68 protein-coding genes, 1 tRNA gene and 2 pseudogenes (1 of these 71 running past the window's edge) are annotated in these 56,846 nt (G+C 51.3%); 59 read left to right on the plus strand and 12 right to left on the minus strand.

Annotated features, from left to right (window positions below; translation table 11 throughout):
- Positions 1–457: 457 nt before the first annotated feature.
- The 22 genes from IPK79_13250 to IPK79_13355 all read left to right on the plus strand — a co-directional run bounded on the left by IPK79_13250 (position 458) and on the right by IPK79_13355 (position 20,818).
- Positions 458–2,308 (plus strand): phage terminase large subunit family protein, encoded by a 1,851-nt coding sequence (locus tag IPK79_13250; protein MBK8191400.1) that lies wholly within the window; start codon positions 458–460, stop codon positions 2,306–2,308.
- Positions 2,296–3,621, plus strand: a complete 1,326-nt coding sequence (locus IPK79_13255; protein MBK8191401.1) for a hypothetical protein — start codon at positions 2,296–2,298, stop codon at positions 3,619–3,621. Before IPK79_13250 ends, IPK79_13255 begins: the two co-directional genes overlap by 13 nt.
- A gap of 238 nt (positions 3,622–3,859) precedes the next feature.
- Positions 3,860–4,156: an H-NS histone family protein gene (locus tag IPK79_13260; protein ID MBK8191402.1), complete on the plus strand. Its 297-nt coding sequence runs from the start codon at positions 3,860–3,862 to the stop codon at positions 4,154–4,156.
- A 2-nt stretch (positions 4,157–4,158) separates the two neighbouring features.
- Complete coding sequence (locus tag IPK79_13265) at positions 4,159–4,620, plus strand: H-NS histone family protein (protein ID MBK8191403.1); 462 nt, start codon at positions 4,159–4,161, stop codon at positions 4,618–4,620.
- Between the two features lie 15 nt (positions 4,621–4,635).
- Positions 4,636–4,719, plus strand: a tRNA-Tyr gene (locus IPK79_13270).
- Positions 4,720–4,981: 262 nt separating this feature from the next.
- A complete protein-coding gene (locus IPK79_13275; GenBank protein ID MBK8191404.1) occupies positions 4,982–5,230 on the plus strand; it encodes a hypothetical protein in 249 nt (82 codons plus the stop codon).
- Complete coding sequence (locus IPK79_13280) at positions 5,218–6,720, plus strand: phage portal protein (protein MBK8191405.1); 1,503 nt, start codon at positions 5,218–5,220, stop codon at positions 6,718–6,720. Before IPK79_13275 ends, IPK79_13280 begins: the two co-directional genes overlap by 13 nt.
- Positions 6,717–8,774, plus strand: coding sequence for a hypothetical protein (locus tag IPK79_13285; GenBank protein MBK8191406.1), 2,058 nt, complete (start codon positions 6,717–6,719; stop codon positions 8,772–8,774). Before IPK79_13280 ends, IPK79_13285 begins: the two co-directional genes overlap by 4 nt.
- A gap of 60 nt (positions 8,775–8,834) precedes the next feature.
- Positions 8,835–9,200 (plus strand): DUF2190 family protein, encoded by a 366-nt coding sequence (locus IPK79_13290; protein MBK8191407.1) that lies wholly within the window; start codon positions 8,835–8,837, stop codon positions 9,198–9,200.
- A gap of 92 nt (positions 9,201–9,292) precedes the next feature.
- Positions 9,293–9,622, plus strand: coding sequence for a hypothetical protein (locus IPK79_13295; protein ID MBK8191408.1), 330 nt, complete (start codon positions 9,293–9,295; stop codon positions 9,620–9,622).
- On the plus strand, positions 9,615–10,262 hold the full coding sequence (locus IPK79_13300) for a hypothetical protein (protein MBK8191409.1): 648 nt from the start codon (positions 9,615–9,617) through the stop codon (positions 10,260–10,262). The genes IPK79_13295 and IPK79_13300 overlap by 8 nt, the downstream gene beginning before the upstream one ends.
- On the plus strand, positions 10,262–10,669 hold the full coding sequence (locus IPK79_13305; protein ID MBK8191410.1) for a hypothetical protein: 408 nt from the start codon (positions 10,262–10,264) through the stop codon (positions 10,667–10,669). Before IPK79_13300 ends, IPK79_13305 begins: the two co-directional genes overlap by 1 nt.
- Before the next feature lie 11 nt (positions 10,670–10,680).
- Positions 10,681–11,694 (plus strand): hypothetical protein, encoded by a 1,014-nt coding sequence (locus IPK79_13310; protein MBK8191411.1) that lies wholly within the window; start codon positions 10,681–10,683, stop codon positions 11,692–11,694.
- 3 nt (positions 11,695–11,697) lie between these two features.
- Positions 11,698–12,168: a hypothetical protein gene (locus IPK79_13315; protein MBK8191412.1), complete on the plus strand. Its 471-nt coding sequence runs from the start codon at positions 11,698–11,700 to the stop codon at positions 12,166–12,168.
- Between the two features lie 144 nt (positions 12,169–12,312).
- Entirely contained in the window at positions 12,313–12,453 is a 141-nt protein-coding gene (locus tag IPK79_13320) for a hypothetical protein (protein MBK8191413.1), read from the plus strand.
- On the plus strand, positions 12,446–13,303 hold the full coding sequence (locus IPK79_13325) for a phage tail tape measure protein (GenBank protein ID MBK8191414.1): 858 nt from the start codon (positions 12,446–12,448) through the stop codon (positions 13,301–13,303). The genes IPK79_13320 and IPK79_13325 overlap by 8 nt, the downstream gene beginning before the upstream one ends.
- Before the next feature lie 38 nt (positions 13,304–13,341).
- Positions 13,342–15,183 carry a hypothetical protein gene (locus IPK79_13330; GenBank protein ID MBK8191415.1) on the plus strand — a complete coding sequence of 614 codons (1,842 nt, stop codon included), beginning with the start codon at positions 13,342–13,344 and terminating at the stop codon, positions 15,181–15,183.
- The gene (locus IPK79_13335) at positions 15,180–15,524 is read left to right on the plus strand and encodes a hypothetical protein (protein MBK8191416.1); all 345 of its coding nucleotides are present in this window, start codon (positions 15,180–15,182) and stop codon (positions 15,522–15,524) included. The genes IPK79_13330 and IPK79_13335 overlap by 4 nt, the downstream gene beginning before the upstream one ends.
- A 1-nt stretch (position 15,525) precedes the next feature.
- Entirely contained in the window at positions 15,526–15,954 is a 429-nt protein-coding gene (locus IPK79_13340) for a hypothetical protein (protein MBK8191417.1), read from the plus strand.
- A 3-nt stretch (positions 15,955–15,957) separates the two neighbouring features.
- Positions 15,958–17,637: a hypothetical protein gene (locus IPK79_13345; protein MBK8191418.1), complete on the plus strand. Its 1,680-nt coding sequence runs from the start codon at positions 15,958–15,960 to the stop codon at positions 17,635–17,637.
- Positions 17,637–19,265, plus strand: a complete 1,629-nt coding sequence (locus tag IPK79_13350; protein MBK8191419.1) for an SBBP repeat-containing protein — start codon at positions 17,637–17,639, stop codon at positions 19,263–19,265. Before IPK79_13345 ends, IPK79_13350 begins: the two co-directional genes overlap by 1 nt.
- Positions 19,265–20,818 (plus strand): CAP domain-containing protein, encoded by a 1,554-nt coding sequence (locus IPK79_13355; GenBank protein MBK8191420.1) that lies wholly within the window; start codon positions 19,265–19,267, stop codon positions 20,816–20,818. Before IPK79_13350 ends, IPK79_13355 begins: the two co-directional genes overlap by 1 nt.
- Before the next feature lie 282 nt (positions 20,819–21,100).
- Here the strand turns inward: IPK79_13355 and IPK79_13360 are convergent, their stop codons facing one another.
- The 12 genes from IPK79_13360 to IPK79_13415 all read right to left on the minus strand — a co-directional run bounded on the left by IPK79_13360 (position 21,101) and on the right by IPK79_13415 (position 27,834).
- On the minus strand, positions 21,101–21,562 hold the full coding sequence (locus IPK79_13360) for a DUF1643 domain-containing protein (GenBank protein ID MBK8191421.1): 462 nt from the start codon (positions 21,560–21,562) through the stop codon (positions 21,101–21,103).
- A 5-nt stretch (positions 21,563–21,567) separates the two neighbouring features.
- Positions 21,568–22,002 carry a hypothetical protein gene (locus tag IPK79_13365; GenBank protein ID MBK8191422.1) on the minus strand — a complete coding sequence of 145 codons (435 nt, stop codon included), beginning with the start codon at positions 22,000–22,002 and terminating at the stop codon, positions 21,568–21,570.
- Between the two features lie 13 nt (positions 22,003–22,015).
- Positions 22,016–22,246 (minus strand): hypothetical protein, encoded by a 231-nt coding sequence (locus IPK79_13370; GenBank protein ID MBK8191423.1) that lies wholly within the window; start codon positions 22,244–22,246, stop codon positions 22,016–22,018.
- Positions 22,243–22,491, minus strand: coding sequence for a hypothetical protein (locus IPK79_13375; GenBank protein MBK8191424.1), 249 nt, complete (start codon positions 22,489–22,491; stop codon positions 22,243–22,245). The genes IPK79_13370 and IPK79_13375 overlap by 4 nt, the downstream gene beginning before the upstream one ends.
- 179 nt (positions 22,492–22,670) lie before the next feature.
- A complete protein-coding gene (locus tag IPK79_13380; GenBank protein ID MBK8191425.1) occupies positions 22,671–23,069 on the minus strand; it encodes a hypothetical protein in 399 nt (132 codons plus the stop codon).
- 256 nt (positions 23,070–23,325) lie between these two features.
- A complete protein-coding gene (locus IPK79_13385) occupies positions 23,326–24,765 on the minus strand; it encodes an AAA family ATPase (GenBank protein ID MBK8191426.1) in 1,440 nt (479 codons plus the stop codon).
- 5 nt (positions 24,766–24,770) lie between these two features.
- Positions 24,771–25,391 (minus strand): hypothetical protein, encoded by a 621-nt coding sequence (locus tag IPK79_13390; GenBank protein ID MBK8191427.1) that lies wholly within the window; start codon positions 25,389–25,391, stop codon positions 24,771–24,773.
- Entirely contained in the window at positions 25,388–26,077 is a 690-nt protein-coding gene (locus IPK79_13395; protein MBK8191428.1) for a YqaJ viral recombinase family protein, read from the minus strand. The genes IPK79_13390 and IPK79_13395 overlap by 4 nt, the downstream gene beginning before the upstream one ends.
- Positions 26,064–26,231, minus strand: a complete 168-nt coding sequence (locus IPK79_13400; protein ID MBK8191429.1) for a hypothetical protein — start codon at positions 26,229–26,231, stop codon at positions 26,064–26,066. Before IPK79_13400 ends, IPK79_13395 begins: the two co-directional genes overlap by 14 nt.
- Positions 26,232–26,287: 56 nt before the next feature.
- Positions 26,288–26,662: a hypothetical protein gene (locus tag IPK79_13405; protein ID MBK8191430.1), complete on the minus strand. Its 375-nt coding sequence runs from the start codon at positions 26,660–26,662 to the stop codon at positions 26,288–26,290.
- Entirely contained in the window at positions 26,659–26,856 is a 198-nt protein-coding gene (locus tag IPK79_13410) for a hypothetical protein (protein MBK8191431.1), read from the minus strand. The genes IPK79_13405 and IPK79_13410 overlap by 4 nt, the downstream gene beginning before the upstream one ends.
- A gap of 111 nt (positions 26,857–26,967) precedes the next feature.
- Positions 26,968–27,834 (minus strand): pentapeptide repeat-containing protein, encoded by an 867-nt coding sequence (locus IPK79_13415; GenBank protein ID MBK8191432.1) that lies wholly within the window; start codon positions 27,832–27,834, stop codon positions 26,968–26,970.
- Between the two features lie 1,399 nt (positions 27,835–29,233).
- Here IPK79_13415 and IPK79_13420 point away from each other — a divergent pair.
- The 37 genes and pseudogenes from IPK79_13420 to IPK79_13600 form a co-directional block, all read left to right on the plus strand.
- The gene (locus tag IPK79_13420) at positions 29,234–29,791 is read left to right on the plus strand and encodes an endonuclease VII domain-containing protein (protein MBK8191433.1); all 558 of its coding nucleotides are present in this window, start codon (positions 29,234–29,236) and stop codon (positions 29,789–29,791) included.
- Positions 29,701–30,162 (plus strand): annotated as a pseudogene (locus IPK79_13425) (hypothetical protein). Before IPK79_13420 ends, IPK79_13425 begins: the two are co-directional and overlap by 91 nt.
- A 24-nt stretch (positions 30,163–30,186) precedes the next feature.
- A complete protein-coding gene (locus tag IPK79_13430; GenBank protein ID MBK8191434.1) occupies positions 30,187–31,101 on the plus strand; it encodes a site-specific DNA-methyltransferase in 915 nt (304 codons plus the stop codon).
- 228 nt (positions 31,102–31,329) lie between these two features.
- Positions 31,330–32,031, plus strand: coding sequence for a hypothetical protein (locus IPK79_13435; protein MBK8191435.1), 702 nt, complete (start codon positions 31,330–31,332; stop codon positions 32,029–32,031).
- Between the two features lie 2 nt (positions 32,032–32,033).
- On the plus strand, positions 32,034–32,318 hold the full coding sequence (locus IPK79_13440) for a hypothetical protein (protein MBK8191436.1): 285 nt from the start codon (positions 32,034–32,036) through the stop codon (positions 32,316–32,318).
- Between the two features lie 5 nt (positions 32,319–32,323).
- Positions 32,324–32,656 (plus strand): hypothetical protein, encoded by a 333-nt coding sequence (locus IPK79_13445; protein MBK8191437.1) that lies wholly within the window; start codon positions 32,324–32,326, stop codon positions 32,654–32,656.
- Between the two features lie 205 nt (positions 32,657–32,861).
- Positions 32,862–34,010 (plus strand): transposase, encoded by a 1,149-nt coding sequence (locus tag IPK79_13450; protein ID MBK8191438.1) that lies wholly within the window; start codon positions 32,862–32,864, stop codon positions 34,008–34,010.
- A 306-nt stretch (positions 34,011–34,316) separates the two neighbouring features.
- On the plus strand, positions 34,317–34,670 hold the full coding sequence (locus IPK79_13455; GenBank protein MBK8191439.1) for a hypothetical protein: 354 nt from the start codon (positions 34,317–34,319) through the stop codon (positions 34,668–34,670).
- Positions 34,667–35,575, plus strand: coding sequence for a hypothetical protein (locus IPK79_13460; protein ID MBK8191440.1), 909 nt, complete (start codon positions 34,667–34,669; stop codon positions 35,573–35,575). Before IPK79_13455 ends, IPK79_13460 begins: the two co-directional genes overlap by 4 nt.
- Positions 35,575–36,933 carry a replicative DNA helicase gene (gene dnaB, locus IPK79_13465; protein MBK8191441.1) on the plus strand — a complete coding sequence of 453 codons (1,359 nt, stop codon included), beginning with the start codon at positions 35,575–35,577 and terminating at the stop codon, positions 36,931–36,933. The genes IPK79_13460 and dnaB overlap by 1 nt, the downstream gene beginning before the upstream one ends.
- A gap of 637 nt (positions 36,934–37,570) precedes the next feature.
- Positions 37,571–37,804, plus strand: a complete 234-nt coding sequence (locus IPK79_13470) for a hypothetical protein (GenBank protein MBK8191442.1) — start codon at positions 37,571–37,573, stop codon at positions 37,802–37,804.
- A 349-nt stretch (positions 37,805–38,153) separates the two neighbouring features.
- Positions 38,154–38,525 (plus strand): hypothetical protein, encoded by a 372-nt coding sequence (locus tag IPK79_13475; protein ID MBK8191443.1) that lies wholly within the window; start codon positions 38,154–38,156, stop codon positions 38,523–38,525.
- A gap of 76 nt (positions 38,526–38,601) precedes the next feature.
- Positions 38,602–39,652, plus strand: a pseudogene (locus tag IPK79_13480) (transposase).
- A gap of 120 nt (positions 39,653–39,772) precedes the next feature.
- The gene (locus IPK79_13485) at positions 39,773–40,027 is read left to right on the plus strand and encodes a hypothetical protein (GenBank protein MBK8191444.1); all 255 of its coding nucleotides are present in this window, start codon (positions 39,773–39,775) and stop codon (positions 40,025–40,027) included.
- Positions 40,028–41,138: 1,111 nt separating this feature from the next.
- Positions 41,139–41,372: a hypothetical protein gene (locus IPK79_13490; GenBank protein ID MBK8191445.1), complete on the plus strand. Its 234-nt coding sequence runs from the start codon at positions 41,139–41,141 to the stop codon at positions 41,370–41,372.
- A 203-nt stretch (positions 41,373–41,575) separates the two neighbouring features.
- Positions 41,576–41,755 (plus strand): hypothetical protein, encoded by a 180-nt coding sequence (locus IPK79_13495; GenBank protein MBK8191446.1) that lies wholly within the window; start codon positions 41,576–41,578, stop codon positions 41,753–41,755.
- Positions 41,756–41,772: 17 nt separating this feature from the next.
- Positions 41,773–42,108: a hypothetical protein gene (locus IPK79_13500; GenBank protein ID MBK8191447.1), complete on the plus strand. Its 336-nt coding sequence runs from the start codon at positions 41,773–41,775 to the stop codon at positions 42,106–42,108.
- A gap of 57 nt (positions 42,109–42,165) precedes the next feature.
- Positions 42,166–42,645, plus strand: a complete 480-nt coding sequence (locus IPK79_13505) for a lysozyme (GenBank protein MBK8191448.1) — start codon at positions 42,166–42,168, stop codon at positions 42,643–42,645.
- Positions 42,633–43,130 carry a lytic transglycosylase domain-containing protein gene (locus IPK79_13510; protein MBK8191449.1) on the plus strand — a complete coding sequence of 166 codons (498 nt, stop codon included), beginning with the start codon at positions 42,633–42,635 and terminating at the stop codon, positions 43,128–43,130. Before IPK79_13505 ends, IPK79_13510 begins: the two co-directional genes overlap by 13 nt.
- 123 nt (positions 43,131–43,253) lie before the next feature.
- Entirely contained in the window at positions 43,254–43,517 is a 264-nt protein-coding gene (locus IPK79_13515) for a hypothetical protein (protein ID MBK8191450.1), read from the plus strand.
- Between the two features lie 584 nt (positions 43,518–44,101).
- Entirely contained in the window at positions 44,102–44,521 is a 420-nt protein-coding gene (locus IPK79_13520) for a DUF1353 domain-containing protein (protein MBK8191451.1), read from the plus strand.
- Between the two features lie 391 nt (positions 44,522–44,912).
- On the plus strand, positions 44,913–45,146 hold the full coding sequence (locus tag IPK79_13525) for a hypothetical protein (GenBank protein ID MBK8191452.1): 234 nt from the start codon (positions 44,913–44,915) through the stop codon (positions 45,144–45,146).
- A 102-nt stretch (positions 45,147–45,248) separates the two neighbouring features.
- Positions 45,249–45,986 (plus strand): hypothetical protein, encoded by a 738-nt coding sequence (locus tag IPK79_13530; GenBank protein ID MBK8191453.1) that lies wholly within the window; start codon positions 45,249–45,251, stop codon positions 45,984–45,986.
- A gap of 2 nt (positions 45,987–45,988) precedes the next feature.
- Entirely contained in the window at positions 45,989–46,603 is a 615-nt protein-coding gene (locus tag IPK79_13535) for a hypothetical protein (GenBank protein MBK8191454.1), read from the plus strand.
- Positions 46,604–46,607: 4 nt separating this feature from the next.
- Positions 46,608–46,949 carry a hypothetical protein gene (locus tag IPK79_13540; protein MBK8191455.1) on the plus strand — a complete coding sequence of 114 codons (342 nt, stop codon included), beginning with the start codon at positions 46,608–46,610 and terminating at the stop codon, positions 46,947–46,949.
- Between the two features lie 612 nt (positions 46,950–47,561).
- On the plus strand, positions 47,562–48,470 hold the full coding sequence (locus tag IPK79_13545) for a hypothetical protein (protein ID MBK8191456.1): 909 nt from the start codon (positions 47,562–47,564) through the stop codon (positions 48,468–48,470).
- Positions 48,471–48,481: 11 nt separating this feature from the next.
- On the plus strand, positions 48,482–49,435 hold the full coding sequence (locus IPK79_13550; protein MBK8191457.1) for a hypothetical protein: 954 nt from the start codon (positions 48,482–48,484) through the stop codon (positions 49,433–49,435).
- The gene (locus IPK79_13555) at positions 49,435–49,680 is read left to right on the plus strand and encodes a hypothetical protein (GenBank protein ID MBK8191458.1); all 246 of its coding nucleotides are present in this window, start codon (positions 49,435–49,437) and stop codon (positions 49,678–49,680) included. The genes IPK79_13550 and IPK79_13555 overlap by 1 nt, the downstream gene beginning before the upstream one ends.
- Positions 49,673–50,044, plus strand: coding sequence for a hypothetical protein (locus IPK79_13560; GenBank protein ID MBK8191459.1), 372 nt, complete (start codon positions 49,673–49,675; stop codon positions 50,042–50,044). Before IPK79_13555 ends, IPK79_13560 begins: the two co-directional genes overlap by 8 nt.
- Positions 50,045–50,049: 5 nt before the next feature.
- Positions 50,050–50,406, plus strand: a complete 357-nt coding sequence (locus IPK79_13565; GenBank protein MBK8191460.1) for a hypothetical protein — start codon at positions 50,050–50,052, stop codon at positions 50,404–50,406.
- A 62-nt stretch (positions 50,407–50,468) separates the two neighbouring features.
- Positions 50,469–50,978, plus strand: coding sequence for a hypothetical protein (locus tag IPK79_13570; protein MBK8191461.1), 510 nt, complete (start codon positions 50,469–50,471; stop codon positions 50,976–50,978).
- Between the two features lie 21 nt (positions 50,979–50,999).
- On the plus strand, positions 51,000–51,866 hold the full coding sequence (locus tag IPK79_13575) for a hypothetical protein (GenBank protein ID MBK8191462.1): 867 nt from the start codon (positions 51,000–51,002) through the stop codon (positions 51,864–51,866).
- Positions 51,867–51,880: 14 nt separating this feature from the next.
- Positions 51,881–52,186, plus strand: a complete 306-nt coding sequence (locus tag IPK79_13580) for a hypothetical protein (GenBank protein MBK8191463.1) — start codon at positions 51,881–51,883, stop codon at positions 52,184–52,186.
- Positions 52,187–52,191: 5 nt separating this feature from the next.
- Positions 52,192–54,603, plus strand: a complete 2,412-nt coding sequence (locus tag IPK79_13585) for a hypothetical protein (GenBank protein ID MBK8191464.1) — start codon at positions 52,192–52,194, stop codon at positions 54,601–54,603.
- Positions 54,604–54,612: 9 nt separating this feature from the next.
- Complete coding sequence (locus IPK79_13590) at positions 54,613–55,053, plus strand: hypothetical protein (GenBank protein ID MBK8191465.1); 441 nt, start codon at positions 54,613–54,615, stop codon at positions 55,051–55,053.
- Between the two features lie 192 nt (positions 55,054–55,245).
- Complete coding sequence (locus IPK79_13595) at positions 55,246–56,121, plus strand: hypothetical protein (GenBank protein ID MBK8191466.1); 876 nt, start codon at positions 55,246–55,248, stop codon at positions 56,119–56,121.
- Positions 56,122–56,130: 9 nt separating this feature from the next.
- Positions 56,131–56,846: the beginning of a hypothetical protein gene (locus IPK79_13600; GenBank protein MBK8191467.1), read on the plus strand. Its footprint extends 1,315 nt past the window's final position; only the first 716 of its 2,031 coding nucleotides appear in the window; its start codon is at positions 56,131–56,133; its stop codon lies beyond the right edge, outside the window.

Here is a 56,846-nt window from a genome sequence, read left to right on the forward strand (position 1 = left end):
ACAACAAAACGACCCTTTTAGATGATAGTCAACAAGAGACAACTTGCAGATATATTAGGAACCACTGAGGAAACCCTTACTCAGTGGGCCAAACAGGGTATGCCAATCCTCCTAAAAAGACTTGGGAGAGAAGGCAATCAATACGAGACTGCGGCTGTTATTTCTTGGCTGGATGCCCGCCACAAGTCCGATGATCCTCCCACAGACTACGAAACGGAGCGGACGCGCAAGGTAAAGCTGGAAGCCGATATTCTGGCACTAGAAAAAGCGCAACTCGAAGGCCACTTAATCCCATCCGATAAAGTAGAAGCATCATGGATTGGCATGATTTCGGCTTTCCGGGCTAAAATGATTGCAATACCCTACAAGTACGCGCCTCTAGTTGCTGGAAAGTCGTTCATCGAGGTCGAAACGCTACTCACAGACGCAATCCATGCCGCGCTAGAAGAACTTTCTAATGATGATGACTTGGGAAACTGCATTAAATCGGACCTCGAAAGCGGCACTCAAGGCGATCAAGCCGCCGCCGAAACTGACGGTGAGCGAGTGGGCGAATCAGTTCCTTCAACTGAGCGCTGAGGATAGTGCCGAGCCTGGCCAATTCAGCACCGACCGCGCGCCCTATCAAAAAGGCATCATGGACGCGGTATCCGAGAGAGGAATTCACACCGTTGTCGTTAAAAGTAGCGCACAAATCGGGAAAACAGCGATTCTGAAAGCGATCATTGGCTTTCATGTCGATCAAGACCCCGCGCCTATTCTCATGCTCCAGCCGACTGAGCATATGGCTGAGGCTTTCTCGAAAGACCGCCTTGCGCCGATGATTCGGGACACGCCGGCACTCAAAGACAAGATAGCCGACCCCCGCTCCCGTGATTCCGGGAACTCCATCCTGCACAAACGATTCGCTGGCGGGCACATTACTCTTGCCGGATCGAATTCCCCTGCTGGCCTCGCCAGTCGCCCGATTCGCATTGTCCTTTGCGACGAAGTAGACCGTTATCCAGCCAGTGCCGGCAGCGAAGGCGATCCAGTTAATTTAGCGATCAAGAGAACGGCAACGTTCTGGAATCGCCGGATTGTCCTGACTTCAACTCCAACGATTAAAGGCGCGTCTCGCATCGATATGGCGTATGAGAATAGCGACCAACGCCATTTTTACGTGCCTTGCCCGCATTGCGAAACCTTCCATGTATTCAGATGGGAAAACTGCCGATGGCCTCCCGGCTCACCAGATAGAGCAGTCATGGTATGCCAGGAATGCGCCGCAGAAATAGCAGAATCCTATAAACCCAATCTTCTTGCCCATGGCGATTGGCGCGCGGAAATGCCTTTTAATGGAGTCGCCGGGTTTCATATCAATGAACTCTATAGCCCATGGCGGAAATGGGCTGATATTGCGAGAGAGTTTTTATTTGCAAAGCAAGACCCACAATTGCTCAAGACCTGGGTGAATACCAGTCTCGGCGAATCGTGGGAGGAAGACGCCGAAAAGGCCGATCCTGACTCACTGATGGGGCGTCGCGAGAATTACGGCAAGGATCAAATACCAGAAAGAATCCTGTATTTGACCGCTGGCGTGGACGTGCAAGGGGACCGCCTGGAAGCTGAGATTGTCGGCTGGCGGGCATCGTCGCGGGATGAAGCACCGGAGTCTTGGGGTATTGAGTATCGAGTATTTCATGGCGATCCGGCCAAAAATGAAGTCTGGAATGACGTTGATGAGTTTCTGTTAGGCATCTACCAGACCGAATCGGGCAGAAAATTGCGCGTCATGGCCGGTTGCGTTGACTCTGGCGGGCATCATACCGCGCAAGTTTACGCATTTTGTGGTGCTCGGATTGGCCGGCATATCTACCCGACAAAAGGAATGCCTGGAGCAAAGCCGATTTGGACGCCAAAGGCCGCAAAGAGCAAAAAATACAATGCGAATGTATGGCACGTTGGCGCTGATTCCGGGAAAGATGCGTGGTATGCACGACTCAAGATTAAGGAGGCCGGTCCAGGCTATTGCCATTTCCCGCTGGATTATGATAAACATTACTTTGAAATGCTGACTTCAGAACAGGTTAGAACGAAGTATATTAAGGGGCGACCAATCCGAGAATGGTTTCTTCCCGCAAACCGACGAAATGAAGCGCTTGATATTCGCGTCTTGGCGCTGGCGGCATTACTCGCAAGGCCGATTGACTGGACCGCCATAGATCGTTCTCGGCCTATTCAGTCAGCGCCAGCGCCAAAGGCCACAATCCGTACTGGCAACAGTTCATTCATCCGCAGACAAACAGGCACTCCATGGCTGAGATAAAATGGCAACATCCGACCGGAAACACTCCTAAAACCGTTGCGCTGGTGGCACTAGGGCAGTCCCGCGACGTTTATGCGGGCGCATGGCTTCAGAATGATCTATCGGAAGCCGTGACAACCTGTGATGAGATTTGGACGTTGAATCGCGGCGTCAATGTATTTAATCATGATTTGCTATTCGTGATGGACCACATTCAAGGGGAGGCAGATAAATTTCCGCGTTACGGTGCTAGCCTTTGGAAGCACAACAAGCCGATTATTACCAGCGACAACTCTGACGGATGGCCCAATCACGTTTACAAATATCCGCTGAACGAGATTTGGGACTGGTTGCGAAAGAATATCCAGCCGCAACACTCGAACTGGTGGCACAATTCTTTGGCGTATATCGTGGTCTACGCGGCATTCATCGGCGTCAAGGAACTGCGGGTCTTCGGCGCGGATTATGCCGACCACAAAAACGGCGTGGTAGAGGATGGCCATGTTAATGTCGCATATTGGGTAGGCGTCATGGAGCGCGCGGGACTTGTGTGCATGGCTCCAGAACAATCCGGCTTTCTCGGAATCAATCAACGCGGGTTCGTCTACGGGTACAAGGACAATCCGCTTGTGATCACGGCGAACCGCGCGCGCTTCCGGGCGATGACTGGGCAGGGCGGCACCGAAGAAACCACGGCGCTCCTATCTGGCGAGCGGCAAGTGGCTGAGACGCTGGAAGAGATACAGCCGGATCATCGATACCGCTATGCTTTTGCTGCTGGCAAGGTGCATGGCGTGGTCATCGATTGCGGGTCTGGCATCGGGTACGGCAGCTATATCATGGCGCAACAGCCGGGGGTTGATACTGTTTATGCGCTTGAACATAGCCGAGAGAGTCTCGATTACGCCATATCCAATTATTATAGCAAGAAAATAGGATACTATCAGGAAGAGCTTGACGGACTATGCCTGCATGAAAGATATGGAGTCTTTGGCAACGCCAATTGGGCAGTTGCTTTCGAACTGATCGAGCACTTGCATGATCCGAAACCGCTACTTCGGTCGCTACCCGCTGACCGCCTGCTGATCAGCGTGCCCAACGAAAGCGTGGTGCCCTATTCTCCGGAAACCGCGCCTTTCCATCAGCGGCATTACACCTATTTCCAGTTGAAAGAACTTTTGTCAGAAACCGGGTGGAAGGCGGCCAAGGCTTGGGGCCAGCACGGGCCGATGTCGGATGTTGTGGAGTTTGACGAAAACTGCCGAACCATCATTGTCGAGGCTGAACGATGGCGAGATTCATCGAATACCAGCAACATCGATGGCGATTCGTAGACCTAGCGCGATCCCATCATATCAACCCCGGCACGCTCTACCATCGGTTAGAGCGTTTCGGGGAGACTGCAACGGGTATCGCCCGCGCGCTTGCTACCGGGATTATGTCCAGGGAGCAAGCCGGAAAGCGTGGAAAAGAGAATAATCGATTTTATTGCAATCGAGGGTATTGCAAAGATTAATCCGATTGCATATATTGTAATTGCGCTATATTCGGCGCTTACAGAAAGGTAATGCAATGGATTTGACGCATGTTGCTACCGATGAGCTTCTAGCTCAAAAGAAAGAAATCGAAGAGGAACTGCTTTGGCGGATCGACGAAGAATTGCAAAAGATCGATGCCCGCCGTTCGCAATTGCTGGCGATGAAGCCGACCGTGAAGCCGGAAGAGAAGAAAAAGCGCGCGAAGTCTTCGCGCCCGCCCAAGTATCGCAACCCTACCAATCCAGAACAGACCTGGACCGGCCTCGGCCAAGCGCCGGCGTGGGTCGATGTGGTGGGGCGTGGTGTTTGTTTGATTCGTAAAGAGGGCTAATCATGTTTACTGGACAGCATTCCATTGCTACTGAAAATACGATCATGGGCGACGCGCCGCGACCCATCGAACGCCGGCCGATCCTTCCGACGCTGGAAGGCATGAGTTTCGGCGATCTGCGGTATATCGCCGATTCCATCGCCGAATATGCCGGCGAGGTCCAGGCGATGCTGGAACAGAAGCGCAAAGAACGCATCGCAGAGTTGAAGGCTCAGGTTGAAGCCGACAAGGCCAGAGCGGCGGCAACGGAAGCGGAACTCGCCGCGCTTTGCCCGCAACCGGTGAAGATGGTCAACCCGTCCACGCCGAAATACCGCGATCCGGCGAAGCCAGAATGCACCTGGGCCGGGCGCGGTAAGCAACCTGGCTGGCTGAAGGAAAAGCTGGAAGCCGGCGCCAGCCTGGAAGATTTTCTGGTGGACAAGCCGACCACGCCGAGTTCGTCGGACGATCCGGGTTTCTGACCTTCCGCAATATTTTGAGCAGACGCCCATTCGGCAGGGCACCGGGCTGTAACCCCGTGGTCGGCTAGTTCCGTGTTGGTTCGAATCCAACCTGCTCAACCGAATTCAAGGAGTAACGATGAGTCCGAATGCACGAAAAGCAAACGAAACGCAAACATCATTCAGGGCGCGACTCAAACAACAACGTCAATATGAGAAGCATCGCGCAAATGGCCGCGTTGTTTGGGATTCTCAGAAGCAAGGAACCTATGTCCGCGCCAAACATGGTCCGCTTCGCTGACTCCAATTGCATATACACAACCCGCCTCATGGCGGGTTTTTTAATGCTTGACATTCCATTTTTTTGTGTTGTAAGCATGGAATGTCCATCTTCACCGGTATCCCCGTAGCAACCTTGCAAACGTGGTTGAGCGATGCTCAGACCGCGATGCAAGAACTCGCCATCGGCAAGCGCGCGGTCACGATTGCGACCGGCGACAAGCGCCTATCGTTCTCCCCAGCCGAACTCCCCCGCCTCAAAGCCTACATCGGCCAACTCCAAGCGGCTATCGCTGAAGCCACGGGCGCGACGACTGGGCAACCCTACGCGGTGGCGACATGGACGCGCTAACCCGCCTGATTGCCTACGTTGCGCCTTCCTGGGCAGCTTCCCGGATGCTGGCACTCGGTCGGCTGGCCAGCGCACAACGCTATTATGACGCCGCCACAGCCACCTCTCAGCACCCCCGACGCGGCAACGCGGCAAGCGCGGACGCCGTGATGGACCGCGCCAAGGGCAACTTGCGCGAGTATGGCCGCTGGCTGGATGAGAATCACGACCTCGCAATCGGCGTGCTGGATGATCTAGTAACGAACATCATCGGCGCGGGCGCGGGTATCGAGCCGATGGCGCGGAATATGCGCACTCGCGAGCCGGCGACGGACCTCAATAAGCAACTTGCGGAACTATGGGAAGAGTTTTGGCAATACCCCGAAGTCACCGGTGAATTGCCCGGCAGCGAAATGGAGCGGATTGTTTGTCGCTCATTTCTGCGGGATGGAGAGGTATTTGCTCAGCACGTCAATAAAGCTGTTGCGCCTTACGCCAGTCGAATTCCTTATGCGCTGGAATGGCTCGAATCTGATTTTGTCCCATTCGATCTAACCGACGCATCCCGCCTGATTGTTCATGGCGTGCAAAAAGACGGATGGGGCCGCGCGATTGGCTATTACGTTCTCAAGCAGCATCCTGGTTCGCTGATTCTTCCCGGTTCAAGATTCGATACCGTTTTCCTTCGCGCTGAAAACATGATGCACCTCAAGCTGGTGAAACGATTGCACCAGACGCGCGGAGTATCGATTTTCCATGGCGTGCTGACTCGGCTGGACGATCTCAAGGATTACGAAGAGAGCGAAAGAATCGCCGCGCGGGTTGCCGCCGCACTCACCGCTTTCATTAAGCGCGATTCGGCGCTGTCGGATACCGTTACCACGACGATGACGGGCGAAGAGAGTCAGACCGGGAGCCGTTCGTTTTCCATGGAGCCTGGGCTTATCTTCGACGGCTTGCAGCCCGGCGAAGACGTAGGGGTTATCGACTCCAAGCGCCCAAATCCGAATCTTGAACTCTTCCGTAATTCGCAACTGCGGGCGATTGCATCCGGCACCGGAACGCGTTTTTCCAGCATCGCCAAGAATTACAACGGTACGTATTCTGCGCAACGGCAAGAACTGGTCGAAACGGTCGCGCATTACCGCCGCATTTTCGATTACCTACGCGAGAAATTCTATTTGCCGGTCTGGCGGCGCTTTATTGATGCGTCTCGGCTTTCTGGGCTTTTGCGTGTACCGGCTGGCGTGGATGAAATGAGCCTCTATCGTCCTGAAATCCGCCCGCCGCAAATCCCGTGGATCGATCCAAAGAAAGAGATAGAAGCCTTTCAGGCGATGGTTGAGGCTGGGTTTAGAAGTCGGCAACAGGTTATTCGGGACTTGGGCGGCGATCCTGCAACGGTTGACGCGCAACTCATGGCCGATCCGTTGGACGTGCGCCCGCCGCTGGATTCGCAGCCGAAACAGCAAACGCAAAAAGCGCTACAAGTACAGGACGAAGCGGCATGAAAGAGAAGCCAACCGGAACAATGCCTGGAAGTCGGGTTTTTACAATATCGGTTGACCCTGGCAAGAAAGTTTCAGCCGGTGAAAGAATCCCGGCTAGCTTCTCTTCGGAAAGCCCAGTTCAGCAAAAGTTTGGCAAAGAGGTTCTATTACATAACAAAAAATCTATCGACATGTCGAAAGTGAAAGATGGCGGAGTTTTGCCATTACTTGTTATGCACAACGCGTTTTCTTTGGCTATTGGGAAAGTTGAAGGGTTTTCATTATCAGAATCGGATAAGAAAACACGCGGGTATGTTTTATTTGCAAAAGATGATGCAGACTCAGAGAAAGTCATCAATTTGCTCAATCAGGGGATACCGGTAGATTTGTCTATTGGGTATGAGCGTAATTTCGATACCGCCCAATATGACCCGCAAACAGACACATTTTTTTTCGAGTGGATGCCTAGAGAAGTTTCTATCGTTGGTTTGGGAGCCGATTCAACCGTAGGCTTTGGTAGAGCAATGCCTGGAGATATTGACATGACTGATGAAATTAAAACGCCGGCTGTCGAAGTCGGAACTACTGATAATCCTGGCGCTGGCAGTGAGCCGGTCACGCCGATTCGGCAAATCGATGCCAATGCAGTGCGCGCTAAAGCAGTGCGTGACGAACGCAATCGATTGCAAGAAATCGATGGAATCTTTGCGAATCCCATCGTCCCCCATGATTCGGTGTATGACGGCATTCGAGCGCAAGCGCTGAATGAAGGATGGAGCGCCGATCAAACCCGAAAGATCGTCATGGATACCCTGGGCGGCGAAGCGGAGCCGGTTTCCAATCCCGGTGCCGTGCCTGATGACGTGCAAGTTTTCGGCGTTGTTCGCCGCAGTCAGCCTACCGACTCCCCGGCTTATCAGCCGCGCCCGTTGGGTGCTGGGGTCCGCATGGGCGAAGATCAGACCGAGAAATTCCGCAACGGCTTTACTGAGGCGATGCTCGTCAAGTCTGGTGTGCTGACGGATCGCAAATCCATTGACGGCGCGCGGGCCGGTGGTTTCGTGGGCAAGCGGTTGATTACCCTGGCCGGCGATTACTGTCGGATGCACGGCATCAACACGCAAGCCTTGGACGATGACGCCGTTGCGGCGCGGGCGCTGACGTATCGCGCGGCTGGGCAAACCACGTCCGACTTTACGAACATCCTGGCCAATGTGGCCAACAAGTCGCTGCTTCAGGGTTGGGAAGAGGCACCGGAAACCTGGCAAACCTGGACGCGGCGCGGCACCTTGCCGGATTTCAAGACTGCCGAGATTAGCGGGCTTTCCGGCTTCACCGGCCTAGATGAAGTCCCGGAAGACGGCGACATCACTTATGGAAAGTTCACGGATCGTAAGGAGACGATCAAGCTGGTGAGCTATGCGAAGAAATATCGCATCACTCGCAAGTTGATCATCAACGACGATTTGCGGGCCCTGTCGGCTATTCCCCGCGCCATGGGCCGGGCTGGCAACCGCAAGGTGGGCGACATCACTTATGCGCTGCTGAACGGCACCGGTCCGACGCTGAATCAGGACTCCACGGCGCTTTTCGACACGTCAAGCCATAAGAACTACGTCGCCGCCGCAACCGCTCCAACCGTAGCGACGCTGAATACTGCCAGTGTGGCCATGGCGAAGCAGACCGACCCGAACACCAGCGCGGTGCTGAACATCCAGCCACGGTTCCTGATGGTCCCGAAAGCGCTGGAGCACACCGCGCGCGTGCTGATGGCCGCGACTTATGACCCGGCTGGTACTGCGGGAACCTTGCCGCCGAATCCGTTCAGCGGTCGCTACGAGGTCATCACGGATGCCCGCCTGGACGGACAAACCTACGGCACCGCCGCATGGTATTTGCTCGCCGATCCCAACATCTTCGATACCTTCGAGGTCGCGTTCCTGAATGGCATGGCCGAACCGTACATGCGGGAAAACGAAGAGTGGGACGGGCAAGGCACCAGCTATCTGGTGGGCGTTGACTTTGGCGTGTCCGCTCTCGATTTCCGCGCCGTTCACAAGTATCGCGGCAACTAATCCATTCAATCACGCCGCCCAATCATGGGCGGCTGGTTAATAAGTTTGAGGAGTTATGTCATGGCTCAAAGTCTTTCTGAAGGCGAAGTTTTCAACTATACGACCACTGGTGCGGTTGCTAATGGTGAGTTGCGCGTCATTAATCGCATGGTCGGAGTGGCGCTGAATTCCGCCACTGGTTCTGGTCAGAAAATCGCTATTGCGCTGGAAGGCGTCTTTTCGGTCGCCGCTGTTGCGACGGGCGCGAAAACCGCCGGGAATCGCGTGTTCTATCGCACCACCGGTTCGCAGTTTAAAGCGGCTTTTGCATCCGGCGTCGCCACCGGTGGCAAGCACACGATTGGAACGGTTTGGGAAACCGCTACCGCCGCTTCCACGACTTGCAAAGTCAAGTTGATCGGCGGCCCGATTGGAGTGCTGGCGTAATGCGCGGAAACATCACGGCATGGGCGTATCTCAACAATGGGTCGGAAGCTCTGGCGACGGAGCTTTATGCGATCTTCGGTTGGGAATAACCCATGTCGGATTTTAGCGACTTGATGAACGGGACTGCGGTGCCGCTGATCAAGTCGTTCTTTGGAGATGCGGCGACTTATACGGTCGATTCAACGGGTGACGAATTGACCGTGGCCGCTATCGTCGATAAAGACGTAGTAAATCCGCTGGCCGAAGCCACGTCAGCAATCGAGAAACAGACAATCATCACGATTGCAACTGCTGATCTTGCGGGGAATATACCGCGTCGGAATGACGTGATTACCATCGGCGCGGATCGATATATCGTACTGAAACGTGACTCCGATGATGGTTACTTTTCTAGGATTATCGTAAGGGCTGGCGATGATTGAGGTTGAGGTCAACGAACAGCAATTGAATGAAGTACGGGAGCGCCTTGCTTATATCAAGAACGGCGCAACCAAGGCACTCTATCGCGGATTGAATAAAACGGCTTCACGCGCAAGAACGCGCTTTTCTCAGGAAATAGGGAAGCAAGTTAATTTATCGTCTAGCAAGATCAAGAGTAAATTGGATGGGCCAGCGCAACTCTTTAACAATCGCGCTAACTCGAATCAACTTAGGGCTATTTTATCAAGCAGGAAAACCGGAACACGAATGGAGAATTTTCTAACGTCTCTATTCCCATTTCGTGCTGGTAGACCGTCTGATCCAATTGTCGTTAAAGTAAAAAAGACACCCGTCAAGATATTAAGCGGATTCTGGGTTCCAGCAAAGAATAGCGGCGGATACCTTATTGCAGTCAGGAATGAGGTATTGCGCGCTCAAGGAATGAAGAACGCCATTAATCCGAATAGCCGGTTGCCTTATACCGTGCTGTATGGTCCAGGTCCAGGCCAAATGTTTGAATCTGTAACTGCCGACTTAGGGCCAGAGTTGAGTGAGTATTTGCAGAAAGCGATTGACGCGGAAACCAGTTGGCTGATTCAGAAAAACCCGCCTCCCGCTGGCGATGGCACCGGTGAAGACTAATGCCAACCGCTAAACGCGAACTGGCAATCTCCGCGCTGGCCACTCGATTGAGCGCGACTCGCAATCCATATCCACAGGATTACGAAGAAACGCCTTTTTATGCGCTGATCGAGGGCGAGGAAACGGTTTTAAGTCGTGATTATGACGATGTTTTAGTGGTCGCCAGCTTAACTGTCGAAGCAATCGACAAATACGCTGAAGACGCCAGCAGAACTACCGCCGCTAATGCGCTGCTGGCTTATTTGATTTCAACAGCACTTGGCACCGATCCCACGCTGGGCGGTCTGGCTGAGGATTTAACGTATACCGGTGGCGCAACTCTTTTTTCAGAGACCGGCAGCGTACTCATCGGCGCGGTGGCGCGGTTTGATTTGACTTATCGGCATGTCGCCGGTAGCCCTTATTGACGGAGAACATCATGGCTATTTTGACCACTCAAACGATTGAATACGAGAGTGCAGCGAGCCAGCAGGCATTCGCCGCTCTGACCGATTCCGGCGACCATACCGTTTTCACGGCAACGTCTACGCCGTGGAGCCAAGCGAGCGGCTATGAGCCGGTGATTGGCCCTTATGGCGTTATCGATGGTGGCGCGGTGATTCCCGCAGTCAGCACGACCAATGACCTTGTGGATGCTGCTGCTGTCGTTTTGATGGCTCCAGGCATGACGGGAGCGAGCGCGACCACTGGGCGGATTACCGTTGCCGCTGACACTGATTTGTCCTGCACGCGCGGCTCCAGCACCAATACGCATATCATCAACAGCATCACGGTGAACTACTCTTCGGGCGCTTATGCGGTAGTGGCTGGCACTGCGACAACTGCTTTCAGTGAGACGCGCGGCGCTTCCGGTGGACCGCCATTTATTCCAGTCGGATCAATCGAAGTGGCTCAGGTCCGCTTGACCTCGATCACCGCCGCGCCGATTACCGCTGATGAAATCTATCAAGTGGTTGGCACTCACCAAGAACGCTACGACTATCCCGTGTATTCCGTGGACTACCTTCGCGGAAAGATCACGTTCTCAGCCGCGCTCCCGCTGATTCATACCGGGTCCGTGGCGAAATCGGTACGAGTGCGGGTTGCTACCCCGGTCTTTGCGGAAAAAGCGAACGCCCGCGACTGGGTGCCGGCTGAGACTTCAAATACCACGAACTCGGAAGACTACTATGACGGCGCGATCGGGTCGGTATCGTCTAGTCTTGGGCAGGCCAGCTTTACCGCCGCGCTCACCGATGGCGTGACGGATGGACTGTTGAGCAAGGTCGGGCAAAAGCTGATCTTCCGGTTTAAGCCGTCCCGGTCTGGTTCTGCGTATCAACTCACCCAAGGCGTCTTGGGTGTGGCTCGCACGTTCGGCGTGAAGAGTTCCCCGCAGGGGTCTTTCACGGTATCGCCGGAACAAGCCAGCGTCGATTTCTCGGGACTCTAAGATATGAGCTTCGATCTTGAGAGATTCCGGTCTTGTGCATCGCAATTGTCGCCACGGACGGCGGATGTTGCGGTAGACGATCTGGCGCATTGGTTCCCGGAAGGCGTCAAGCCGGTCTGGACGGTGCGCGGATTGACGGGCGTGGAGATTGCCACGGCAAACGATGCGCAAGGCCACGCAAGGCTCTATGTAGCCACGGTGGAAGCTCTGGCCAGTGCAGCACACTCTGATCAAGCCGACGCGCTGAAAAAGCTCTTCTGTGCCGATGGGGAGCCACCCGAAGAACTCGTCAAGCGGTTCGATCATTTGGTATTTGGTAGCGTCGATCCGAAGATTGCTCGCGAAGATGCGATCCGGTTGTTTTCACTGTATCCAGTTGTCGGTTATCAGCTCACGAATAAAATCCTTGAGCTAACCGGCCTTGGTCCAGACTTGGGAAAAGTGCCGCGCTCTACGGACTCCCCGATGTCGTAATGGCTTTGCAGCTTTGCGATATGAAAGGGCGATTTCTCTTTGAGTGTCGCCCTGATTTATTTCCGCAAGCTCAATTGACAACGGTAGAGTGCGAGCTATGGGGAATGTATTATGAAGACAAGTCTAAAGCGACTCGCTAAGCAAATGAAGAAACTGAAAGATAATCTCAAAAAGATGAATGAGATTGATAGTCAACCAATCAAATTATCCGCGCAAGATATTTCTAGCGAACTTGCCGCTTTCATGCGCGGCATTATGGAAGGCATAAGGATTGGCCATGGCTAATCTGCAAAGCGTTGTCGAGCTTATTTTTCGTGGCGTCGATCAAGTATCGGATACTACGCAAAGCGTATCTAACAAACTGGCCGCACTTGGAGAGGCGGGGTCAACGATTACCGCGCCGCTTGCCGATGCGACAAAAAGCGTTTTGGCTTTTGAGGCTTCGGTTATTACTGCCGGCGCTACTGTATTGGGCTTTGCAATTAATGAAGCAGATAAGTTCGATGAGGCATTTAGGGAAATTACAACTCTAGTCAAAGAGCCAATAGGAAATCTACAAGAATTTAGAACTCAAATTTTAGCTTATGCTGCTGATAGCACGCAAAGTCTCGATCAAGTAACAAAAGCAACGTATAACGCGATTTCTCAAGGTATATCCTATCAAGATTCATTAAAAGCCGTTGCGCTTGCTGAAAAGCTAGCGGTTGGCGGTAAGGCTGAATTAAACGATTCACTGCAATTTCTTGTCGGTACGCTAAATGCGTATGGGCAAGGCATCGATCAAGCTGAAAAATATAGCGATATATTCTTTACTACCGTTCGGCTTGGAAAGACAACTATTCCAGAACTTAGCGCAAGCATTGGCGGCGTCACCGGCGTTGCTGCTAATGGCGGCGTTGCTGTTGAACAGCTAGGCGCGGCGATTGCTACGCTAACCAGCGCCGGAATTAACACAGCGGAAGGATTTACCGCACTCAAGGCAACAATTAGCGCAATCCTAGCGCCTGGAGAACAGGCAAAGAAACTTGCCGACGATTTGGGGATTAATTTCAACGAGGCCGGATTAAAATCGCTTGGATTCGCTGGCGTATTGGATCAAGTTAAGGAAAAACTGGACTCTCAGCGGATAAGTTAAAAACTTTATTCGGAAGTACAGAAGCTGTAAACGCTGTCATGATTCTTGCCGGAAGCAATGCCGACAAGTTCAAGGCTAATTTGTTGGAAATGTCGAATGTGAGCGGCGCAACCCAAGCCGCGTTCGACAAGATGAAAGATGCGACATCCAATCTTGCTCAGGCATTTACTGTTGCGCTTATTAAGATTGGCGATCCTCTTTTAGATGAATTTGGCGCTATTGAGGAGGCACTTGGCGAGCTAGCGAAATCGTTTATAACCTCAGTTGATAACGATACTTTTGCGCCGCTAGTAAATGTTGTAAAGAATAACTTAGGCAATATAGCCGAGTTATTTTCTTCTGTTGCCAAAAATCTCCCAGAGGCTTTATCTGGCGTAGACTTTGGAGAGTTTGCCGATTCGCTACAAATTCTATTTAATTCAATTAGCGATTTATTTAATCTAAAAGGTCTTGAAACAACACAAGGGTTACAAGGCGCAATACAGACCATTGTTGATTTATTGACTCGCACTACCGCTTACTCTAGTGATGCTGTTAAATCTTTAGGCCCGTTTGTTGAAAGCCTTGGATCGTTAATTAAGTTTATTTCAGAAATTGATATTGGCAAGATAGCGCTAATTGGCGAAATTGGCGGGTATGCGCTCGCTGCTAATATCGGGTTTTCTGCATTATCTGGCGGGCTTGCCGTATTTAATGGGTTATGGCCTACGGTTACGGCTGGCATGGCCGCAATTAAAGCAGAGGCATTGCTGGCCGCTGCCGCTTTGGCTGGCCCTGCTGGCCTGGCCGCTGCGGTCGGTACGTTATCGTTTGTAGCAACAAAAGAATCCGGTCTTGGCGACAAACTAAATGATATTCTTGCGATTGATTTTTTTGCCGGATATGAAGGCGCAACGATTGGAACTCAAATCTCTGACCTTACCGACGCCATTGGTAATTACTTTTCTACGCTAGAAAAGAAACCGCCGACGATTGAGCCGGTCAAAGTTCCCGTCGATCAATTTGACGGCGCTATCTCTGAAATCGCGCGATACGAACAAAGCATTCGAGACGCCGATAAAGAATATACCGATCTTGTCAACTTCCTCGCAAAGCCGGTCCCGGTTAGTTCATGGGATGGCATCCTAGCGCAACTGAACAAGATTGACGATAAAACAAAAGAAGCCAACGATTCAACAAAAAAATATATCGGCACACTGGAAGGATTGCCGGAATTAAAACTGCCTGATAATGTCAAGGTAGAACAATATAGAACCAGCGTTGAGGGCGTTGTCGCTGTTAATGGGGCGCTGGTTACTTCATACAGTAGTCTTGACGGTAAGACTGTAAAAGCCACTGGCGCTTTCGCGGCGGTATCGACCGCTGCTGAGGATAACGCAAAGAAAGTAGAAAAAGCGACGAAAGAGGCTGACAGCTTCCGCATCAAGATGGAAGAAATCGCCAGCAATGAAAGAATAAAGAATATAGAAGCCTACGTTACTTTAAACGTCGCTGATATTGAAGGACAGACTAAACGGGTCGAGGCCGCGTTCGAGTCTATCAATACCACGATCAACAGCACGGGCGATTTGTTAGGATCGTTATTTGGTGCGCTTAGCAACGCAGACTCTTTCACGAAACTGGAAATTATTGAGCAAATCGATGCCGAGAATAAACGCCGCGATGCTGCATTGCAACTGCAAAAAGAATTGACGCAAGCTGAGATTGAAAACATTCGTGCAAAGACTCGGGCATTGGATCGTGGCGATTCTATCCTGAAGATCGACGGCACCGGCCTTGCGCCACAGCTTGAAGCGTTCATGTGGGAAATCCTAAAGGCGATTCGAGTTCGCGCCAATGCCGACTTTGCTGATTATCTGCTTGGGATTGCGACAACATGATTAGTTTATCGGCAACATCCTACGATCCAAGCGGCGCGCTAATTATCCATGCTCGCTTTGAAAACGAATACCAGGCGGAACGGCGCGGAAGCATTACCGCTACCCTGGACGGTGGCGTGGCGGTCTACGACACCGGGTACAGCCTATCCGACAAGACGCTGACGGTGCGCGTTAAGCATCCGACCAAAGCCATGCTGGACACGCTCACGTATCTCGTCGCTTATTACGGGCAAGTGATATTAAGCTACAACCAAGGCGTATTCTTGGCGGTGCTGTCTTTCGCGCTGAATATCGATACAGTAACTATCAACTGTCGGCTAATCAGCCGACTGGACGGCTAATATGGCGAGCACGATTACGGCTTACGATAAACTGTGGCGGCTGCTGGCCACCGGTGGCGTTGATCTAGATACGGATACCCTTAAGCTGGCCCTGGTGACTTCTAGCTATACGCCCAGCACCGCTCATACGCAATGGGCTGATGTATCGTCCTACGAAGTAGCGACCGGCAGCGGATATACAACCGGCGGTGAGGCGCTGGCCAGTCCAGTGGTAACTGATGACAACATCGATTACAACGATGTGACCTGGACGGCGCTAACAAAAACCTTCCGTTATGCAGTTTGCTACAAGTCTGGGAGCGGTGGCGGCCTAACTAATCCATTACTGTTTTATATCCTGCTTGACTCTACCCCATCCGATATTGTCAATACCGGAAGCAACTACACGATTAGTTGGAATGCGACCGACAAACTATTTTATAAGCCTTAAATCATGGCTAATGGCATTGTTTGGTATTTTGGCCCAGACCTGGATTCAGCCTTAGAAAATCCTGTTGTAATGCAGGGGAAGGATGAGGCCGGTAATGTATTGCACGAAGTGAGGTTTGGCGGAGTGCGATACGGTGATTTCCCGTATTGCTTTATCGCTGATCCTGATGGACGGCTATATGTAGGACTGCATGATCTATATAATACCTATAGAACACCAGACCTGCATTTTGTTGTTTATCACCAAGAGGGTTATAGGATTGATTTTCCAGACCTGCACGGTGCAAATATTTTTGCATTGCATAGAGATTCAAGCGGAAATATATATGTTGGGGGATTAAACAACGCAGACGATGATACTTACATTTTTAGAAAATACAATTCCAGCGGCACGCTACAGTGGTCAAAAAAAGCAAGGACGATTGATGATAGCGTGCAGACAGGGGTTAGAAATATAAAGGAAGATGCAGGCGGGTATTTGTATGTCTGTGCGCAAGGGCTTTTCTCGGAACTCACAAAATACGATTCGTCTGGAAATCACCAATGGACGCAAGTCGTTAAAAGTGAATCCGGCATATCCGGCATAAAGTTTATCGCTATCGACTCATCAGGATATATCTATACCGCTGGAGATAACGCACAAGGGTATTATCAGGGTGAGGCTTACGACCCATACGACTGGACGTGGAACATCACTTATTTTGATGAAGCCACGTATACGGGTGGGCAGCATGAATATTACAATATCATCAAATGGGACTCTAGCGGGAATTTTATAGCTGGCGCATATACCGGCAGCAAGACTGATGACTTTAAAATAGTTAATGACTATCTCTATATTTTATCGAATGCAGGGTTTCATAAATTATCAACGTCATTTGTTCAGCAGAGTTTCACTCCACCATCTTTTAATCTTCCTGTTTACGCCTCGTTTTCAATATTCGATATAAACCCGGATGACGAAACGGTTTATACAGCGAACTCTCAAAGACCGCTAGGCGTTAAGTTTACCGATCAAACATTAATGCCGTCTTTGCCGATCCCGATGTTTCTAGGGGAACCGTATTGGCAAGGCGACCGCTATAATATCATCCCATCGCTTGCGCTTAACTATGCGCTAAAAGCGCCGTCCGTTATTCGGGACTTCGCCGGTGCATTTCAACTGCCGAATATCTACCGCTGCTATTTGACCGGCGGAAGCGGGACCATTGAGTTGCAGCTTGCATCATTCTCTTGCCGCCGTGGTTATGGCGTGATGACCATCAGTGCGGTTTGTCCAGCATTGACCGATTCACAGGTCCAGCAAGTCATTGACCGAGTTGCTGGAAATCTCATCATCAAGCGCGGGATCAAATTTGCAAATGGAGTTGAGCAACTGGATGAGATGCTGGTTGCACCGCTTTCCGAGAGTCCATATAGACTAGATACGGGCGGGCGATCAGCCAGTATGACGCTGGACGCAAAGAGCGATGCCGAGATAGAGAACCCTAAGACGCGAGCTATTCAAGGAATTAGCTATCGGAATTCCGCAAACGGCAGTCGCCGCATTCGCTGTTCTGTCGATACGTATCTGCGTCCTGGTGATACTGCTGACTTGGGTGGAGAGGAAACCATGATTGTAGGCGAAATCACTTATGCAATCTCGCCAACACAAGCATTCATGGAAATCAGCGAGGCAAGCTGATGGCCTACTATATCGCGGTTGGCGGCTTGCGGAATGCGTCTAATATCACACACCGGCTATTCATTGATGGCACGTCTAGCCCGCTATATTCATTCGATCATTACGGCGAAATCAATGCAGTCGCTTATGACTCGTATGGAAATTGGTATGCCGCTGGTAAAGCGCAACTAGATACTAGTGACTATAGCGGCGTCTATACCGTCAGAAAGTACGACATTGACGGCAATCTATTATGGCGTCGGTACTATCACACAACGACACTCTACGGGATAGCGGTTAATGACGCTGGCGACGTTATCGTTGTCGGAGCGTCATCAGGCGGGAAAAGCATTCTCAAGTTTGATTCGTCAGGCACTGAACAATGGAGCGCTGACCACGGGGCGGCCACTTATTGCGTGGCGCTGGACTCTAGCGGTAATGTTTATGTGGGCGGCGCGGTTTCGAGTAGCGTCTCTATTCGCAAATACAACTCAAGCGGCACTCAGCAATGGACGGCTAATCATGCTGCAACGGTGCGCGGAATTTGTCTTGACTCTAGCGGGAATGTTTACGTCTGCGGAGATACAGCCAGCGGTCCTTACAATGTCAGACAGTATGATAATGATGGGACTCTGAATTGGTCTAGGAATTATTTATACTCAGCAACAAGCGGAACGGTTTACGGAATTCGGGCTGATTCAAGTCAAAATACTTACATTTGCGGAAAGACCAGCGGCGTATTCGGATTAGTCAGAAAATACAATTCCAGCGGCACTATTCAATACGATTCGACGTATGGAGGCGGAAGCGATTTAAACGCCACTCCTTACGGGATTTTCTTGACGCCGGAAAGCGATGTTTATGTGTGCGGCATTCGATCCGCCAGCGTCGGGGAAATTGAAAAGTACAATTCCAGCGGGACTTATCAGACTGAGTACACGAACGCCGGTCGGCTCAATGCTATTTGCGCTTTCCAGATTGCGACGATTACCGGTGTCCCCGCGCTGGCGCTAACTTTCGCGTTGGGAGTGCCCGGCGGTGGACGGGCCTACGAAGTTCCTGGATTGCCGCTGGCCTACTCGCTGGCGATCCCAACTAGTACCGCACCGCCCGTCCCCCCGTTGGGTGATGGGCAAGTCATCTACCGCTGCTATCTCACCGGGGCCAGCTTGATCGAGCTGCCTATCGAATCCATTGAATGCCGGCGAAGACGCAATCAGAGTACGTGGTTGCTGCTGTCGGTTCCCACTGTGACCACGGCACAGCGAGCGGCAATCCTGGCGGCGGTAAACGTGGGCCAGTTGGTCATCTATTCCGGTTTGCGGGCCGGCGATGGGACCGAAACGCTAGGCGAGTTTCTGCGGGCGACGCTGACTGAAACCGACGAAACTTTGGAGCCGTGGGGCGCTTCCATGGTCTTAACCGCGCGGGTGGCGGCGGTGCTGGAAACCTTGCAGACTCGATCACTGGAAGGCGTCTACCAACGATCCGATGCTAGCGGGAGAAAGTCTATTTCATGCGTCAAGGTAAATCCGATCTTACGTCCAGGCGATACCGTGACGGACGGCGATTGGTCATTCGTGGCTGACTCAGTGACCTACAAAATATCGGCGCTCAGTAGCGATATGACCGTGCGGGAAGCGCCGTAATGGGCAAGGCGATCATTACCGCCAACGTGGGCGACGGGCTGTATAAAGCGCGTCCACTCTACGACTTGACGCGGCTGAACAAAGAACTAGACAAGCTCAATACCGATCAAGCTGAATATTACGCACTACTCGGAAAAGCGGTCCTGTCGCTGTCACTGCTAGAAGATGAAACGGAAATCGCCCGCCGCGCGATGAACGAGGTCATCAATCAATGGCAACAGGACTTGCTTAATACCGAAAACCCGCCTCCCATCGAGCCGCCCACGGAAGATGATCCAGAAACCGGGATGCCTTGGGAGCCGCAAGACAAAGCGCAATATGGGCCACTGGAAGACGCCATAAACGCCGCGCGTACCGGGGCCGGAAAGTCTGCGCTCACCCGCGACGATGACCTTGATTTCGCAGCCCGTAGGCACGCATGGGACATGTCAGGGCACCGGCTCATGGGGCACATTGGCAGCGACAAGAGCGTGCCCACAAGCCGGGTCGCGTTCACTGGCTACCAAGCAGATTTCGTGGTGGAGATGGTCGCGTGCGGGGCATTCACTGCCGGGAGCGCGGTCGCTCAATGGGCCATAAACAGCGCGTCGCCTATCTACAGCGATTCAGCGACTCAGGTAGGGGTAGCCTACACCTACAGTTCTGGACACCCCGCTACGCACCTCTGGGTAGCGCTGCTGGCCAATCCTGACCCAGACCCCGACCCGTCGCCGCCGGCCGTCACTTATCCAGATGATCCAGCGCAAAAGACCGCACGGGAGCAAGAGGCCGGCATGGAAAAGATCGAGCCGCCAAAGACTGAAGTGCTGGCCCAGCCTGACAAGCTCACGGACGTTGTGCGCAAGTTCGGAATCGCCGCAGGCAAGGAAGCGGCGGCACGGCGCGAGGTCAAGCGGTTGCTGGCTGAGTACGATATTCGCTCCACGCGAATCAGCGAACTGCAAGCCCTGAAGACCTCTTTGAACACGCTGGAATACGATGTTTGGAGCACCTTCTATACTGAAGCGCTGACAGTTGGGCAAGAGATTGAAACCGCTGAACCACCGGGATACTGGCGGGATGATGCGACTCCCACGGTTGTTGCTGGCGGCGGTGTGTATCCACACAACTATCTATACACAGAACGACCTTGGAATATAGCCGCGTTCGACTCGGCTCAGGTCAAGCCGGGCAAGCTGGCATCGTCGGTCCCGCTATCGCCGGAAGCCGTCTACTATAATGCCTGCCTAGAGCCTGGGCACCTGAAATGGAAGCCGCTATGGCGCTACGGGACCATCACGCGCCTGGACAAGCCGGGGAATCTGTGCGATCTGGCACTAGAAGTCGTGACGGCGCGGCTGTTCATTGATGAAGGAACCGCGCTTGACTTGAATGAAGCGGAGACGCTGACCAACGTAGTGATCTCTTACCCGCCCTGCAACGGGTACGGGTTCGAGGAAGGCGACGAGGTGCTGATTCTCTTCGAAGGCCATGACCGGGCTAGCCCGAAAGTCGTTGGGTTCCGCCGCGCGCCGCGCGATTGCAACGGAAGAGAGGATTGGTTGCAGCTTTAATGAAGCTCTCGCCACAGTCAAGGGCGGACGCGGCAAGGCGATTGAGGAATTGTTGCGCTAAATATCTGGATCGTTCTCATCCGCCCACTTTTCAGCGTCTTCCATCGTATCAAATGGACCTGCCCACGCAACAATGGGCAGGCTATTGCTCCATGTTTCACCATGCCAAAAAGCCGATCCAGGAAAGAACCCCTAGTACGGGTCCCAACAATGCAGCGTTGCGTACCAGCCGGTCATAGGCGGCGTCTCATCATCGCGGCCCCATTCAAAGCTCATCAGAGTCTACTCCCAAGGTTGCGGCTTCAAATCCGCTTTCAGATAGAGAGGATGGCACGGATAGCCGCCCTTTGTCAGTTTCAGGACGTGCATTCGGTGCAGGAACCGCCGTACTGCATTCCCGCGCCCCATGTGCTCCCCATGCACTCCCCAAGCCGCGATCACGATTCCCGCGTCCGCCGCCAGCCGAATCAACGCCGTGTCGTTCTTGGGGCCAATCGGATCGTCAAACCGCTTCATCACGAGCGGATCGGTCGAACGATAAGCAAAGATATTCGTCATGTACAGCGCGCCGTATCCCCATGATTGCGCGTACCGGATGCAGCGGCGGACGGTCGGATCGTCTTGTGTTTCGTCCGCCGTGGATGGATTCAGGCCGATGAACATTGCATAGTCACCGGGTGCCCAGCGCCGCAACAGCGAATAGCGCCATGTGCGGCATGGGCTGAATGTGGCAGTGCGTTCGATGATCTTCATACCGAATCGACAAGCATGAGGTCTTCGCCGTACATCCAGCTTTTCCCGCTCGGAGTATCACACCCAATACACACCGGCATCCATACGTCACCACTATCAACACCGACCACTTTGTAGTCTTTCCCGATCTCAAGGCATTCGTACCCGAATTCTTGCTTTGATCGACCGCCAACCAACCGCACAGTATCGCCAACCTTGATAGTCGACGGATCGATGGGCTTGAGGGTTTGCGATGACCGAACATAAGCAGCCAACTTCTTTAACGCCTTACAGCTCTCTTCCCTATCAAGTTCAATTTGTAACTGAATGGCGGACTTTCCATTCCCAGCAGTAGGCAGACTACGATGCTCAAGCCAAGAAATCCCGCAATCGTTTGGATTGGAGCGACATTGAGCCGGCAGGATACCGGCGATGTTGTATAGTGATTTCATTGCGTTATCCTAATCACTCAAACTTCATTCTTTCAAGTTTCGCTATCTTCTTCTTCAAGCTAGCGATTTTATTAACGCGCATTTCCTCTGCGCGCGCGATGGCCGCTGGTTTATTGTAAAACCAGTCAACTGGATTAACCATCGGTTGAATATCGTCTATAACGACATAATTGTTGTAAAACTCAGGATTATCAAGTTCGATAATGCCTTTTGTTAGCGCAAATTTCGTAACGTAGGTTTTCATTCTTTCTCCTCCAAGCGACGCTTCACGTTGATAATGTTCTGGTAGTTCGTCGGCTCGAAATGAGCGTCGAGTTTAACTACCATGACGCAATCCTTATCAATTCCGCCGCGCAATGCTAGCAAGCATCCTGGAGTAAAATCGTTATCTACAACCGAATGGATTTCTGGATGCAACGCAAAGTATCTTGCCGCCCGTTCCGCGAACCGGATTTGCTCCAGTTCATCTTCAACTTTAACCGTTCGCATTTCTGAATTCCTCGTATTGGCAACGACTGACTAGCTTGCCGTTATTCCACAATTCCAGAGACTCGCCCTTCATGATAGTGCGCGCTTCTTTGTCGTAAAGATCAAACGCCGTGACCTTGCAGCGCGTTTTCACGATAGGGATGATTGCGTTCGAGTAATTCTTTATTACTATCCACATATCAGCCGCCATTCCTGACGAATTCAAGTGTTCGTTGCAACAGGCCGATCATGGGGGATGGGTCGTTTTCTGATTTGCTATAAACAGAATCTACTAATGGCCAGCAGCATCGGTGCCCCTGCATCCTAAAAATCGGGCAATGATCTCCGTTCATATCTTTACACGCATAGCCATAGAGATATTTTTCGCACAATGCGCATGTATCGGTATCAAACACAAGACCATCACCGTCATAGGAAGAAATGCAATGATCCTCATAAGTCATCCCTTCCGGGATGTTCTCTTGCTTCGCGCCTTCCCACTTATTCATGCAGTGCATCAAGCACTCTTCGTCGGACGCTTGCGCAAGTTCGCTAGCAGGAACCGGGTAATGCTTGGCAAGCCATTGTTCAGGGGTCATTCTGGAGTCCTCTTCGGTGAATATGCCGCCCCATGATGGGGCGGCATGGAATATAACTCCGGTTTGCGTTACGTCTACATGGCCGTATCCTCAGTTATTGGCAGCGATTTGAACTTAACTTGTGGCGGTCGCTGGTTCGCCTTCAAAGTGAGACTGTGAACGCTCACTTACAAAAGCTGCATCATCGCCCAATACTCAGGATTGAAGAACGCGGCGATAATCATGGCGGCATTAGCTATCCGGTTATCGGTTGTTTTTACTGCTTAACCGCCACAATCCCATCGTCCGCGCTGCATTCTGCCGTGAGCACCACCACTTTCGCAGTCTTGGCTTGTGCGTCAATCGCGGCGCGGTTCTCTGGGTCCAGACCCTCCCAAGCCTCTTGTGGGATGACCAGCAGGCCACCGGTTCCAACCGCCTGAATCGCGATGTCCAGGGCGATACGCCACCGTTCGCCGGCTGACAAGTCGGCATAGAATGTGGCTCCGCGCTTCGTGTTCGTCACGAGCCGGCCATCGATGACTCGCAGCGGACACGCCGGAATCTCCGCGACGATCTCAGAGAGCACCTCATCCGTCTGCCTAGCCTTTTCCCGCAGCTCCTTCGCCTCTTCGGCGTACTCCTGGGCAGTCAGGATCAAGGCGTCCGCCCGCTCCCGCTGTTGCATCATGACCTGTTGTTGGGCGGCCTTGGCTTGCGCGGCCTTGGCTGCTTCCAGTTCCGAAGTGGCGGCGGAGAGTGCAGCGGCGGAGGGCGGATCGACATGCGATTCATGGATTTGCCGAGCCAGTTCTTCTCGCAATTTGGCTTGCTCAGACTTGGAGTCGTAATGAGCGCCAGCAATGCGAAGGTCTTCAGCGCTTTGCTTGTATTGCGCGAGGGCCGCTTCGTATTCAAATTTCAGTTGCAGCGCACGCGCCTTTTTTTGTGCTGTCTCGACTTCAAGTCGATCCGCTTCTTGCAGCGCCTTGTCAAGATCGACTGCCGGCAACTCTTCCAGACGCTCCATCGCCGCCTCGATCCGAACCTTGGCCGCTTCCGCTAGTTCAGCCTGTTTTTGTAGGGCGTCCAGCGCCCGAATCGCCGCCGTGACTCGCTCTTGCGTCGCCGCCGGATCGATGGGCGTATTCAGGTCGCCGGCCAGCGATTCGATGATGGCTGTCGCCGCTGCTTCGTCCTTCGCGCTGAACTTCTCGTACTCATTCGCGCCGATGTTCAGCCGCTTCCGCAACTCAGCCATGGCCGAAACCGGATCATCCAGACTCAGATCTTTGGTCAGATTCTCTGGAAACCCGTGCAGGTCGCCCTTGCTGATGTCGGCTTTCGAGAGTCCAACCAGCGCCTTGATGCGCTTGGAGTCGGCGCGTTCAGGGTCAACAAAGCCGGGGTCCACGAGATCGGCGATGGATAGACGCCCCTCCAGGGTCTCGACCTGGAGTTCCCCTTGCCGACGCACCGACCTGGATACCTTCATCGTGACGCCGGCCACGCTGACGGAGCCACTTTTAGCCATGTCCGTGATCGGCGGCTTTCCTTTTCCCGTCATCGCGGATTGGATAGCATCAAGCGCGGTGGATTTTCCGCTGCCGTTGCGTCCGGTGAGCACCACGACCCCGCCGTCTTTCGGGATCAAAATCTTGGCCGACCGTATCGCACCAATATTGTCTAGTTCAATCACATAATCTGCTGTGTTCATATCAACTACTCCACTTCCTGCACCGGGCCAAGGCCGGCGCCGAATTCATCGGGGGTTTGAGTCTTGGCGTTATCTGCTTCTATCTTTTTAGCCTGTTCGGCGCAAGCATTGCGCAAAGAAACATATACCGGCGTCGTTTTCGTCCAGTTATTCTCCGTCGCTAATGCCACAAGCCATTCGCGCATCTTTTTAGCATCCTTGAATGCGCTGATATGAGCCTCATAATCCACGATTTTCAGCGGAAGAACTTTGTACAGTGACCGCTTGGCGCGTGTAGTAGTCAGGGCTAGCTTGATTTCCTCATCGATCCCGCTGACATGGCTAATTCGAATCCCGCCCACTTCGACGCCGCCGTATTTAACGGTTTGGTCTCGATAAAGCGTCATGGATTTTCCAATCCATTCAGAACCTTTATCGCCCCACACTGAAATCAAAACACGCCGCATGGACTTACAAGGCCGGAAAGGGCGATGCCCGGTAATGCAAATATCGATAGGTTGTTCCGGTGATGGGGACCGCTTGACGGCTTCCACCGTGACCGTAATAGGCCCGGTAATCAAGTCGTCTGCATTCAGTTGGTCAGACTTGGGGACGATAGTATCTTGCAAGCTAGTCTCCTGGTTCATAGTTCCACCTCATCATTGATAGCAAACGTGCTTTCCCATGCAGCGCGCGCTGCGCTGGCCATGCTAATGATTCGCCCATCGATCAACATGCCGGAGAACTCAGCAACAAGAGCATCAATTTCATCAGCCGCGCTGATTGCGGATTCCTCGATCTTGCGAATAATGGCATCGTCAATGTCAATTATTTTATAATAAAACGGAATCTGTGTTACCCATGGGCAAAATGATACCAGACACCACCACTGCCGACCGGTAATCCACATATTGCCTTGGACCTGGGCTATATAATCATCAAAGCCATTCGACTTGATGTTCCTGATATGCTGGCGTGGATTAGGGCATTTAATTTCAATTCCTGCCATTTCGCCAAATAGCCCATCAGGACTGCATCCGATCCGGCCGTCGTCGGTCGTGATAAATCCAACCCGGTCAATGGGTGCGCCGTTCACTTCCTCAAGCAATTTCAGCGCATACGGCTCCAAAAATTGACCACGCTGCATGTCGATACTCGAATAACTCTCGATAGGCTTTCCCGATAGGCGTTCGGAAACCACGTCAAGAATATAGGATTGGCGCGTCTTGCCTTTCCCCCCGGTTAGAAGCTCTTTTGCATGGCTCATCGTGACCACGCCGCAGCGGAGTTGTTGCCATTCCTCACTGCCCTGTTCGCACTTATGAACGATCATGGCTCGCCTCCTTGTATCGACCTTCCATCACATCCACCACCAGTTCAGCCAACGCCTTGAGCGTCAGCATGTCCAGCGCCGGCTGACTGTAACCCCGTACTGGGTGACGCGGGTTGCGCCGTGGCGCGTGGATGCGTATAATTTTGGTCTGCATATCGTCTTTCCTCTTTGTTTTTCATCCGCTAGGAGTTGTCGCTCCTAGCGGTTTTTTCATGCGTCGAATTCTTTCCTGACATCGCTCGACACGATGTCCTGCACTGGTAACGCAATCGTGTTTGCGATGGCTTGTGCGGCGCGGATCATTTTCCCCCTGCCAGAGTCGCCCTGATTGCGTTGTTTCCACATCTCGAACAGATAGCGGCGTAACGTCTCTGTAGCAATGTCCGACTCGAACAGCGTGTCTAGCACGCGCTGCATCAACTCTTGCTCTGCTTTTCCATGCCCGCTGGACATTTCCAAGTCGCTAATTCGTTCGGAGATTGCATCGGAAATTGCATCGGCTCTTTTTTCCATATCGCGCTTAAATTCCTTTTCAGATTCTCGCTCGAACTCCCAATCGTGAAAGTTCGCTGGCGATGTGCTCATAGTCCGAACCACCAGATAGCGGCAAAGATCGACACGGCGGCGGCGATGAAGATAGCGCCGTTGCGAAGCAGGGATCGGCGTAGGCGTCTTGAATTTTCACGTTTAATAGCCAATTCTTGCAGAATCCTTTTTTGTTCATAATGCTTCACGGATAAATCAAGAAAACGGCGAGTTCTCAGGTCTATTTCCGACATTTTCTTGCCCTCCACTCTATTGCTGCTTGCTGCAAGCGGCGCAATGCGAGATTGCGCTCTATCCTGGAAATGATTAGTTCCGCCGCGATCCGCTGGCGGGCCGTGCGGTCTTCAAAAATTTCGCTCATGCGTAATCCTCTTATGTTCATCAACTAGTCTTTCATGAATCATCTTGATGATAGACTTGTTGGCATTCCAGTAATTCAATGCGCCGATTGCCATTCTGCTTATTGTATCGTCTGAGAATGCCATCCAATCATCGGCTCTGTGAAATTTGCATCCGATACGGATGTAATCAGTATCAATAAAAGCGACCCATTCACCGCTAATATAAATAATCAGGTTTGCCCCGCGCAGGTTTGCCCCGCGCAGGTTTGCCCAGCTCAGGTCTGCCCCGCGCAGGTTTGCCTCGCTCAGGTCTGCCTCGCGCAGGTTTGCCCAGCGCAGGTTTGCCCAGCTCAGGTCTGCCCCGCGCAGGTTTGCCCAGCTCAGGTCTGCCCAGCTCAGGTTTGCCCCGCGCAGGTTTGCCTCGCTCAGGTTTGCCCAGCTCAGGTTTGCCCAGCTCAGGTCTGCCCCGCGCAGGTTTGCCTCGCGCAGGTTTGCCTCGCGCAGGTCTGCCCCGCGCAGGTTTGCCTCGCGCAGGTTTGCCCCGCGCAGGTTTGCCCAGCTCAGGTCTGCCTCGCGCAGGTTTGCCCCGCTCAGGTCTGCCCCGCGCAGGTTTGCCCCGCGCAGGTTTGCCTCGCTCAGGTCTGCCCCGCGCAGGTTTGCCTCGCTCAGGTTTGCCCAGCTCAGGTCTGCCCCGCGCAGGTTTGCCTCGCGCAGGTCTGCCCCGCGCAGGTTTGCCTCGCGCAGGTTTGCCCCGCGCAGGTTTTCCCCGCGCAGGTTTGCCAGTTCCTTGAATCTTTCTCCGTCCCCAGCATTTAGCAGCCATTTTTTATGGTTGCCCAATGCTTCACTCAAAGTTTTTGTATTTGGCATTGTCTTCTCCTTAAAAAGCCCGCTGCCTGGAGCCACTCCGAAACAGCGGGAATCCACCAAGGAAGGATGGCCCTCAGCCGTTCAGTTGCCTCACCTCAAACCCCTATGCTGCGGAGAAGGGTCCAGGGCTGAAGGGCGTCGGGTTGATTGAAGTTTCACACACTGCAACATACAATGCAAGCCCTCTTGAAAAAAAAAGTTGCAGTGTGTGAAACTAGGCCATGAACAGCATATTCGACATGAAGCAAAGCGATGTCGCTAGAGCATTAAACCGCGATAGATCAATCGTTTGTCGCTGGTTTAAGAAACGGAAAATTCCCGTTGCGGAGCTTGAGCGAATCGAGACGATTCTTGGCTTTAAGCGCGAGGACGTGCGCCCGGACCTGCCGTGGCGTAAGTGATGACCCGAAAAAAGCCCGCGACGGCGTGTAGACCGGGCGGGCCAGTTCAGCCAACCTGTAAGGAGGTTAGCCAATGAGTGATTATAGAGAATTTCTAGAGAAGAAAAAACAATTCAATGTCGTTGCTGGTTTTGACGTTGGCGACATTGACTATGGACTTTTCGATTTTCAGCAGGCCATAGTTAAATGGGCTTGCAAGCGTGGGCGTGCTGGTATATTTGCTGATACTGGACTCGGGAAAACCGCCATGCAACTTGCCTGGGCTGATCAAGTCATGCGAGAAACTGGCGGGCGGATATTGATCCTCGCGCCGCTATGCGTGGCGCAACAGACCGTTGCGGAAGGGTCTAGGATTGGCGTCGATGTTGAATATGCCAGGAAAGGCGACGATGTGAAAGGAAGAATCGTTATCACGAATTATGAAATGATGGATCATTTCAACCCCGCTGATTTCATCGGGGTTGTCCTAGATGAGTCAAGCATTCTCAAGTCGCTGACTGGAAAAATCAGAACATCACTGATCGAAAATTTCCAGAAAACTCCTTACCGGATTTCCTGCACCGCCACGCCAAGCCCTAATGATTTTATGGAGCTTGGCAATCAGTCCGAATTCTTGGGCGTCATGACCCGCACAGAAATGCTTGCGACGTATTTTATTCATGACGGCGGAGATACTTCAAAGTGGCGGCTCAAGGGGCATGGTAAAACTAAGTTTTGGGAATGGATGGCTACATGGGCTATCTACATCAGAAGCCCTGCCGACATTGGATTTTATGGTTCTCGTTACATTCTTCCAGGACTTGATATTCATCAGCATACCGTTGAAGCTCAATTCATCCCGGATGGGCAACTTTTCCCGGTGGTCGCTCAAACGCTCAGTGATCGGCGGGCTGCTAAACGCGCCAGCATGGAGGATCGCGTTGAGCTAGTTGATTTGCTGATTAAGTCCAAAAATGATAAAATAGGACTTAATATCCAAAACAACCGGAGTGAAATAGATGGCCTGGAAACCAGAGTACCAGGAGAATCGGAAGCGGAAAATTGCGGAAGACCCGGAGTATCGAGAGAAATACCTGCAACAAAACAAGAAAGACCCGGAAAAGCAAAAGGCTTATCTAGCAGAGTATTACAAGAACAACCCAGAGAAGTACAGGAGGACTCCAGAGAATCAGGCGATTTACAACGCAACAAGGAGGAGGAAATACGCGGAAGATCAGAAATACAGGGAACAGGCGAAGCGGCAATCGAAGGAGTGGCAGAATGCAAATCCAATCAAAAGAAAAGAGAATCGACTAAAGAAACACGGAATAAAACTATCGGATTACCTAGATTTACTGGACAAACAGAACGGCGGATGTGCGATTTGCGGGTACTCGGATATGAGCGATCCGAAGATGTTCCCAGTTGTGGATCACTGCCACAAGACGGGGAATGTTCGCGGATTGCTGTGCATGAATTGCAATCAATGGCTAGGGAAGTTCAAAGACAATGTGGATTTTCTAGCATCAGCAGCGATGTATATTCATTACAGAAATGGGTTGTCTGGTGCCACTTAAACTCAGAGCAGGATAGCCTTGAGCGGCTGTTAAAGAAGAATGGAATTACATTTGTCTCTATTAGCGGAGCAACAAAAATAGATGACAAGATAAAATATGAATCTGAATGGAGGCTAGGTAGCGTTCAAGTAATGATAACCAAGCCTTCTGTTTTTGGGTTCGGAATGAATTGGCAACATTGCCACAACATGATATTTGTCGGGATGGATGACTCTTACGAGTCATACTACCAAGCAGTACGAAGATGCTATCGGTTTGGGCAGAAAAACAAAGTCAACGTGCATATTATTTCATCGGAAAGTGAGGGAGAGGTTAAGAAAAACATCGAAAGAAAGGCTGCTCAAGCGGATGAAATGTCACGACAAATGGTTGCGCACATGAGGAAATTCACTACCATGGAAATAAAAGGCATCTCAATTGAGAAAAGCGATTATAGCCGCGATCTTAAATCAGGCGACGGATTCGATCTGCATCTTGGCGATTGCGTTGAAGTCACACAAGAAATGGATGATGAATCAATCGACTATACTGTTTTCTCCCCGCCTTTCGCGTCGCTCTATACGTACTCAAACTCTGATCGTGACATGGGGAATAGCCGCAACCATTCAGAGTTTTACGCGCACTTTGAGTACCTGATTGGCGAACTATTCAGGGTAACAAGGTCAGGGCGATTGCTGTCATTCCATTGCATGAACCTGCCGGCCACGATTCAAAATGATGGGTTTATCGGAATTAAGGATTTTCGCGGAGAGTTGATTCGCCTGTTTGTGGATGCCGGATGGATTTTCCACTCAGAGGTTGTTATTTGGAAAGACCCGGTAACGGCGATGCAGCGTACTAAAGCGATTGGCTTGTTATACAAGCAGCTAAAAAAGGATAGCTGCATTAGCCGGCAAGGCATCCCTGATTATCTGGTGACGATGCGCAAGCCCGGCGATAATCAATCGCCAGTCACTAAACATCCTGATGAATTTCCAGTCTGGTTGTGGCAGCGTTACGCGTCTCCGGTATGGATGGATATTAACCCGTCGAATACCCTGCAATTTCGGTCAGCTCGGGAAAGCGACGATGAGCGGCATATCTGCCCATTGCAGCTTGAAGTGATTGAAAGGGCGATTGATCTTTGGACGAATCCAGGCGATCTTGTCTATTCACCATTTGCTGGAATTGGCAGCGAGGGATATGTGGCTATCCAGAAAGGACGGCGTTTTGTCGGCGCTGAGCTGAAGCGGTCTTATTGGGATTTGGCTTGCAGGAATTTGGCCAGCTCCAAATCATCGCAGGGGATCTTGCTTGATCTCTCTGTATAAATGCGATGATATGGAAGCGGTATACATTCGCACGATACCGCGCCACAACATGCTCAGCACTGCAATCATGTGCCTTGCTGAGCATGACGTATTGAGACAACTCAAGAAAGATGGCTTGCTGCGCAATTACAAGCAACGACCATTTTACAGTAGCGGATATTGGCATTCCGTGCATTACCGCGATTACCAATTGATGCTGGATTTAACTGGAAACCTAGACGCGCCGTTATGACTCCATTAGAACAAATCATCGCGTTTCTGCGCGATCATCCCGACAGTACCCGCGCGCAAATCAGCGAGCACTGTGGACACGAAAGAAATTGGGCTTGGCGATGGTTAAGAGTGCTGGTGTTGCAAGGGAATGTCGTGCCAAGAAAAATAAATAAAAGCGAGGTTCGATATACCCTGATCGATGACGCAATAAAAGACATTCGGGTTGACGGCAGATATAACGCCACAATCCGATCTTTGGTTGAGTTCGAGCAATTTCAAAAGGACGTTACGCCGATGATTGCATCATTTCCAGGAAGATCATCGGTATTCTATGCAGAAATGTTAGGGCATAGAGTTAATACTGTAGCGCGTCGTTTGTGTGAAATGCGAAATATGGGAATCTTATTCTCTGATAGTCGGCGGCGTCGAAAGATGCAACACAAAGCTACGTTGTGGTGGATAAAAGGGAGTGAGCCTAAATGGCTTGATGAAGTTGAATCCCCAGAGGAGCAAGTAACAATATGGAAAAACAGCAAACGGGAGATTAAAAATACTGAGCAGGATTTCTATTCAATAAAAGAGGATAACGACAATTGGTTTCGAGAAATAAATAAAACACGCAAACAAAAGATGATGGAAAGATTTCAAGCAGATAATCAGCCTATTACGATTCCGTCTTACGCGGAATTCTTTAAACGACAAGAAGGAAGGAATTGAAAATGATTGAGTATTACACGAATGAAAGCGCCGCTCACCTCCTTCTCTCCATGACAAGGATTGTCGAGAAACCTGAAGAATGTGAAGCATTACGGAAATGCTTGAATAAAGCGGTTGAAAATGTGGCGCTAGAAAGAGACAAAGAAATTGATAAGCTGAAAAGATACCAATCAAAACTAATAAAAAGGGTATTGTATTTAAGTCAACTATGTTTACATATAGTTGAAGATGATCTTTCTAAAAAAGACGTTCTTTATAGCGTATTTTGCCCAACTCCAGATGAGTGAAAACAATGCTTGAACATTACACCCATGAATCAGCCGCCGAACTGCTACTTAATGTTACCGGCATTCAAGAGATACCTGAAAATTGCAGCGGCTTGGCGGCCTGTTTGAATGCCGCGATTGCGAAGATACAATCCAGCTATACTCCGAGTGATAAGAGAATCGAGGTGGGGGATTACGTCAAAATAGATATTGGTGGTGGGTGGTATGTAGATGGTATTGTCGATCATGTTCCATGCAAAAGCAGCGATTGTTGGATTATTATCGAAGAGGATGGATTGCCTCGCTATTGCTATGATCCTCCATCGATTAAGCTTGTTAAGAAAGGAGGAAAGTCATGAACGAAAGAATAGTTGTTGGAGATTACGTCGAAGTAAAGTTTACAGATACTTGCATGATTCGTGGATATGTCGTTCATCAGGATTTTCCGCGAGAAACCTCGGCCTTTAGGCCGGGGAGGGATAGCGGGTCGCCCGCTAGGGCGACTTCTTTTCGGGCGATAACCCAACCCTTGACAGCCTTTACAGCACAATATAAAATCTGTAAATGCCGTACCGTGCCTATCGCTACCGCTTCTACCCTACGCCGGATCAAGTGGTGAACTTGAACCAGACGTTCGGCTGTGTGCGGTATATCTACAATCGTTCCCTGCGCTATCGGCAAGATGCGTGGTATGAGCGGCAAGAGAATATCTCCTATCTACAAAACTCGGCGCTGTTGACCGAGTGGAAGAAAGAACCGGAATGCCTCTGGATGAATGATGTGTCCAGCGTTCCGTTGCAGCAATCGTTACGCCATTTGCAGACCGCGTATCGCAACTTCTTCCAGGGCCGGGCCAAGTATCCCAACTTCAAGAAGAAGGACGGATACCAGTCTGCCGAATACACGACCTCTGCCTTCAAATGGGACGGGGAATCGCTCAAGCTGGCGAAGCAAGCAGAACCACTGAACATTCGCTGGTCACGGCGCTTTGAAGGGAAGCCGACCACGGTGACGGTTTCTCGCGATCCATCAGGGCGATATTTTGTGTCCCTTCTGATTGAAGAAGCAGTGGCGTTGTTGCCGGTTGTGAATTCAACGGTCGGAATTGATGTCGGCATCAAGGATGTGATCGTCACTTCAGAGGGCGTGGCATCAGGCAATCCGCGCCACACGGCGAAGTACGCGGCTCGTTTGGCGAAATACCAACGGCGATTAGCCCGCAAGCAAAAAGGCTCGAAGAACCGGCGCAAGGCGAAACTCAAGGTCGCCCGCGTCCACGCCAAGATTGCCGACTGCCGCAGAGACTTCACCCATAAATTGACCACCACGCTGATTCGTGAAAACCAAACGATTTGCGTGGAGAATCTGGCGGTCAAGAACATGGTTAAGAACCCCACGTTGGCAAAGTCGATTAACGACGCGAATTGGGGTGAACTGGTCCGGCAACTGGAATACAAAGCCGATTGGTACGGAAGAACGGTCGTTGCGATTGACCGCTGGTATCCGTCCAGTAAGCGCTGTTCCTGTTGCGGATACACACTCGACCAATTGGATTTAGCCACGCGACAATGGACCTGTCCGAAGTGCCACACGACGCATGACCGCGATGTGAATGCGGCGCGGAACATTAAAGCCGCCGGGCTGGCGGTGTTAGCCTGTGGAGAGACGGTAAATCCGGTTGTTGCGAAAGCAGCCATCGGTTCGACTCGGTGAAGCAGGAAACCCTGATAGCGATGTCAGGAATCCCCGTCGTTTACGGCGGGGAGGAGGTCAAACTTCGGAGTTATGACGCCAGCCAGCCCGGCACGTCTTGCCAAGAACCTACTCAACTAGGAAATTGACCAATGTTATATTATAACACATCAGCTTTCCATGCTTCCAGTTTTTTAACGTGGGAGCGCTAATCATGAACAGCCTTGCAATGCTCGCGTTGTGGACATGGTTCAGAAACAACCCTCACGCTTCATTCGATGAGTTTCAAGACGCCTTCCATCGTGCAATGCGAATAGAGGGGCAACCATGAGCGCTAAGACTAGCAACATCGTGAAACTCGAAGATCGGCGATTCTGGAAAGAGGTCAACGAACGGCTGGCGCTCAACGCGCTCATCATGGAGTCAGCCGCGCACGATAAGCGGCTTACAAAGACCGATCTAGTCGCACTGATAACCCTCCTAAACAATCGGCAATTCTCAAACATGATCCGCTCTCTTCCGGGAAGATGGCCGGAAACATCCATTCAGCGGCTTGTCAATTGCGGCTATCTCATCGATTGTGGAATTGTCCCTAATCATGCAGTCCCCGAGCTTGCGCCGTATTTACGCGCGTTTGAGCTATCAGACAGAGAATCTAATAGAGAGTGGTGGATGGGATGAATTCTGATATTCGGCTTTCAGTGAGTTTTTGGGATCATTGGAAAACAGTAGTGCTTAAAGAGGATTTGGGTTATCAGGGAGTTGAATCATTACAGCGATTATGGTGTTTTTCAGCTATCAACAAGCCAACCGGAAAGCTCGTGGGCATGAACTCCAGGGCCATAGAAATAGCTGCAAGATGGACCGGGGCACCGGGGGCGTTGACCACAAAGCTCGTCGAGCTAGCATTTTTGGACTCTCGGAACGGCGTCTACGAACTTCATGACTGGGAAGAGCATAACGGCTATGTGGTTCATGCTCCAGACCGATCAGACAAGGCAAGAAAAGCCGCAAGTGCAAGATGGGAAAGGAAAAATGACATAGAGCCGCCCCCAAGAAATGCTAGAAATGCTACGAGCAATGCTACGAGCATTCCTAAGAGCAATGCTCAAAGCAATGCCCCTTCTCCTGCTCCTGCTCCTGCTCCTGCTCCTGCTCCTGCTCCTGCTCCTGCTCCTGATCTTGGAAGATTGGAGGAGGAGGTGGTAACTGTCGCGCGCGACGGTTCCGCCACCGCCGCCGCCGTTCTCATGGTTGACGAACCGCTGACGTTCTCGGCGTCCGAGATTCAAGCCGTCGAACGAATGCGGGAAATCTGGAACCGCAAATGCCCTAGCCATGGATTGCATCGGCTTGCTGAATTGCGGCATTGGCCAGATAATCGGATCGAAGCAGCCAAGAATTTTCTATTCAAAAAAATCGACGGGGATTTTGATCGATGGGAAAGACTGATCGATCACGTTCTGAAAGATTCGCTCATGACCGGTGGAGCACCTGCGAAAAAAGGCTATGCTCATCCATGGGCAGCATCATTTGACTGGCTGCTTGAGCAAGCCAATATCTTGAAAGTCATGGAGGGTCGCTAATGGAAAATCAACTTCTGGCCAGCATTGAATCCGAAATCTCGGTTATTGGCGGCATCCTAGTTTCCCCCATCGCGTTCTCCGAAGTTTCGGCAATCGTTTCCGCTGGCGACTTTTCAAAAGAATTGCATCGGCGGATTTTCAGCGCGATGACCGCCATGGACTCGGCGGGCCAGCCGATTGACTTACTCACGATTGCAGAGTGGATGGAATCGAAAGGGACTTTGCAAGACGGCGATTGGGCCTATATCGGAACTGCCGCAAGAGATACGCCCAGCGCCGCGAACGTGATGGCCTATGCGCGAATCGTTCGAGACCGGGCACGGCGTCGGGAATTGATTCAACTCGGAACTGATTTGCAATCGTGGGCGATGCGTGATGACGCGGAAAAAGCGATTGCGCAACTCAAATCCGCGATTGATGCTGTCGCCGATGCGGCTGGATTGGAATCTGGATTAGTTCCGATTAAGACCTTGCTCCCGGCTGTTGTGAATGACATCGATCAGCGATTTGAAGGAATAGCTCCGAAAGGCTCACAAACTGGCCTTACTGATCTCGATGCAAAGACTGGCGGATTAAAGCCTGGGAAGTTGTATCTTGTTGCCGGGAGACCGGCAATGGGGAAAAGCGTCATCGGATTGCAGGTGGCGGCGCGCATTGTTGCCGATAGTGGGAAAGCGGCTTATTTTACCGCCGAAATGCCAAATGCCGAACAAGTTGAACGGCTGGTGGCGAATATCGGGAATATCGAACTTAGCCACTTGCAAACCGGAAAGCTCGATGACGAACATTGGTCGAGACTAACATCAGCCGTCACGCAATTATCCGACGCGAAATTGTGGTTCGACGAAACAGGCTCCCCGCTGCTTTCCGATATTCTCTCGAAAGCACGCCGGCTGAAACGGCGTGAAGGGAAGATTGATCTGGTGGTGGTCGATCATGCTGGGTTGGTTGAAGCCGGAGGCGAGAATCGCCAGAACGCGCAATCGGCGGTGGCAAGAGCGCTGAAGGGATTAGCAAAAGAACTCTCTTGCCCGGTTATCGCTCTTGTGCAACTCTCTCGGAAACTTGAAGAGCGCGTTGATAAGCGCCCGATGCTTTCCGATTTGCGGGACTCTGGAGAGTGGGAACAATCCGCTGATGTTGTCGCCATGCTATACCGGGATGAGGTTTACAATCCAGATAGCCCGGATAAGGGTTGCGCGGAATTGCTGATTAGGAAACATCGCGGCGGAGTTCTTGGGATTATCCCGCTACGTTTTTTTGGCCAGTATGCGCGCTTTGAATCAATGGCCGGCGGTTTGCCGTCATGGGATTTACCGGCACCAACGAAAAGAAACAATCGAGGAATTGATTTATGAGATTTAACCACCCAGACGGAAAAACGGCTTTCTTTGTCAACGAAAGTACAATCGTAATCGGCGAACTGGATTATGCGGGTAGGCGGTATAATGGCCCGCGATGGGTGAGCATCGGGCATATCGGATCAAGTCATGGATTGCTGATAGGTCCAGCAGAATGGGATGGATTTGTAAGCATGGTCCATGAAATAGATAAATTCATAGAAGACCTTGACAATAAAAGCGACGGAGAATAGGAATGTATTACCAGCCCATGCAACCCGACAAGCGATTCAAGTACGGCGATCTAGTGCTTTTCATGCCGCCGCAAGCTGCGTATTCGCAACAAAGCAAGCAAGCGCGTTGCGCTGGTAAAAAAGGATTTGTTGCAAGAATGCAATCTGAGGAATACGGGCTAGTGGTTTTTCCTGATGGTCCGTGTCTTTTAAATCTGAGATACTGCGAGAAGCAATGATGGAAAATCAATTAGCACATAGCGATCCACCAGTTTACTCAGTGCGACGCACGCCTACGTTGGTTTGCCCGCATTGCAATCGGGCTGTCATGGACTTTGTTGAAACAAAAGACGGAAAGCCATTTAGCATTTACCGATGCAAAACATGCGGCGATGTCGTGGCGATTTGGAGCGAGGTGGTGAATGAGTATTAAATACAACAAGCCTGAAGACGTGCCAAGCGCGGCCCTGTGTGAAAGGCTTAATGCGTTGTCTGATGCAGTGGCGCGTGGCAAAGAAGCAATCGCTGATGAGTTCACAAAGAGAATTCCCGCTGAAGTAGACCGAGATGCGGATATTGTTCTTGCTGAATCGGCACGGAGAATTCTCAGGCTTGAGGAACAAATCAGGATTTTCCACGCCGGCGGTGGCCAGTGAGCGCCCACCGCAAGCGCCCGCCGCGCCCCTCGAACCGGCTCCCGAAGAACCTATATGCCGTCCTGGACGGAGACCTATCGAGCCTACTGGCTACGGTTGGCGATTTAAGCCGCCAAATCGGCTCCAGGAAGCCACGCTACGAAGGAGGCCGCTAGGGGTGCCAAGGGCGCGTCAGGAAAACGCCTAGAATCGCGGAATTTACCGTTCGCGCCGATGTTGGTTTGCCCGCATTGCAATCGGGCTGTCATTGGTTTTAGTTTTGCGTCGATAAATAAAGACGGCAGGCTGTCCGACATTTGGCCATGCAAAGAGCACGGCGATGTCGTGGCGATTTGGAGCGAGGTGGTGAATGAAAGCTAGTTTCGAGGTAGGAAGCCGGGTCCACAAGGTGGGCGGGAGCTACGAAGCCACCGGCATGGTGGTCGCGGCCTTTAAGACGCGAGCCGGGAAACAGCGGTATGTCTTCGAGTTCGATGAGCTACCGGGAATGCTGCATATCTTCAACCATGAGCAACTGGAGCCGCTAAATATGGATGAACAGCAATTGAGGAAATGCCCATTTTGCGGGAGCGAAGCGGAATTTGAATATGACGAATACGATTTTGAAACCGGTGATGGAGATGATGGAGTTGGATGGATTAGTTGCACAAATTCAAAATGCGGCGTCGGATTTCACCATTATTGCGCGGGATGCCCCGTCGTTTACGGCGGGGAGGGATAGCGCATCGCCCATAGGGCGATATCGATTTGATGTGATGTAGTTGACATTGTATTCCTTTGTGAGTATAATCGTCAATATGAAAATCGTACTGCAAATCAAATTACTCCCGGATGAAACCCAACACGCGGCATTGAAAGATACAATGCGTGTCTTCAATGATGCGTGTAACTACATCGCGGAAGTGGCGTTTCGGGAAAAATGCGCGTCAAAGTTTGTTTTGCAGAAACTCGTGTATGACCATGTTCGTAAGCAGTTTGGTTTGTCGGCACAGTTGACTATTCGTGCGATTGCAAAAGTTGTTGAAGCCTACAAGCGCGACAAATCTAAGCAGTGCTTTTTTAAGACCACAGGAGCGGTCGTTTACGACCAGCGTATTTTGAGTTTCAAAGGATTGAAAGCCGCAAGCATCCTTACCTTGCAAGGCCGGTTGACTGTTGCGATGCAGATGGGCGATTACCAACGAGTTCAATTTGGGCGTGGCCACGGACAGGCCGATTTGGTTCTTGTGGATGGGGTTTTCTATCTTCTGGTAGTCATCGAAACCCCGACTGCACCACCGATAGACCCCAAGGGATTTATTGGCGTTGATTTGGGTATCGTCCAGATAGCTAGCGATTCGGATGGTGAATCGTTCTCTGGAGAAGGGATTGAGAACATCCGTCGTCGCTATCATACCTGCGGAAAGACCTGCAATCCTGTGGGTCGCGGTCGGCCCGTCGCCACTTGCAACGAATCCGGCGCAACGAATCTCGGTTCAGGAAAAATCAGAACCACGTTATTTCTAAACAGCTTGTCGAGAAAGCCAAAGACACCGAACGCGGGATTGCTCTGGAGAATCTCCGGTATATCCGCGAACGGACAACGGTTCGGAAACCCGACAGAGCAAAGCACAGCGGTTGGTCGTTCTTTCAGCTTCAATCGTTCATTGAATACAAGGCGAAGCTGCAAGGCGTTCCGGTTCAGTATGTTGACCCCCGCAATACCTCGCGCCAATGCGCGGCCTGTGGGCATACGGAAAAGCCAATCGCAAAACCCAATCCCGTTTTCAATGTGTCTCCTGTGGACATCTTGCGAATGCGGATAAAAACGCGGCGATTAATATCGCTGCAAGGGCTAATGTCAATTAGCCTATCGTAGCGCACGATGACGACGATGGAGTGTCCGAGTGTAGCCACAAGCCCCGTCCTTTAGGTCGGGGTAATTGACGGAGAACCTGATAGCCTTATCCAACAATGGAATGCGCGCCAATGAATAACGAAAACATCCCCGAACTTTTGAAAAAAGCGATCAACTGTTGGGAAGCTATTCGCGAGCCAATGGTTGATTCCGGTATCGTCGATCCAAAGGGGATTATCCCGCACCTCGTTATCGACGCTTTTTTTCTGGATTTGCTGGCGGGACGACTTTTAGCCAACAACAAACAACCAAAGTCACCCGCATCTACGGCGCGCGCGGCGCTGATGTTTTTGCGGAGGGTGTGCTCAGTACCAAGGGAGACTTGATTAAGATCGAGGGGAGCCGGGATATGGAACTAATTCCAGATGAAGCCGCAAGGCTTGGAAAAGAATTGATCCGGCTAGCAAGGATTGGTGGATGGATAGACCCGGAAGAGGATGATGGGAAATGAGCGTATACACATGGCCCAAAGGTTATCGACACGTTATGTCGCAAAGTGAGCAGGGAACTGGAACACGGAACATTTTCCAGGAACTCGGCAAACCTGTTGTGTTTGCCACGAACCCACCGGACGATGCGAAGAGGATGCGATGTATGTAGAGGACAAGGGGCCGCTATGCGATTCATGCTTTACGGATGAATGCGACGCGCGCAATCAAGAAGGTTTATTGAATTTCTCTTAATGTGTAAACAATGTCAGCAATCGGTAATAAACTCCGCAAGACCCAAGGCGGTCTGATGTTCTTTTGTCCAGCGTGCAACACTTCCCACGGGATAACGCTTGGGAGGAATGGTTGGTCATGGAAGGAGAACGAAGACAAGCCTACTTTAACCCGTCACTCTATTCTGTAGCAGGTGAGTTGAAATGCCATTGCTTCGTTCGCGATGGACGTATTGAATACCTAACCGACAGCACGCACGATCTACGCGGCAAGTCGGTTGAGATTCCTGATTGGCCTTTTTGAGAGGTGTAGCTATGACAAAAAATGAAATAGAAAAAGCATACATGAAAATGACTTTAACGGTTGTTCTCATTTACCCATTTCTTAACAACGTCGGCAGACGCATGAAAAAGGATAAGCGATGCCTGCATGTAAGGAAAACCAAGTTTCTGTATTTTCCGCGTGGAACATAACATGCGTCCTGACAAACGCCGCCCCATGCGGGGCATCCCACAAGATATTTTCGCGGTGCTCTTGCGCGGCGAGAAGAACGAAAAGTCGAGAAAGCGGAGTCAGGCGATGGTGAGAATGGTTAAAAGCAATGCTAGAAAAATCATGCTTTGACTGCAAATACTGTCATGAGTACCGGACAGATACCTGTGAACTTCGGACATTTTGCGGGATGCTTAGACCTAATTTCCCGGTAGGAACTAAGTGCATACTGTTCGAGTCAGTAAAAAAAACAGAGTCTGGCGATGGTAAGGAGGATTAGAAAGTGAACCAAGAAACCGGAATTGCCATCATCGTTGATGATGAGGTCGTTGCGTGGTTCCATAGGTTCGATTACTCTGTTAGAGAATGGTGTACAGAAAACTACTTTGGGCGCTGGCTGACCTGTAAAGCGGAATGCCCTATTTTAATTCCGCTGACTGAAGATGAAATGAAGCAAGTGGAAGTTGATGCTGAAGAGATGATGCGGCTTTTTAATGATGTAGGGCATGGCAAATAAACAGTCATCCAGTCTAACGCCAGCCAATCCACTAGAAGTAGACCGGCAAGCCGAGATTATTGAGTATTTGCGCCACGATCCGCGTGTTCTCATCGTGATGAGAATCAACGGCGGTGGGCGAAGGATTAAGGGGTTCTGGGTCTGGTTTTACCGGCTATTCATCCATGGCCTTGACCCGATGGATGGGAAGGGGTTGCTTGGACTTGCTTATTATGCTGCAAGGCGGAACCATGGGCGCGCTGGAAGTGAAGCGACCGAAGGAAAGTCTGTCCGACGAGCAAAATCAGTTTAGCGCCGCCGTCGCTGCTGGCGGTGGGCTGTCGGCAAGGATTGAGACGTGGATGGATGCAAAGAATGCGATTGATGAGTTTCTTTCACAATAACTTGCAAGGGCTGAATTATGACCGATGAAGAATACAACGCCATGCCGCGCAAGGCATGGGACAGAGAAACTCCGCTTTATTCCGAAGGATACGATGAATATTTCTTTAGTGAAGACGCATTGAATGAGTTCACTGAAGATAATGAATGCTCAATAGAATCACTACGTCTTGTTATTTGCGAGCCGAACCGCTTCAGAAAACTGGATGACTGTTTTTTGATGACGATCTACCGGGCGGCGAAGAATTGCCTGAAGACCTGGGGAGGGCTATCGACAATCTCAATGCCGTCATCGAGACGCTACCGCCCGTGTCCTGGTCGCCGGGTAAGTACGCGGCGGACCTGTGAAATTTAACAAATAGGTGTATCATGCTGAGAATTGGCGAGGTGGCGAATGACCGACACTGACACGATGACTCCATCCCAAGCAGCGCTGGACCTGCTGCACGAGTTCGAGCAAGGTCCGCAGGGTGGCATGGCCTCAGTACCCTACAAAGACTTTGCCGGCCACTGGACGATTGGGTGGGGCCACAGAATCCTCCCGCGCGAGCGGTTCTCGATGACCCTGACGGCGGCGCAAGCCGATGACCTGCTACGTAGCGATCTTGAGCGTTTCGCCGATGGTGTCAACTCTTTGGTGACAGCGCCAATCACTCAAAGCATGTTCGACGCCCTGGTGTGCTTCGCGGCCGACGAGGGTCTTGGCGCTCTCCAAGGCTCTACCCTGCTTCGCCTCCTCAACCAATACTGGTACGCCGCCGCCGCTGGCCAGTTCGAGCGGTGGGACAAGGACATTGACCCGGCGACCGGCGAGCAAGTAGTCTCACCGCACAAGAAGCGCCGCCGTCTTGCGGAACGCCGCTTATTCGAGAAGGATGGATTTCAGTCGTGACCACCCGCGCCGAACTCTTGAAGATCATCGAAGAGGCTGCCGACATTCATTGTCATCCGGCCAACCTGATTTCCGCTATTGTTCAGGTCGAATCTGCTTTCGATCCGTCCGCGATCCGCTATGAACCGACTTTCTACGCGCGGTACGTTCTAGGAGGGCTGTTTAAGCCCATCTATCCATGCTCCCAAGAAACCGAAACCCATGCCCGCGCCATGTCCTGGGGTTTGATGCAGGTCATGGGGCAGGTTGCGCGGGAACGTGGATTCAAGGGGACGTTCCTGTCTGAATTGTGCGATCCGGTTGTCGGCCTGCATTGTGGCTGCAAGCATCTTACCTATCTGCGATCCAGGTATGAGGATTCGCACGGCATGGAAGGCGTGGTTGCTGCTTACAATGCCGGCAGTCCTCGCAAGAATCACACCGGGCAATTTGTCAATCAAGTCTATGTCGAGAAGATTAGGGAAGCGGGCGGATTTAAGTCATGAAATACTATCTCCACATGATCCTCGCCATGGCCGACGCGCGCTACCAAGCGGCGTATTGGGAGCAAGTGGCGGTTTCCGAGTGGTGGCTTTCCGTTGTGAATCAAATGACGAAGAGGTAATAACATGTCTGAATATCCCGCTGAACTAGCCCCAGGCTATAAGCCATTTGTCGATAGCAAAAGCGATGATCGTACCATTAACAACGTCATGCGCCATGAATACCGGGTGCTGACCGAAAACGAAAAGAACATGATGCAATCCATCAAAGATAAAGGGCTGGAATTGCATGAGCTGATTGAGAGCATCGGTCAATCCCGTGAACTCTCTCTTGCCAAGACGAAAACGGAAGAGGCGGTCATGTGGGCCGTTAAGCACCTGACAAAATGAAAGACGCTATTCTCTTTGCAATCACGATGACACTGATTTTCTCTGGACTGTCCCTGTTTGTGATCATTGGCCGACTGTTGGGCGCGCCATGAAAGCATTCATTCTCGCTGCTTGCGTCGCTTCGTCGCCTTGCATTGCCGATGACGGAATTCCCTGGATGACCCCGCATGTCGTCGATACCGGGGTGTCCATAGCGATATTGCAGTCCTCTCCCGGTGCGTTTGAAGTAAACCCGCTGGGTTTCCCCGGTGCCGTTGCCGCTAAGTTTGTGATGGAAGGTATCGCGCTGGGCTATCGAGACGCAGGAGCTGTCGAGACGTGCCAATCCATTGCGAGTGGTGCCCGCTGGGGCGGATGGATCGGCACCGGGGCGACCCTGGGCGGTCTAGCTGCCGGTCCTGTCGGGCTGCTATTGGCGGTCTTGGCGCTGGGTTGCTGTCTTGGCAGTGGTCGCAGGAGTCAGCAAAGTGGACGTGCTCACAGCCGCCTCCGCTTGCTGATTATGCGCCATATAGCTATTCTGGGGCGGAGTGCATAGGCTGGAATGATGCCCGTCCTGATTTTTGCAACGACAGGCTACTAAAATGATCGACAAAAAGCGGTTTCCAGATGAATTGATGACAGTCTATGTTTCTCCGCGATACCGAAGGCTGACTACGGATTTCCGCTATATCGATCCGGTGGAAGGCATCATCAGATGCAAAAAGGGACTGGAAATCGACGGGGCGAGCTTTGGTCGTGCGTTCTCAATCATTTTCGGCGACCAACATGATTATGATTTGCCGGCAACGCCGCACGATCAGCTCTATGAAGATAACTGCGTCGCCGGTCAATACCTGACTCGCGATCAGTGCGACAAGGTTTTCTATCGGGCGATGCAGTACGCGGGATTCTCTAAAGCGCTTGCCTGGACTTTTTATTCCGGAGTCCGCCTTGGCGGCTGGTGGCCCTGGTGGCGGAATCGCCGACGCGATGCGAAAAAGCGGAAGGAGCGCGGAAAATGAGGGCCCTATTGCTAGCCACAAGCGGATTATTCGTCGGGTGTATGGGCTTCAACCGCTCGTAGATCAAGTTACGGATCAAACCGTGGCGATTGAGCACGCCAAATACCAAACCGCCGAATTGATCATGTGCCGGGCGATCAGCATCGGCGAATGGATGAGGTCGATCGGGCCATATCCTGAAAAGGTTCAAGGATGGCGGGCGCTGTGTGTCGGTGCGAATTTGCCTGACGTGCCGGGATTCCGTAATGGACGGAGATGACCACGCAATCCACGAGCTGATCGTTTCTAATCGTGAAATGGCGAATTTTGATACGCTTCATGACGCTGATATAGGGGGCACTCATGCTCAAGGGTCGAGTACAACGCAAAACAAAGCGAAAAGCTGGAATCGATGGTGCATCAAATCGGTGATGACGTTTCCGCTGTTAGGAATGACGTGACAAACAAAGTCAATGAAATGCAGATTGCCGTTTTGAATCACATTCAAAACGATGAAATTGCACAGAACAGGATATTGAAAACTATTATTGTTGCTGCATTCGTTAATGGGCTAGCAGTTATTTTGTGGCTTGCAAGTGCATGGTATAAATCAGGAATGCCATGGCCCATATTTCCGTGGCTTTAATGTGATGTTGAGATAGAAAAATGAGCTTAACTGGCGGTTTGTTTAATTCTGGCCTTTTTAAAGGAAGGCTATTTAACGGGGGCTTTTAATAAGCAGTCTACTGTGTCTATTGTATCGCTGCTATTCGGAGCGGGCGAGATTGGCATCATATATGACATATCAAACTTTTTGACAATGTTTCAGGACTCGGCAGGCACGACACCAGTGACCGCTGTAGCTCAGCCCGTCGGAAAGATTTTAGACATATCTGGTAATGGCTACCATGCCACTCAAGCAACAGCAGCATCCCGCCCGGTTCTGCGTCAAGATGGAAGCGGATATTACTACCTTGAGTTCGACGGAGTTGATGATTGGTTGGAGACTGATGTTATTGATTTCACTAGCACAGATGAAATATCTATATTTTGTGGATTTTCAAGCACACTCGCATCAGGAACAAGAGGGATGCTTGTTAACTTAGAGCAAGCATTTCCAAGAAGGCTGGCTATTGACCTTAATGCTACTAGCACAGAAATAAAATCTGTGTCTAACGGGTCATTAACCCCATCTCCAGCAAGTTTTATTCCGTCATCATATCCGATTGTAATAACAGCGCTATCAAAAATATCAACAGACACCAATATCATTCGTGGGAATGGGGTCCAGCAAGCAACAAGCACCGGGGATCAAGGTACTGGAACCAGACCTGCGGCTAAGATTTATCTAGGAACATATAGCGGAGGAACCCTTCGATATAAGGGTGCGATTTATTCAATAATTTTTCGTGGAGCCTTATCTTCTGCTGATGAAATATTAGCCGCTGAATCCTATGTTGCAGGAAAAACAGGGGTGACGTTATGAGTATGGTCGCAGTCATTCCAGTAGCTAATCTCCTTTCCGCAAACACTACTCCGGAAGCAGCAGGCTTCGGTCCAAACAACTTCTCGGTAGCCGCTTATGCGGGCCCAGGTGCAACCCATGCCGCGCTACACGCATGGGACGATGCAATATTCGAGGCGGCAGTGCAGGCAATCCCAGGCGTAGCCGTTGATATTGGCTCAGGCGATCCAGTCGCCCGCACTCAGGCGCTTATCGCGGCACAAGGCGCACAGTGGGGCGATCAAGCCAAAGCACTTCCAACAAGCGGAAACGCGCTGGCCAACACACTCTATCGATACAGCGACGATACGCTTTGGTGGTGCATCCAGACCTTCAATCGTTCGACCTATAGCGCGCATCCATCAACCTATCCGGCACTGATCAGGAGAGTTCGCAATCCACGAGTCGTCGAAGCGTGGCAACAGCCCATCGATCAGTATGACGCCTACAAGGCGGTAAATCCGTTTACTGGTCAACCAGATCAAGTAACGCACAACGGGCAAACATGGTACGTGACTGGCGTTGATGGATCAGGTAATAACGTCTGGGAGCCAGGCGTATTTGGATGGACTATCCCCATGGCTTCCCAAATGAGGTGATGAAATGAAAAGCGTTATTACTCTTGTTTTAATGTTGGCGGCATCGGTTGCCTTCGCCGATACCTACCAGCTCACCGTTGGCTGGAATACGCCTACTTGGAATCCAAGCGACACGCCGAGCTACTCAGCAAAGTACCGAGTCAACGGCGGTGCAGAGACTATCTCCCCGAGCCTGACTTCGCCAAGTTGGACAACGACCGTGACCGCTAATCCAGGTGATCCAGTGGAAGTAGCGGCTCAAAACGTGAATGGTGCTCTTGTGTCTGCATGGTCTGGATGGGTCACTGCGACCGCTGACTATCCTGCTACCACGCCGCCTACGCCAGCAGGTTTTCAATCAACCTAATCCGCACCGGCCCGTAAGATGTCTTTTGCTCGTTGGACTCCCGATCAAGAGCAGCTTTTGTTTGAGCGTTGGAAGACAATGATTCATACAGAATTTGCTCAATTGGTCGGGAAGTCATTAGATGCTTGTGAGAACAAAGCAAGACGGCTCTATAAGTCTGATGCGAGGTTTAGAAATGCGATTAATAAAGACAGGGCGCGTATTTGGACTTGCTTTCTGACTATCGTTCTGACTTTATGCGCGAATGTCACGGACGCCCGGAACATCACGTTCGCATGGGATGCCAGTCCGGATTGGCCATCCGGCACAACGATTCAACTTGAAGCCAATGGAGCAAGCGCAAATGGCATCACTACAACGCAGCACATTCTTGATGTTCCCGTCCAGTCTGGCGAAGTCATTAACGCACGGGCAAGGGCTATTCCGCCGTCAGGGTATGAATGCTGTTTGGGAGATATTATTTCAGACGGAGGCAATCCACCAGTCTATAGTTGTAGCATCCCTCTTGAGATATGCCCACCGTCGACGTGGTCTGAGTCGCTTGTACAAACAGTTCCGCCAAATCCTAGCGGATTATGGGCAGCAAAAGAACCAGTGGGGGAGGGTGGAATAATGGCCGCACCGACCTTTATTGCTCAATACGCAACGGCATTTAACTCGGACGGATCGTCTAAAACCGCAATGAGCGCGGTATCAATAAATAGCGATGATGTTATTGTATTAGTGTCGGCGTCTGAAAATTATTTAGGCTTAACTAGCGAAACTGAAAATGGAGCCGGTTCATTTACAAACCAGGAAGTATTTAATACTAGCAATTATTGCTACACAAGGGCATCGACATATATAGCTCCAGCAAATGAAACGATCACTATTAACGTAACAAAAACTGGCGCGATTGCTTATTTCGGCGGGAATGCAGTAAGATTTTCTGGCTCTTCTGGTATTGGTGCAACTGAAATAAATAATGGGGCAAGCGGAACCCCATCAGTTTCTATCACTACAACCCAAGCGAATAGTGCTATTGTTGTAATAGCATCCGACTGGAACGCATCAACAGGCTCTCAAACATTTACGAGCAGCGGAGGGGCTGGTAGTCCATCTGATTTAACAGGATTTCCCGGCGATAATTCCCATTATGGGGTGGCTGTAGCATATTATGCGGATGCCGGTTCTGCCGGCTCCAAAACTGTTGGCATGTCAGCGCCAACAAACCAAAAATGGGCAATTATTGCCATTGAGGTAAAGGGGTCTGCTGGCACAGTAACGGTATTACCAAATGACATGCAGCACGCGCAAGCGATGGATGCGGCAACCTTGCTACAATCTCATATTTTATCGGTTGCTGAATTATTGCACTCTCAAATATTTGATAACGCGACGATCACACAATCGTTTACTCTAACGCCAAATGATGCGATTAATACACAAGCGATAGACCAGACAACATTACTACAGCAGTCCGTTATTTCTCCATCCGAGTTGCTACAAATCAATTCGATGGATGCCACGACGCTAAGCTAGCGATAACTGATTTGCTGCATTCACAAACATTTGATAACGCGACAATCACGCAGGCTTCCACTTTAACGCCAAATGACGCACTAAACGCTCAATCGTTGGATGCAACGACGCTATTACAGCAGTCCGTTATATCCCCTGCTGATTTACTGCAAGGTAACACGCTGGATGCTACGACGCTAATACAGGCGCATACGCTGGCGATTGCCGACATAACGCACGCGCAAACGATTGATAACGTGTCGCTCGTTGTTGCCGGGGATATATCGCCGGATGAAATGATGACCCTGCAAGCGATGGATGCGCCGCTATTGTTGCAAGCGCATATTATCGCGCCCAACGATGCGCTTAATGCGCAATCCATCGATTCCCCGGTTATCGTACAGTCCAACGTGCTGATTCCTGCTGGAATGGATCATGCGGTTATTCTCGATTCGCCGGTTATCGTACAAGCCAATGTTATTTCGCCAAGCGAGCTATTGACCGCTCAAGCAGTTGATAACGTGACGCTGGCGGTTTTGGGTAGTCTGTCGGTTGATGATCTATTGAGTTCTCAAGCTATCGAGTCGCCAGGATTGACGCAAGCGCATACGATAGCGCCCGCCGAATTAACTCACGTCAATTCGATTGATGCGCCTGAATTGTTCCAAGGTTTTATCCTTGTCCCTGCCGATCTATTGCACGAACAGGTAATGGAAGGCGCGTTGCTTGATGTGATTTTCGGTCTTTCGCCAGCCGACCTATTGCACGCGCAAGGAATGGATTCGCCGGGGTTGATTCAAGCGCATGTAATATTCCCAGCAGACTTATTGCAAGCCAATCGGTTTGACGTGGCTGGTATTTCGTCTGGTTTATTGCAAGTTCCGACTGGACGCGCTATCGTGCTTGGCGCATCGGATCGATATGTTTTATTGACTCCTGCTGATAGATTCATTCTTTTAACCCCTTCAACACGAGTGGTATCCTAATGCTTATTACAGTCAAAGACGTTCCTCAACTCCCGTACCGGACTAGCAATGGTTTGGTCTTGCGCGCTGGCAATACCATCGAAACCGATGACTACCCGGCTCTGACCGATGCCGAGGTTGACGCGATTTACCGTGCCGGGTTTATCGAGATTGAAGGCCGCGATGCCGCTCCCGATATTGACCCGAGTCGGCGCGTGACTGTATATCCTGAAAACGTGAAAACGAAGGTGGCCGCAAATGGCTAAGAAAGTCGAAGATCATTTCCTGGATGCTTACCTGAATCAGCTTGACAACTGCACCACGCTGCACGTCACTTCCGCAGAACCGGCGAACCATGCTGGAATCGCGGCGGTAACACTGGCTAATGTAACGCTGACGGCTGGAGCTGGAAACGGTGATTACACGATTGCCAACGGCGATACAAGCGGACGTAAATTGACGGTTGCCCAGCAAGCGAGTATCTCTATTACTGGAAGCGGCACCGCAACTCACGTTGTTTTGACTGATGCGACGAATATCTGGATGACGACATGCACCAGCCAAGCGTTGACTAGCGGCGGAACTGTGACCGTGAATGCGTTTGATGTTGAGATTGCAGACCCGACATAAATGACATGGTCTACACTCACGATGGAAAAAAGCCGGTAGTTATTAAAAATGACCCAATTGATGAGGATTCATCCGATTGGGTCTATTTCGTCTATGACGATTGGTTGACTACCGGTGAAACGATCACAGCGCATTCCGCATTGATTACTGGCGGAACTATTGAAACTGATTCAACATCCGTAGGGCCCATCACGTTAGATGGAACAGAGTATCAAACTGCCTATGCTGTATGTGTCAAGCCGTCTTCTGGTTCGACTCAGATTTCTGTAACCCATAGGGTTACTACGACAAAGACTGGTGCCGTTGATTTGGGTAGAACGAATATAGATCGCAGTGCTATTATTCAGGTTAAAGTTCTATAATAGCCGAGGTTTGGAAGTGGGCTTAATTGTTTATGTGTTTTATCTATTGAGAGGTAGTAAAGATGAAAGGTCATAATGGTTTTAAATACGGGCTGATCGGACTAGCCATAACTCTGTTCTCCGGGTTGGCCCATGCTGGGGACGTATCTAACTACCTGGAAAACAAATGGATCGATGCGTTCCTGCGGGCGCAGTCGTACACGTTCCCGGCGACGCTCTACATAGGTCTGTACACGGTTTGTCCGACCGACAGTACGGCTGGCACGGAAGTCACTGGGGGTAGCTATGCGCGCGTAGCGGTCACATCCTCACTTGCGAATTGGGCGGGCACGCAGTCGGCGGGCAGCACGACCGCATCCAGCGGCACCGGCGGCACCACCAGCAACAACGGCACCATCACCTTTCCGGCCGCGACCGCCGATTGGGGCACCGTGGTCTGTTTCGGGGTATCCGACGCGAGCACCAGCGGCAACCTGCTGTTCTATGCCGCGTTGACCGCCAGCCGCAATATCACCAATGGAAGTACGGCGTCGTTTGCCGCTGGGACGCTTACCTTCCAGATCGATGATTGATAGGTGGTGTTGGGATAAGGCATGGGCCTCATAGCCGGCTTCAAAGGCATCAACAACCGCGTCGATCCGACCGCGCTCGGGATGGAGTGGCAGATCGGGGCAGACAACGCGCTTTGCGATAACGCAAGGTATCTTGTCCAGCGGCCGGGTTATGCAGAGTTCGCCACGGGCGTCGCCGATGCCTTTGGGACGCAAGACGGACGGCTGTTCGTGGTGTCCTCGACCGGCGTGCTCTATGAAGTCGCTGCGGATGGCTCCAGTCGGGCGCGGGCCACCGGGTTCAGCGGCGCCCCGTTCCAGTGGGCGGAGCTGGGGCCGGCCATTTTCGCGATGTCCGAGACGGCCAAGTGGTGCATCTACCCGGATCGCGTGGTGCCTTGGGGCGTACCCACGGCGGATATCCCAACGTTGTCGGCGACTGCCGGCGATTTGGAACCCGGCACATATCTTGTGGCCTGTGCGTTGTTTGCCCAGGATGGACGAATGGGCGGAACGCTCGGGGTGGCTACCATCGAACTCGCTGCCGGGCAGGGTCTGGTGGTCACTAGCCCCGAAGTGGCCGGATACGATACGGTGGCCTACGTCAGCCCGCCTGACGGGGATATTGTGTATCAGGCCATGACGCTTTCCGGGGGGTCTGGAACGCTCACCATTACCCCAGTGGAAGGCCCTGATCTTCGTACCTTCGACCTTTATCCGCCCCCGCAGGGTTCCATGATCGCTGCCCACGGAAACCGGATGTGCGTAGCCGTGTGGGAGCCTGAATATGATCGTTCGGTCATTTACTGGTCGAAGCCTGACCAGCCGCACTTGTTCGATGTCGAGGCCGACCTTCAGCTCGTCGCCGGGCGCATCACTCTGTTGGCCCAGGCGGGGGCGCGCTGGTAATCGGGACCGATCGGTTGATCGCGGCCTACGGCCCACCGCTACAGCAGATCGCCGAGTATGGCGCGCTCCCGGATACCGTGGATTGGGATAAAGACGGACGACTGGTGTTCGGTACGGATCGAGGAACGTGTCGGTTCCCGCCGTTCGAGAACCTCACGGAAGCCGCCCTGACCCCGGACACCCGCAGCTACTCCACCGGCGCGATCCTCCATCACCAAGGCACCTCCTACCATCTGACCGTGATGCGAGGCGCCATTCGACAGCGCTCGCCACTGGCGCCGTACATCCCGCCCACTGTAGTCATCGATACGGGGGCTTGACGTTCATGCGCTCCATGATCGAATGGCTTACCTTGGACGGGCTACCTAACCCTGTCTGGGTTGCGTGGGCTAGAAATAAAGCGCGTGCTCTATATGACATGGGAGTTGTTCAAAGACAATATATTATGGATGATGGTACGTCCATCCACATTCAATTTGTTGAGGAGATGGGTTATATAAAGATCGTAGGCGGTCTATCTACGTTCCACCATTTTCTTTTTTATGAAAAATCTTTTAATGGTGGACAATGGCCTTTCGGGTATTGGACTTTATATAAAGAAAACGAACAACCAAAAACACTCGTTAAATCGCTTCCGTATATTATTGGAGAGCCTGAAGAGTTACCAATGGATTGGCCGGTGCAGGTTAATTCAATAACACAACAGAAGTTTAAGTATACAAAAGACGAATCAGATAATGAATATAGTATCCCAGATGAGGTTATAGTAGAAACCGGAAAGAATACGCGATATGGAAACCAGTATAGAGCGGTAGGAGGAGATGTTTATTCTTGGTGGCATTCCGGGTCATGTGATCTTCCGGTTATTGAATATGAATTTTTCGCTGATTTTATAGTTAAAAACTTAAAGTATTATCCAGCCTATATAGTAGAGTTTAACATAGGCTATGCGTATATGACGGAACAGGCAGGTTTTATACAAAAAGTACCAGTCAATCTATATAAGAATGGTAAGGATTTTTTATCGTTAGGAGAACCTGGAGGAGCTTTAATATGTGACGTAATACAGCATAAAAATAAAGACTTACTAATTCTATTGTCTTCTTATAATTCAATTTGGATGATACGCTATCGAAAAGACGGCGATGTTCCACAAAAAACTTTAGGAACTATTATACTCGGAGAAGTATTAGCTGGATGGCCGTGGCGCTTTTCCCAAGACGCAACAAAGTGCGGCGGGTTGATCTATCTGAGAGATGTAAATGATCTTTTAACTACACACTTAGTTGAATTTTCCATAGAAGAAAACGAAGGGGAGTATAGCTGGGAGGAGATCAGTCGCCAATCCTACGTAAGCACTTACGATGACGTAAAAACAACGTCACCTATCAATGAAAATGATATTACACCGAATCCAGGCGGGTATCTTTTCTGGAATGTAAGTCATACTAAAACTGGAACTAGGACCGAGCAAAATACTGATATTACGTTTTCAGCTCCCATAGGAGCAAATTATTCGGATGATAATGAATTAATTGTCGCTACTCTACAAAGAACAATCCACTATTACTATAAGGCTGATACCTCGACCGGGAGTGATTTAAACGAGTGGGCAAAATATTATTCTCCTGGAGACCCGATTGTTGGCTATTGGACGATTAGTAGAAAAGAAAATTACTCTTACTCTAATAATTCAGAAGTTTTGTTGGAAAGATCATATCAGTCTACTATTCAACTCCCACATAAATCTGTTTTAGTAGAACAATTAGATTTTGATAGAAGCTATCAACAGTTTCTATACTATAATTATTATGAGGATGGTGGTTTATATGACGTAACCTATGGAGTTACTGGTGGTGGATCAACTTATTTATCCTATGCACACAAAACCGGGTATTATGATGGGAATAATAGGTTTGGGAAAACTTCCAGTGAGTCTGTGATCGGGTTTGAGTTTCAATTACGTTATCTGGATGTAGCTCGTTCAGTATTAGTGTGGAATAAAATAAACTACGATATACGTAGAGAAGGGGATGACTATAAGGAATGGGGCACGCGAGACCATAGTGACACTATATATGTTGATTATCTTCAACCAACGCAAAGCATTACGACAACGCAGGTTAGGACGCAATTTGCTACCTCAGTAAGACCTGATTTGCCCTATACGTTTAACTCTTTAACAGAACATGACTCAGTAGATCATACTATAGATTCGTTTAATTCGGTCAATACGTTTGCATCGACGGATTTATTAGACTTGACTGAAACACACCCAAATAATACTTATGCGTGGTCTAAAGATTTAGATACCCTGGCTGAAACTGGTAACTATGCCGCAGCTAGCGTTGACCCCCAGGTTGGGCCTAGCTCCCCAATAAATTCATTAGGCTATAGTTATCCAGGTGGGAACGGATCGATAACTATCACTTATGCTATTCCTAGTGTATCTGATTTTATGTTTTCTCCTTTCTTGGCCTCGCCGTCAACGGTGGTTGAGCCGGGGCTGGCTATATATGGAAATGACGGGTATTTTAGTAATCTCTTTAAAAAGAAAACTAAAGCCCTAAATATGGCTGTGAATGATGCTGGATATTTTGTTTCTTTGCAATGGACGTATAACGCTGGTGCCGTGGAGGCTGCTGACATTCATAGGAGTGTTTTTTATTCCTATCTACCTGAAGTAAACACGTTAGATATTGACCCACTATCTTTGTATCCGATTGGATTTTTCTAGGAGGCCGTTATGGCTGGTATCGAATTAGTTGCAAGCCCTGGAGAAATCTCCAGTGGTACTTCCGCTAAAACTGTTTTACAAATTGCCGCGCCGACCAATCAGCGGCTAAAAATTAAGGCGTGGGGGTTAATGTGCAAGGGGATTGCTCCCACTGATGCACCATTACGAGTTCGGTTGCTGCGGCAAACAACGTCTGGCACTATGACTTCGCTGACACTGATCAAACGCAACATTGCGACAGAAACCATTCAAAGTACCGCATCACACACGGCTACGGCGGAACCGACTGCCGGAGATGTGCTAGCGGTTCGAGAAGTCCACCCACAAAGCGGGTATTACGAGTCGTTTCTCGGAAATGAAATCTCAGTACCGGGCGGAGGTCGAGTAGGCATAGAGGTTTTGGCTGGTGTGAGTATTTCCGTCGTCCCAGAACTTGTGTTTGAGGAATAAGTTGTGCCTACCGGGATTGTCAGGGTTATTGACCGGCCTACCCCGTCTTGGAAGCATCAAACGCCGTTTGTATATCTTCCAGTCCCGCACCCGGTCATTCCTACTTCAGCAGATTTAGAGGGTAACGCCTTAGGGGTCTCTACTGCTTCTGGCAGTTTAGGCAGTCAAATTGAGACTTCCGCAGCGGCCTCGATGGCACCTACCGCCACAGGCGCACTGGATGTTTTGACAGCCATTGCTGGCGCCGCTAATGCGCTGGCGTCTGCGTCTGCGTCATTGCAACAAAGTACAGCTCTTTCCGGCGACGCAGTTAATATCTCGTCGGCAGCAGCCAACATGACGATGGCGTTGGAGTTATTGGGAGCTGCGGCAGCGCAAGCGGCAGCCAGCGGCCAGTTATCCAGCGTTTCCAATCTAGCCAGCGCCGCTCAAGCCGTGGCCACGGTGGCTGGCGCGCTTGATCAAGCGTTGGCTGTTGCCGGGCTCGCAAGTTCGGTGGCGGCGGCAGCCGGGAATCTCTCGAATGCCATTGTTATGCAGGGCGCGGCGGCTGCTCAGGTATCCGCCACCGGATCGCTCAGCAAGGCAGAGACTATCACCGGCGGACTGGTCTACGCGGTGAACCTGACCACCGGCGCTGTAACCACGCTCTCGAACTTCTACTTCGAGCGGTTGGTCCGGGCGCACGGCCGAACCTATGGACTGTTGGCTGGAGTGTTGTACCGCGTCGAGGGAACCGTTGATCCAGGGGATACACCAATTGCGGTCACGATCCGTACCGGGGCCACGTCCCAGGATAAGGATGTCCTCCAACGGCTCGATAAAGTGTACCTGCGGGCGCGTGAGCGTGCCGGTATCACGATGACGCCAATATACGATGAAGTGCAAGGGCGGACCCATTACCCGAAGCCTGGTATCCGTAACGGTATGATCGTCCATCGCACGAACATCGGACTGAACAACCAATGGCATACCCTCGGGTTGCAGATCACCAACATTGATGGCGGCGCCCTGGATGTCGGTGGCCTTGAGGTTCTGACCGCGCCGTTGACACGCAGAATCCCATAGAGGTCCGTCATGGCACTTTCAGCCGACCAAGTTGCTTCCGAAATCCAAAACACCATGTCGTTCGCCCGTTCCGAGGCGAATATCCTGATTTCTTCCGCCATGACCCTGACTGCCACCGCAGCCGGTCATTTGAACCTATACACCCCAGACTATCCATCGGAGACGATCACCGTTGTAGATAGCGGGTATAGCCTGGGGTCTGGGTTCGCTCCCGAAGAGAAGCCGGCGACGTTCCCAGAGATTCGCACCCCCCAGGAAATCCCGATGGGTGAGCTGGGCGATCTCTCGACCATCGACCTGACCTTCGACGAAGAGGCGCCGACACTCGACCTGCCGGCGTTCTCGTACTCGACTCCGGACCCGTTGACCCCGTTTGCGAAGACGGCCCCGGACGTGGACGACAGTATCGACATCCCCGACTCGCCGACCTTCGATTACCCTGACCTACCGACGCTGTTGGAGCTGCGTACCGACATCGAACTCGATCAGTTGGTTGTGCCGCCGCATAGCTTCACGCCGCCTACCTACAACAACCTCCTGTCTGATACCTTCATCGCGTTATTCGAGACTGGCAACACCAAGTTGCCGAACTACGACCAGTACGGTACGGAATTGGTCAATCGTTTCTACCCTGGCGTGCAGGCCGCGCTCCAACAATTGATAGATCGGGCCACCGGGGTTTTGGGGGGTTCGCAGACCGCGTTGACTGAGGCCCACGACTCGCG

The sequence above is a fragment of the Vampirovibrionales bacterium genome (genome assembly GCA_016712355.1).
Lineage (GTDB): Bacteria > Cyanobacteriota > Vampirovibrionia > Vampirovibrionales > Vampirovibrionaceae > JADJRF01.

Coding starts and splice junctions, on each gene's coding strand:
- IPK79_13280 (MBK8191405.1), top strand. CDS start 5,218: ATGGACGCGCTAACCCGCCTGATTGCCTACGTTGCGCCTTCCTGGGCA.
- IPK79_13385 (MBK8191426.1), bottom strand. CDS start 24,765: ATGAACACAGCAGATTATGTGATTGAACTAGACAATATTGGTGCGATA.
- IPK79_13320 (MBK8191413.1), top strand. CDS start 12,313: ATGAAGAAACTGAAAGATAATCTCAAAAAGATGAATGAGATTGATAGT.
- IPK79_13565 (MBK8191460.1), top strand. CDS start 50,050: ATGGTCTACACTCACGATGGAAAAAAGCCGGTAGTTATTAAAAATGAC.
- IPK79_13255 (MBK8191401.1), top strand. CDS start 2,296: ATGGCTGAGATAAAATGGCAACATCCGACCGGAAACACTCCTAAAACC.
- IPK79_13520 (MBK8191451.1), top strand. CDS start 44,102: ATGATCGACAAAAAGCGGTTTCCAGATGAATTGATGACAGTCTATGTT.
- IPK79_13505 (MBK8191448.1), top strand. CDS start 42,166: ATGACTCCATCCCAAGCAGCGCTGGACCTGCTGCACGAGTTCGAGCAA.
- IPK79_13500 (MBK8191447.1), top strand. CDS start 41,773: ATGACCGATGAAGAATACAACGCCATGCCGCGCAAGGCATGGGACAGA.
- IPK79_13335 (MBK8191416.1), top strand. CDS start 15,180: ATGATTAGTTTATCGGCAACATCCTACGATCCAAGCGGCGCGCTAATT.
- IPK79_13415 (MBK8191432.1), bottom strand. CDS start 27,834: ATGCCAAATACAAAAACTTTGAGTGAAGCATTGGGCAACCATAAAAAA.
- IPK79_13330 (MBK8191415.1), top strand. CDS start 13,342: ATGATTCTTGCCGGAAGCAATGCCGACAAGTTCAAGGCTAATTTGTTG.
- IPK79_13575 (MBK8191462.1), top strand. CDS start 51,000: ATGGGCCTCATAGCCGGCTTCAAAGGCATCAACAACCGCGTCGATCCG.
- IPK79_13260 (MBK8191402.1), top strand. CDS start 3,860: ATGGATTTGACGCATGTTGCTACCGATGAGCTTCTAGCTCAAAAGAAA.
- IPK79_13355 (MBK8191420.1), top strand. CDS start 19,265: ATGGGCAAGGCGATCATTACCGCCAACGTGGGCGACGGGCTGTATAAA.
- IPK79_13440 (MBK8191436.1), top strand. CDS start 32,034: ATGATTGAGTATTACACGAATGAAAGCGCCGCTCACCTCCTTCTCTCC.
- IPK79_13370 (MBK8191423.1), bottom strand. CDS start 22,246: ATGAAAACCTACGTTACGAAATTTGCGCTAACAAAAGGCATTATCGAA.
- IPK79_13400 (MBK8191429.1), bottom strand. CDS start 26,231: ATGCAGACCAAAATTATACGCATCCACGCGCCACGGCGCAACCCGCGT.
- IPK79_13340 (MBK8191417.1), top strand. CDS start 15,526: ATGGCGAGCACGATTACGGCTTACGATAAACTGTGGCGGCTGCTGGCC.
- IPK79_13315 (MBK8191412.1), top strand. CDS start 11,698: ATGAGCTTCGATCTTGAGAGATTCCGGTCTTGTGCATCGCAATTGTCG.
- IPK79_13345 (MBK8191418.1), top strand. CDS start 15,958: ATGGCTAATGGCATTGTTTGGTATTTTGGCCCAGACCTGGATTCAGCC.
- IPK79_13390 (MBK8191427.1), bottom strand. CDS start 25,391: ATGAACCAGGAGACTAGCTTGCAAGATACTATCGTCCCCAAGTCTGAC.
- dnaB (MBK8191441.1), top strand. CDS start 35,575: ATGGAAAATCAACTTCTGGCCAGCATTGAATCCGAAATCTCGGTTATT.
- IPK79_13300 (MBK8191409.1), top strand. CDS start 9,615: ATGATTGAGGTTGAGGTCAACGAACAGCAATTGAATGAAGTACGGGAG.
- IPK79_13585 (MBK8191464.1), top strand. CDS start 52,192: ATGCGCTCCATGATCGAATGGCTTACCTTGGACGGGCTACCTAACCCT.
- IPK79_13265 (MBK8191403.1), top strand. CDS start 4,159: ATGTTTACTGGACAGCATTCCATTGCTACTGAAAATACGATCATGGGC.
- IPK79_13365 (MBK8191422.1), bottom strand. CDS start 22,002: ATGAAATCACTATACAACATCGCCGGTATCCTGCCGGCTCAATGTCGC.
- IPK79_13325 (MBK8191414.1), top strand. CDS start 12,446: ATGGCTAATCTGCAAAGCGTTGTCGAGCTTATTTTTCGTGGCGTCGAT.
- IPK79_13430 (MBK8191434.1), top strand. CDS start 30,187: ATGGAAATAAAAGGCATCTCAATTGAGAAAAGCGATTATAGCCGCGAT.
- IPK79_13410 (MBK8191431.1), bottom strand. CDS start 26,856: ATGTCGGAAATAGACCTGAGAACTCGCCGTTTTCTTGATTTATCCGTG.
- IPK79_13570 (MBK8191461.1), top strand. CDS start 50,469: ATGAAAGGTCATAATGGTTTTAAATACGGGCTGATCGGACTAGCCATA.
- IPK79_13275 (MBK8191404.1), top strand. CDS start 4,982: ATGTCCATCTTCACCGGTATCCCCGTAGCAACCTTGCAAACGTGGTTG.
- IPK79_13405 (MBK8191430.1), bottom strand. CDS start 26,662: ATGAGCACATCGCCAGCGAACTTTCACGATTGGGAGTTCGAGCGAGAA.
- IPK79_13595 (MBK8191466.1), top strand. CDS start 55,246: ATGGCACCTACCGCCACAGGCGCACTGGATGTTTTGACAGCCATTGCT.
- IPK79_13445 (MBK8191437.1), top strand. CDS start 32,324: ATGCTTGAACATTACACCCATGAATCAGCCGCCGAACTGCTACTTAAT.
- IPK79_13435 (MBK8191435.1), top strand. CDS start 31,330: ATGACTCCATTAGAACAAATCATCGCGTTTCTGCGCGATCATCCCGAC.
- IPK79_13485 (MBK8191444.1), top strand. CDS start 39,773: ATGAATAACGAAAACATCCCCGAACTTTTGAAAAAAGCGATCAACTGT.
- IPK79_13540 (MBK8191455.1), top strand. CDS start 46,608: ATGAAAAGCGTTATTACTCTTGTTTTAATGTTGGCGGCATCGGTTGCC.
- IPK79_13305 (MBK8191410.1), top strand. CDS start 10,262: ATGCCAACCGCTAAACGCGAACTGGCAATCTCCGCGCTGGCCACTCGA.
- IPK79_13395 (MBK8191428.1), bottom strand. CDS start 26,077: ATGATCGTTCATAAGTGCGAACAGGGCAGTGAGGAATGGCAACAACTC.
- IPK79_13475 (MBK8191443.1), top strand. CDS start 38,154: ATGAAAGCTAGTTTCGAGGTAGGAAGCCGGGTCCACAAGGTGGGCGGG.
- IPK79_13295 (MBK8191408.1), top strand. CDS start 9,293: ATGTCGGATTTTAGCGACTTGATGAACGGGACTGCGGTGCCGCTGATC.
- IPK79_13290 (MBK8191407.1), top strand. CDS start 8,835: ATGGCTCAAAGTCTTTCTGAAGGCGAAGTTTTCAACTATACGACCACT.
- IPK79_13285 (MBK8191406.1), top strand. CDS start 6,717: ATGAAAGAGAAGCCAACCGGAACAATGCCTGGAAGTCGGGTTTTTACA.
- IPK79_13450 (MBK8191438.1), top strand. CDS start 32,862: ATGCCGTACCGTGCCTATCGCTACCGCTTCTACCCTACGCCGGATCAA.
- IPK79_13545 (MBK8191456.1), top strand. CDS start 47,562: ATGGCCGCACCGACCTTTATTGCTCAATACGCAACGGCATTTAACTCG.
- IPK79_13375 (MBK8191424.1), bottom strand. CDS start 22,491: ATGCGAACGGTTAAAGTTGAAGATGAACTGGAGCAAATCCGGTTCGCG.
- IPK79_13560 (MBK8191459.1), top strand. CDS start 49,673: ATGGCTAAGAAAGTCGAAGATCATTTCCTGGATGCTTACCTGAATCAG.
- IPK79_13250 (MBK8191400.1), top strand. CDS start 458: ATGATGATGACTTGGGAAACTGCATTAAATCGGACCTCGAAAGCGGCA.
- IPK79_13455 (MBK8191439.1), top strand. CDS start 34,317: ATGAGCGCTAAGACTAGCAACATCGTGAAACTCGAAGATCGGCGATTC.
- IPK79_13555 (MBK8191458.1), top strand. CDS start 49,435: ATGCTTATTACAGTCAAAGACGTTCCTCAACTCCCGTACCGGACTAGC.
- IPK79_13380 (MBK8191425.1), bottom strand. CDS start 23,069: ATGACCCCTGAACAATGGCTTGCCAAGCATTACCCGGTTCCTGCTAGC.
- IPK79_13420 (MBK8191433.1), top strand. CDS start 29,234: ATGGCCTGGAAACCAGAGTACCAGGAGAATCGGAAGCGGAAAATTGCG.
- IPK79_13310 (MBK8191411.1), top strand. CDS start 10,681: ATGGCTATTTTGACCACTCAAACGATTGAATACGAGAGTGCAGCGAGC.
- IPK79_13515 (MBK8191450.1), top strand. CDS start 43,254: ATGTCTGAATATCCCGCTGAACTAGCCCCAGGCTATAAGCCATTTGTC.
- IPK79_13460 (MBK8191440.1), top strand. CDS start 34,667: ATGAATTCTGATATTCGGCTTTCAGTGAGTTTTTGGGATCATTGGAAA.
- IPK79_13470 (MBK8191442.1), top strand. CDS start 37,571: ATGAGTATTAAATACAACAAGCCTGAAGACGTGCCAAGCGCGGCCCTG.
- IPK79_13525 (MBK8191452.1), top strand. CDS start 44,913: ATGGTGCATCAAATCGGTGATGACGTTTCCGCTGTTAGGAATGACGTG.
- IPK79_13535 (MBK8191454.1), top strand. CDS start 45,989: ATGGTCGCAGTCATTCCAGTAGCTAATCTCCTTTCCGCAAACACTACT.
- IPK79_13350 (MBK8191419.1), top strand. CDS start 17,637: ATGGCCTACTATATCGCGGTTGGCGGCTTGCGGAATGCGTCTAATATC.
- IPK79_13590 (MBK8191465.1), top strand. CDS start 54,613: ATGGCTGGTATCGAATTAGTTGCAAGCCCTGGAGAAATCTCCAGTGGT.